Source organism: Gemmatimonadaceae bacterium, assembly GCA_016720905.1.
GTDB lineage: Bacteria > Gemmatimonadota > Gemmatimonadetes > Gemmatimonadales > Gemmatimonadaceae > Gemmatimonas.
Genome location: JADKJT010000005.1, coordinates 171,502 through 229,172 on the forward strand (window position 1 = coordinate 171,502; position 57,671 = coordinate 229,172).

The 57,671-nt window shown below is 64.1% G+C and carries 50 protein-coding genes and 2 pseudogenes (1 of these 52 running past the window's edge); 31 read left to right on the top strand and 21 right to left on the bottom strand.

Translation table 11 applies throughout. From position 1 onward, the window contains the following. Positions 1 to 2 precede the first annotated feature (2 nt). Positions 3 to 647 carry a peptidylprolyl isomerase gene (locus tag IPP90_06885; protein ID MBL0170449.1) on the top strand — a complete coding sequence of 215 codons (645 nt, stop codon included), beginning with the start codon at positions 3 to 5 and terminating at the stop codon, positions 645 to 647. Positions 648 to 656: 9 nt separating this feature from the next. On the opposite strand, the gene IPP90_06890 is transcribed toward IPP90_06885, so the two are convergent. Beyond that, positions 657 to 1,562, bottom strand: a complete 906-nt coding sequence (locus tag IPP90_06890; GenBank protein ID MBL0170450.1) for a DUF4349 domain-containing protein — start codon at positions 1,560 to 1,562, stop codon at positions 657 to 659. 142 nt (positions 1,563 to 1,704) lie between these two features. Here IPP90_06890 and IPP90_06895 point away from each other — a divergent pair, with 142 nt between their 5' ends. Continuing rightward, positions 1,705 to 2,532 (top strand): peptidase E, encoded by an 828-nt coding sequence (locus tag IPP90_06895; GenBank protein ID MBL0170451.1) that lies wholly within the window; start codon positions 1,705 to 1,707, stop codon positions 2,530 to 2,532. Between the two features lie 9 nt (positions 2,533 to 2,541). On the opposite strand, the pseudogene IPP90_06900 reads toward IPP90_06895, so the two are convergent. After that, positions 2,542 to 4,910: pseudogene (locus tag IPP90_06900) on the bottom strand (ribonuclease H-like domain-containing protein). A gap of 95 nt (positions 4,911 to 5,005) precedes the next feature. Between IPP90_06900 and IPP90_06905 the strand changes: the two are divergent. Beyond that, the gene (locus tag IPP90_06905; GenBank protein ID MBL0170452.1) at positions 5,006 to 5,521 is read left to right on the top strand and encodes a DinB family protein; all 516 of its coding nucleotides are present in this window, start codon (positions 5,006 to 5,008) and stop codon (positions 5,519 to 5,521) included. A 65-nt stretch (positions 5,522 to 5,586) separates the two neighbouring features. Beyond that, the gene (locus IPP90_06910) at positions 5,587 to 6,267 is read left to right on the top strand and encodes a hypothetical protein (GenBank protein ID MBL0170453.1); all 681 of its coding nucleotides are present in this window, start codon (positions 5,587 to 5,589) and stop codon (positions 6,265 to 6,267) included. Here IPP90_06910 and IPP90_06915 read toward each other — a convergent pair. Together IPP90_06915 and IPP90_06920 are read right to left on the bottom strand one after the other, a co-directional pair. Further along, on the bottom strand, positions 6,264 to 6,767 hold the full coding sequence (locus IPP90_06915; GenBank protein ID MBL0170454.1) for a DinB family protein: 504 nt from the start codon (positions 6,765 to 6,767) through the stop codon (positions 6,264 to 6,266). The two genes, IPP90_06910 and IPP90_06915, sit on opposite strands and share 4 nt — an antisense overlap. 2 nt (positions 6,768 to 6,769) lie before the next feature. Next, the gene (locus IPP90_06920) at positions 6,770 to 7,225 is read right to left on the bottom strand and encodes a TerB family tellurite resistance protein (protein ID MBL0170455.1); all 456 of its coding nucleotides are present in this window, start codon (positions 7,223 to 7,225) and stop codon (positions 6,770 to 6,772) included. Between the two features lie 132 nt (positions 7,226 to 7,357). Here IPP90_06920 and IPP90_06925 point away from each other — a divergent pair, with 132 nt between their 5' ends. Both IPP90_06925 and IPP90_06930 read left to right on the top strand, forming a co-directional pair. After that, positions 7,358 to 7,828: a BON domain-containing protein gene (locus IPP90_06925; GenBank protein MBL0170456.1), complete on the top strand. Its 471-nt coding sequence runs from the start codon at positions 7,358 to 7,360 to the stop codon at positions 7,826 to 7,828. A gap of 31 nt (positions 7,829 to 7,859) precedes the next feature. Further along, positions 7,860 to 8,282, top strand: a complete 423-nt coding sequence (locus tag IPP90_06930; GenBank protein MBL0170457.1) for an SH3 domain-containing protein — start codon at positions 7,860 to 7,862, stop codon at positions 8,280 to 8,282. A gap of 32 nt (positions 8,283 to 8,314) precedes the next feature. Here IPP90_06930 and IPP90_06935 read toward each other — a convergent pair whose 3' ends face one another. Further along, positions 8,315 to 10,642, bottom strand: coding sequence for a hypothetical protein (locus IPP90_06935; GenBank protein ID MBL0170458.1), 2,328 nt, complete (start codon positions 10,640 to 10,642; stop codon positions 8,315 to 8,317). A gap of 94 nt (positions 10,643 to 10,736) precedes the next feature. Between IPP90_06935 and IPP90_06940 the strand changes: the two genes are divergently transcribed. From IPP90_06940 to IPP90_06950, 3 genes are all read left to right on the top strand, one after another. Continuing rightward, positions 10,737 to 11,144: an acyl-CoA thioesterase gene (locus IPP90_06940; GenBank protein MBL0170459.1), complete on the top strand. Its 408-nt coding sequence runs from the start codon at positions 10,737 to 10,739 to the stop codon at positions 11,142 to 11,144. Between the two features lie 46 nt (positions 11,145 to 11,190). Next, positions 11,191 to 12,156: a pyridoxal-phosphate dependent enzyme gene (locus IPP90_06945; protein MBL0170460.1), complete on the top strand. Its 966-nt coding sequence runs from the start codon at positions 11,191 to 11,193 to the stop codon at positions 12,154 to 12,156. A gap of 82 nt (positions 12,157 to 12,238) precedes the next feature. Beyond that, positions 12,239 to 12,760: a paraquat-inducible protein A gene (locus IPP90_06950; protein MBL0170461.1), complete on the top strand. Its 522-nt coding sequence runs from the start codon at positions 12,239 to 12,241 to the stop codon at positions 12,758 to 12,760. Here IPP90_06950 and IPP90_06955 read toward each other — a convergent pair. Next, a complete protein-coding gene (locus IPP90_06955) occupies positions 12,729 to 13,175 on the bottom strand; it encodes a hypothetical protein (GenBank protein MBL0170462.1) in 447 nt (148 codons plus the stop codon). The genes IPP90_06950 and IPP90_06955 overlap by 32 nt on opposite strands. Positions 13,176 to 13,255: 80 nt before the next feature. Beyond that, complete coding sequence (locus tag IPP90_06960; protein MBL0170463.1) at positions 13,256 to 13,672, bottom strand: DUF1801 domain-containing protein; 417 nt, start codon at positions 13,670 to 13,672, stop codon at positions 13,256 to 13,258. Between the two features lie 241 nt (positions 13,673 to 13,913). Here IPP90_06960 and IPP90_06965 point away from each other — a divergent pair, with 241 nt between their 5' ends. The 8 genes from IPP90_06965 to IPP90_07000 all read left to right on the top strand — a co-directional run bounded on the left by IPP90_06965 (position 13,914) and on the right by IPP90_07000 (position 20,729). Further along, positions 13,914 to 14,270 (top strand): hypothetical protein, encoded by a 357-nt coding sequence (locus IPP90_06965; protein ID MBL0170464.1) that lies wholly within the window; start codon positions 13,914 to 13,916, stop codon positions 14,268 to 14,270. A gap of 37 nt (positions 14,271 to 14,307) precedes the next feature. Then, positions 14,308 to 14,916 (top strand): TetR/AcrR family transcriptional regulator, encoded by a 609-nt coding sequence (locus IPP90_06970; GenBank protein MBL0170465.1) that lies wholly within the window; start codon positions 14,308 to 14,310, stop codon positions 14,914 to 14,916. After that, the gene (locus tag IPP90_06975) at positions 14,913 to 16,064 is read left to right on the top strand and encodes an efflux RND transporter periplasmic adaptor subunit (protein ID MBL0170466.1); all 1,152 of its coding nucleotides are present in this window, start codon (positions 14,913 to 14,915) and stop codon (positions 16,062 to 16,064) included. Before IPP90_06970 ends, IPP90_06975 begins: the two co-directional genes overlap by 4 nt. Continuing rightward, entirely contained in the window at positions 16,061 to 17,263 is a 1,203-nt protein-coding gene (locus IPP90_06980) for an ABC transporter permease (GenBank protein ID MBL0170467.1), read from the top strand. Before IPP90_06975 ends, IPP90_06980 begins: the two co-directional genes overlap by 4 nt. Before the next feature lies 1 nt (position 17,264). Further along, entirely contained in the window at positions 17,265 to 17,990 is a 726-nt protein-coding gene (locus IPP90_06985) for an ABC transporter ATP-binding protein (GenBank protein MBL0170468.1), read from the top strand. Between the two features lie 7 nt (positions 17,991 to 17,997). Then, positions 17,998 to 19,476: an efflux transporter outer membrane subunit gene (locus tag IPP90_06990; GenBank protein ID MBL0170469.1), complete on the top strand. Its 1,479-nt coding sequence runs from the start codon at positions 17,998 to 18,000 to the stop codon at positions 19,474 to 19,476. Positions 19,477 to 19,499: 23 nt separating this feature from the next. Beyond that, the gene (locus IPP90_06995) at positions 19,500 to 19,880 is read left to right on the top strand and encodes a hypothetical protein (protein MBL0170470.1); all 381 of its coding nucleotides are present in this window, start codon (positions 19,500 to 19,502) and stop codon (positions 19,878 to 19,880) included. Between the two features lie 231 nt (positions 19,881 to 20,111). After that, positions 20,112 to 20,729, top strand: a complete 618-nt coding sequence (locus IPP90_07000; protein ID MBL0170471.1) for a PD40 domain-containing protein — start codon at positions 20,112 to 20,114, stop codon at positions 20,727 to 20,729. Between the two features lie 77 nt (positions 20,730 to 20,806). On the opposite strand, the gene IPP90_07005 is transcribed toward IPP90_07000, so the two are convergent. The 6 genes from IPP90_07005 to IPP90_07030 form a co-directional block, all read right to left on the bottom strand. Then, complete coding sequence (locus tag IPP90_07005; GenBank protein MBL0170472.1) at positions 20,807 to 22,111, bottom strand: type II toxin-antitoxin system HipA family toxin; 1,305 nt, start codon at positions 22,109 to 22,111, stop codon at positions 20,807 to 20,809. Next, positions 22,108 to 22,461, bottom strand: a complete 354-nt coding sequence (locus tag IPP90_07010) for a helix-turn-helix transcriptional regulator (protein MBL0170473.1) — start codon at positions 22,459 to 22,461, stop codon at positions 22,108 to 22,110. Before IPP90_07010 ends, IPP90_07005 begins: the two co-directional genes overlap by 4 nt. A gap of 155 nt (positions 22,462 to 22,616) precedes the next feature. Next, a complete protein-coding gene (locus tag IPP90_07015) occupies positions 22,617 to 23,846 on the bottom strand; it encodes a hypothetical protein (GenBank protein MBL0170474.1) in 1,230 nt (409 codons plus the stop codon). Positions 23,847 to 23,908: 62 nt separating this feature from the next. After that, on the bottom strand, positions 23,909 to 24,112 hold the full coding sequence (locus IPP90_07020; protein ID MBL0170475.1) for a hypothetical protein: 204 nt from the start codon (positions 24,110 to 24,112) through the stop codon (positions 23,909 to 23,911). Positions 24,113 to 24,120: 8 nt separating this feature from the next. Continuing rightward, the gene (locus tag IPP90_07025) at positions 24,121 to 24,654 is read right to left on the bottom strand and encodes a serine/threonine protein kinase (GenBank protein ID MBL0170476.1); all 534 of its coding nucleotides are present in this window, start codon (positions 24,652 to 24,654) and stop codon (positions 24,121 to 24,123) included. A gap of 7 nt (positions 24,655 to 24,661) precedes the next feature. After that, entirely contained in the window at positions 24,662 to 25,165 is a 504-nt protein-coding gene (locus IPP90_07030) for a hypothetical protein (protein MBL0170477.1), read from the bottom strand. Between the two features lie 206 nt (positions 25,166 to 25,371). On the opposite strand from IPP90_07030, the gene IPP90_07035 reads away from it, so the two are divergent. Further along, positions 25,372 to 26,247, top strand: coding sequence for a creatininase family protein (locus IPP90_07035; GenBank protein ID MBL0170478.1), 876 nt, complete (start codon positions 25,372 to 25,374; stop codon positions 26,245 to 26,247). An 86-nt stretch (positions 26,248 to 26,333) separates the two neighbouring features. On the opposite strand, the gene IPP90_07040 is transcribed toward IPP90_07035, so the two are convergent. Further along, entirely contained in the window at positions 26,334 to 28,988 is a 2,655-nt protein-coding gene (locus IPP90_07040) for a glycoside hydrolase family 9 protein (GenBank protein ID MBL0170479.1), read from the bottom strand. 203 nt (positions 28,989 to 29,191) lie between these two features. On the opposite strand from IPP90_07040, the gene IPP90_07045 reads away from it, so the two are divergent. The 3 genes from IPP90_07045 to IPP90_07055 all read left to right on the top strand — a co-directional run bounded on the left by IPP90_07045 (position 29,192) and on the right by IPP90_07055 (position 35,337). Next, complete coding sequence (locus tag IPP90_07045) at positions 29,192 to 32,584, top strand: Ig-like domain-containing protein (protein MBL0170480.1); 3,393 nt, start codon at positions 29,192 to 29,194, stop codon at positions 32,582 to 32,584. Between the two features lie 314 nt (positions 32,585 to 32,898). Next, positions 32,899 to 33,177: a hypothetical protein gene (locus IPP90_07050; GenBank protein MBL0170481.1), complete on the top strand. Its 279-nt coding sequence runs from the start codon at positions 32,899 to 32,901 to the stop codon at positions 33,175 to 33,177. 1,362 nt (positions 33,178 to 34,539) lie between these two features. Continuing rightward, positions 34,540 to 35,337, top strand: a complete 798-nt coding sequence (locus IPP90_07055) for a hypothetical protein (protein MBL0170482.1) — start codon at positions 34,540 to 34,542, stop codon at positions 35,335 to 35,337. 574 nt (positions 35,338 to 35,911) lie between these two features. On the opposite strand, the gene IPP90_07060 is transcribed toward IPP90_07055, so the two are convergent. From IPP90_07060 to IPP90_07075, 4 genes and pseudogenes are all read right to left on the bottom strand, one after another. Then, positions 35,912 to 36,175, bottom strand: a complete 264-nt coding sequence (locus tag IPP90_07060; protein MBL0170483.1) for a hypothetical protein — start codon at positions 36,173 to 36,175, stop codon at positions 35,912 to 35,914. A gap of 133 nt (positions 36,176 to 36,308) precedes the next feature. Continuing rightward, positions 36,309 to 37,076 carry an ATP-binding protein gene (locus tag IPP90_07065; GenBank protein MBL0170484.1) on the bottom strand — a complete coding sequence of 256 codons (768 nt, stop codon included), beginning with the start codon at positions 37,074 to 37,076 and terminating at the stop codon, positions 36,309 to 36,311. Between the two features lie 233 nt (positions 37,077 to 37,309). Beyond that, a pseudogene (locus IPP90_07070) lies at positions 37,310 to 38,722 on the bottom strand (IS21 family transposase). Positions 38,723 to 38,783: 61 nt separating this feature from the next. After that, positions 38,784 to 40,715 carry a carbohydrate binding family 9 domain-containing protein gene (locus tag IPP90_07075; GenBank protein ID MBL0170485.1) on the bottom strand — a complete coding sequence of 644 codons (1,932 nt, stop codon included), beginning with the start codon at positions 40,713 to 40,715 and terminating at the stop codon, positions 38,784 to 38,786. 276 nt (positions 40,716 to 40,991) lie between these two features. Between IPP90_07075 and IPP90_07080 the strand changes: the two genes are divergently transcribed. The 3 genes from IPP90_07080 to IPP90_07090 are packed head-to-tail and all read left to right on the top strand — an operon-like array spanning position 40,992 to position 48,659. Further along, entirely contained in the window at positions 40,992 to 43,970 is a 2,979-nt protein-coding gene (locus tag IPP90_07080; GenBank protein ID MBL0170486.1) for a prolyl oligopeptidase family serine peptidase, read from the top strand. A gap of 41 nt (positions 43,971 to 44,011) precedes the next feature. Continuing rightward, the gene (locus tag IPP90_07085) at positions 44,012 to 45,745 is read left to right on the top strand and encodes an amidohydrolase (GenBank protein ID MBL0170487.1); all 1,734 of its coding nucleotides are present in this window, start codon (positions 44,012 to 44,014) and stop codon (positions 45,743 to 45,745) included. A 46-nt stretch (positions 45,746 to 45,791) separates the two neighbouring features. Then, entirely contained in the window at positions 45,792 to 48,659 is a 2,868-nt protein-coding gene (locus IPP90_07090; protein MBL0170488.1) for a protein kinase, read from the top strand. Positions 48,660 to 48,662: 3 nt separating this feature from the next. Here IPP90_07090 and IPP90_07095 read toward each other — a convergent pair whose 3' ends face one another. The 3 genes from IPP90_07095 to IPP90_07105 all read right to left on the bottom strand — a co-directional run bounded on the left by IPP90_07095 (position 48,663) and on the right by IPP90_07105 (position 49,895). Then, positions 48,663 to 49,253 (bottom strand): DUF2911 domain-containing protein, encoded by a 591-nt coding sequence (locus IPP90_07095; protein MBL0170489.1) that lies wholly within the window; start codon positions 49,251 to 49,253, stop codon positions 48,663 to 48,665. A gap of 61 nt (positions 49,254 to 49,314) precedes the next feature. Then, positions 49,315 to 49,692 (bottom strand): type II toxin-antitoxin system VapC family toxin, encoded by a 378-nt coding sequence (locus tag IPP90_07100; protein ID MBL0170490.1) that lies wholly within the window; start codon positions 49,690 to 49,692, stop codon positions 49,315 to 49,317. Beyond that, on the bottom strand, positions 49,689 to 49,895 hold the full coding sequence (locus tag IPP90_07105; protein MBL0170491.1) for an AbrB/MazE/SpoVT family DNA-binding domain-containing protein: 207 nt from the start codon (positions 49,893 to 49,895) through the stop codon (positions 49,689 to 49,691). The genes IPP90_07100 and IPP90_07105 overlap by 4 nt, the downstream gene beginning before the upstream one ends. Positions 49,896 to 50,007: 112 nt before the next feature. Here IPP90_07105 and IPP90_07110 point away from each other — a divergent pair, with 112 nt between their 5' ends. From IPP90_07110 to IPP90_07140, 7 genes are all read left to right on the top strand, one after another. After that, positions 50,008 to 51,975 (top strand): amidohydrolase family protein, encoded by a 1,968-nt coding sequence (locus tag IPP90_07110; protein ID MBL0170492.1) that lies wholly within the window; start codon positions 50,008 to 50,010, stop codon positions 51,973 to 51,975. After that, a complete protein-coding gene (locus IPP90_07115; GenBank protein MBL0170493.1) occupies positions 51,972 to 53,369 on the top strand; it encodes a beta-lactamase family protein in 1,398 nt (465 codons plus the stop codon). The genes IPP90_07110 and IPP90_07115 overlap by 4 nt, the downstream gene beginning before the upstream one ends. Before the next feature lie 377 nt (positions 53,370 to 53,746). Further along, complete coding sequence (locus IPP90_07120) at positions 53,747 to 55,597, top strand: CotH kinase family protein (protein MBL0170494.1); 1,851 nt, start codon at positions 53,747 to 53,749, stop codon at positions 55,595 to 55,597. 39 nt (positions 55,598 to 55,636) lie between these two features. Continuing rightward, positions 55,637 to 56,341: a hypothetical protein gene (locus IPP90_07125; GenBank protein MBL0170495.1), complete on the top strand. Its 705-nt coding sequence runs from the start codon at positions 55,637 to 55,639 to the stop codon at positions 56,339 to 56,341. Then, positions 56,328 to 56,957 (top strand): RNA polymerase sigma factor, encoded by a 630-nt coding sequence (locus tag IPP90_07130; GenBank protein MBL0170496.1) that lies wholly within the window; start codon positions 56,328 to 56,330, stop codon positions 56,955 to 56,957. The genes IPP90_07125 and IPP90_07130 overlap by 14 nt, the downstream gene beginning before the upstream one ends. After that, positions 56,954 to 57,391: a hypothetical protein gene (locus tag IPP90_07135; GenBank protein MBL0170497.1), complete on the top strand. Its 438-nt coding sequence runs from the start codon at positions 56,954 to 56,956 to the stop codon at positions 57,389 to 57,391. Before IPP90_07130 ends, IPP90_07135 begins: the two co-directional genes overlap by 4 nt. Continuing rightward, a protein-coding gene (locus IPP90_07140) for a hypothetical protein (GenBank protein ID MBL0170498.1) crosses the window boundary here: on the top strand, positions 57,388 to 57,671 show its 5' portion. It continues 211 nt past the right edge of the window; the window shows 284 of its 495 coding nt (coding positions 1-284); the start codon lies at positions 57,388 to 57,390; the stop codon falls past the right edge of the window. The genes IPP90_07135 and IPP90_07140 overlap by 4 nt, the downstream gene beginning before the upstream one ends.

The following is a 57,671-nucleotide window of genomic DNA, read 5'->3' on the forward strand; positions in this document are numbered from 1 at the left end:
TGATGGCCTGCAGCGGCACCGGTCTTGGAAGGTCTTCGCCGCACGCGTCGCGCACGGCGTTGCTGTTGGACCCGTCAAATCTCGAATGGCGCACACCTGCGCCCGCACTGTCACACCTGCGCTTCGAGACCACCAAGGGCGTGTTCGTGCTGGAGGTGCACCGCGCCTGGGGACCCATCGGTGCCGACCGGCTCTACAATCTGGCGCGCCTGGGCTACTACGACGACACGCGGTTCCACCGTGTGCGCAGTGGCTACATCGCGCAGTGGGGATTGCACGGGGATTCCGCCGTGAACGCGGCGTGGAGGGGACGCTACCTCGCCGATGATGCGCCGCGATCGCGCAACGCCCGCGGCACCTTCGCGTTTTCCTACGAAGGGCCCGGGCATGAGAACACGCGCAACACGCAGATCTACGTGAACCTGGCGGATAACCCGCGCAACGACGCGGAGCCATTCACGATATTGGGCACCGTCGTGGAGGGCATGGCGGTGCTGGACAGTCTGTACAGCGGATACGGCGAGGAATCTGGCAGCGGCGTACGGCAAGGGAAACAGGGACCGCTGGAACGCGGGGGCAACGCGTTCATGGACCGTGAGTATCCGAAGCTGGATCGCATCAAGCGCGTGACCGTGACCGCGAAGTGACGCGTCGGTTCACGCACCTCGGCGGCGCCAGCGCCGCCAGCCCACGATGAGCACCGCCACCAGTACGAGCGACGGAATGATCACACCCAGCATGGAGATGAACGCCGCAATGAAGTGCACGAAGTTGCGCCAGGCATCCTTGAAAGCGTTCACGAGCACGTTCTCGCCCGGTGACGCGCTCACCAGTGGCGCGCGCTCGTGCACGGTCACGCTCAGCGTACTCGTGGCCACGCGCGATTTCAGAAAGCGAATACGCCCCTCGTAGCGCTCGATCTCCTCGCGCACGCGGGCCAGTTCGCGCTCCACCGCCAGCACGTCCTCCAGCTTGCCGGTGCGCGTGGCGAGCAGCGTAATCAGGCGATCTTCCAGACGATGCGCATTGGCCACGCGCGCCGACACATCCACAAACTCCTCGCCGACATCTTCGGCCGTCGACGACACCGACTCCACCTTGCCGATGGGCTTGAGGCCCGCCAGCGCGTCGTCGTAGCGCGCCGAAGGAATCTTCAGCTCCAGCGTCGCGCTGCGCAGTTGGTATTCGCCGGCCGACAGCGACGTATTGCCCACGTAGCCGCCAAAGCTGGCCGCCATCTTCTGCACGGCGATGATGGCCAACTCCAGCGAGTCCACCTGCACCGATGCGGATCCGTTGCGGATGATCATGCTGGGAATCGCCGGTGCGGCGGAACCCTCGGTTTTTATCTGGCCGCCCGCACCGGACGCATCGACGACGGCCGCCAATTCCTGGCCGCGCATCGCGACCGCTTTCCCGACTTCGGCAGACGGGGCGGGGCTGGCCGCCATGGACATCTGCGCATCAGTCTGTCCCGGCGATACCGACGCATCTTGGCCGCACGCCAGGCTGAGTGTGACCAACAGGGCAATTGGCAGCGCGCGAACGGAATGGCGAAGCATGGCGAACCCCGGCCTGAGAAACCCGCGTGACCCCGGACGACGATGTCTGTTCACAGGAGACGCCGCAAGAGCGCCGACTTGCACAGCCCGACGGCGATCCGCACATTCCGGTCCGACTCCTCACCCGCACACCAGGCTGACCATGCAACGTCGCGAGTTCCTTGTTACCTCGGCACTTGGCACCGCTGGCGCACTGGCGAGTCATGGGTCGCCCATCGATTCCGGTCCCACTCTCGCCGAGCCAGCCGCCGTGCCCAGTTTCCCGCCCATTGATGCGCGCGCGACCCGCAAAATCCTCATCGCCGGTGGCAACTTCAACACGCCGTTCATTCGCTATATGGCGGCACTGACCGGCAAGCCACGCCCGCGCCTCTGCTATCTGCCCACGGCGTCAGCCGACAGCCCTGAAGGGAGCATTGCCTGGTTCCGGAACTGTGCGCCGCTCAACGTCGAACCGTTCGTGCAGGAAAGCTTCATCGAAAGTCTGACGCAGCATCAGGGGTGGGATGAAGTCCTGCTGTCCATGGACGGCATCGTGTGTTCGGGCGGCAACACGCTCAATCAGCAGGCCATCTGGAAGGCACAGGGCATCGACGTCGTGCTGCGACAGGCATGGGACAAGGGCATTGTGCTGGGAGGCGCCAGCGCGGGTTCGTTGTGCTGGTTCGAGGAAGGCACCACCGACTCGCGACCGAAAGCGCTGTCGATTGTGAAGTGCCTGGGGTTCCTGAAGGGCAGTCACTCCCCGCACTACGATGCCGAGGCCGGCCGCCGGCCGCTGTACCAGAAGTTGATCAGCGCGGGCGATATGAAGCCAGGCTATGCGTGCGACAACGATGCGGGCATCTACTTCGAAGACAACGAAGTGAAACGCGTGGTGTCGGCGCGTGCGGCCGCCAAGGTGTACTACGTGAGCGTGGTGGACGGCAAGATCAACGAGCGCGTGCTCACGCCAGACGCCATCTCGTAAACCGCACCGTCACGGATCGTCGGTTTGACGATCCAACACCGAACGGATCTGCTCGACGCGCGGCGCAAACAGCGGCAGTTGCTGCGGGTCGGCAAAGACGATCTCGTAATCCGCCGGCGTGAACGCCCGCGCCAGTCTCGACGCGAACGTCCGTCGCAGTAATCGCGTGTAGTGTTCCACGTCATAGTCCCGCGCATCGTCGGTATCGGTGGTCACCGATTCACCGTCGAATTCCGGGACCACGCCGCCGGGGCCGCCTTGGGTGCGATATACGCGCACTCGCTCTCCCACGTTCCACGTTGGTCGCCCGCTGGCGAGCACCGCCTCATAGGTGAATTCCCGCCGACCGTCGCGCGTTTCGGCGTAACGAGCGGGCGACTTGGTGAGCCGTACCCGCGATGACACGGCCACCGTGGGGAGCGCGCGCCTCTGCAGGGACGCAACGGTGTCGAGGTACGCGTTTCGCACGCCCGCGATATCGTTGGTGAGCAAACACCCGATGGCTCGGCGCAGGAACTCCTCGCCAAACGGTTCCGCACGACTGGAACGGAAGGCGACACCGCGCAGCACCAGAGTCCCGTCGTAGGAAAGCAGTGCGTAGTTCTTGGGTTCATGGGAGAGCATGGCCGCGTAACGGCCTTCAAACTCCAGTTGCACCAAAGGCGGCAAGAGCGCCGCCACCTCGGCCACTACGCGTCGTTCGTCGGCCTCGCTCCAGGTGTCCGGCACGGCGAAGTACACGCCATCGGTGTCGGCCTCCAACAACGTTACCCCGCGCGCGGCGAGTTCGCGACACATCAGGGTGAGTGTCTCCCGTCCGCGGCGCGTGACGTCATTGGCGGCATGCACATCGGCAAAGCGCGTGAGACTCTCCCCGGCGGCGAGATATCCATAAGCCGAGTTGATGACCAGCTTCATGGCGGCGGACATCGCCTCGTGCGTATTGCGCTCGGCGGAACCCGCCGGTGCGGCACGGGCATTGGCTTTGGCGGCGAGTCGCTGCTCAACGAGTCGGTCAACGAGTGAGACGAATGCGCCCAGGTGATCACGCGATGGTCCAATGCGAAAGGCGCGCATGAGTGACGGATACAGGCTGGCCACGTCGGCTTTCACCACGCGCTGCGCAACACCGGTTGCGAACAGGTGCAGTGCGGCACCGCTGTGCACGGTGCCGTCGCCCTCCTGATGCGCCGGCAACGCCTGTCCAGCGCGCACGTATGCGCGCACCAGCAGCGGATCGACCACACCGGTCGCCGCACCGGCGTCGGCCAGTCGCTCGTACCGTCGCGGGGCCATGCGGGCCAGGGCAAAGCGGCGCCGCCCAGCATTTCGGCCAACGCGGCCACTTCGTCCACGTCGGCCCTGGCGTAGCGGCGGACGCGTTCCGGATCGGTGCGGTACACGATGTGAATCTGATCACCGCGAATCATCTCGCGATCAGGACCGGCGATGCCCAGATGCTTGGCCACGACCTTCAAGCCATGCCCGGGCAGGTCGCGCGCCGAGAAGTCGTAGCGGCGCACCGCATCGAGCGTGTCGATGAGCTCACGTCCGGGCGCCACGAATCGCACGCGCCGCGTCGCATCCGTGCGACTGCGGGCACCGCGCCGCGCCGCGCGCGTGCGTAGCTCGGTGTCCGGCAGTCGGCTCAGATTCAACGGGACGCCAAGGCGACGTGCGCGGGTGTCGAGAAAGGGCAGGTCGAATCCATGGAGATTGTGGTTCTCGATCACGTCAGGGTCGCATTCCCGCACTTTTGCGCCGAGGCGCTGAATGAGGTCGGCTTCCGCGGCCTCGCTCTCATCGTACGCCTCAAGCGTGTCCACGAGACCGGTGTGGTCACGCACGGCGATCATGAATATCCGATGGCGACCAGCGTCCAGTCCGGTCGTCTCGAGATCGAACTGCATTCGATGCAGGTGCCCGAACGCCAGGTCGCGAAAGTACGTCCGGCCGGTGGCCACCAGATACTGCTCCTCAGGTGGCAAGACGTGCAGGCTGGACGGTGCCAGATCTCGCAGATGACCGACCCGGTGGCCAAGCCGTTTCGACGCGCCCCGCAGAATGGCGCCGGACAGCGTCGTCCAATCCGCAGCCGACACCAGATAGCGAAGCGCTCCGGGCCCGTCCAATTCCCGATAACAAAGGCGCGACGGTACTGAAGCGCCGGCCGCGTCCTCGCGGCGCAGATCCGCACCCAGGTGCTCCAGATCGGCGAGCGAGTCGAGGAGCAGCCAGGGCCGGAACCGCGCGTCCTCCCGTAGCAACGCGCCGGTGTCGGCGCGGCGACGCCAAATGGTGGCGCGTCCATCCGCCTCGGCCCAGACGGATACGATGCCCGGCGTGGGGTCCCAGCCCCACAGCCATTCGTCTTCGATAGTCACCACGGGAAACTACATGGGAATCGCGTCATGGCGTTATGCTTGGGCCTTCGCGATTGAATGACACTTCATCACGTCCCACGGAGCCGGCGATGGCGGAAACTGAATGGTGGCAACGAGGGCCGGTGGATGGCGTGCCGGCCGTGCTGCAGCCGGTGGCGCATATCCTGCTGCAGGTCCGCGAGAGCGTGCACGAAATGGTACCCGGACTTACCGAGGCGCAGTGGAACGCACGGCCAGCCGGTGTGGCGTCGGCGGCATTCCACGTTCGGCATATGGCGGGCGTCATTGATCGGTTGTTCGCGTATGCCCGCGGTGACGCGCTCACCGACGCACAACGGGCCGCGCTCAAACTCGAGCGCGAACCGACCATGACACTGGCCGAGGTGCCGGGCGTGCTGGCCGAATTCGATGCCAGGGTTGAGGCGGCGGTGGAAGCACTGAAGTCGATCGACCCCGCGACGCTGGGCGAGTGGCGTGGCATTGGGCGGGCGCAGTTACCGTCCACCGTGATTGGCTGTCTGGTACATGGGGCCGAACACAGCATGCGACATGTGGGACAGCTCTCGGTCACGCTCCGTGTAGTCAGGGACAGCCACCCGCACTAACCCGTATGCCAGCTTTCGCACACGCCACGTCGGAACCGGTTGGCTGCCCAAGTTGCGGTGCACGCATGGACACGCAGCGCTTCGCGCGTCACGTGCACGGCGATGTGACGATCGACATGTGCTGGGTGTGTCACGCCATCTGGTTCGATCAATACGAAAGCGCGCAACTCGCGCCGGCCGCCGTGATCGCGCTGTTTCGGCGCATTCACGAGCATCGCGCGCAGGCGCCGAGCGCGCTGGGCGAACACTTGCAATGTCCACGATGCCAGTCAGCCCTGGTGCTGACGCACGATCGGCAGCGAAACACTCGGCTATCGTATCATCGCTGTCCTCTGGGGCACGGCCGACTCACCACGTTCATGCAATTCCTGCGGGAGAAGGAGTTTGTTCGCTCCCTGACGGCGGCAGAAGTCGAGACGCTCAAGGCGACGGTGTCCCAGGTGCGATGCTCCTCCTGCGGTGCGCTGATCAATCTCGGGATTGACGTGGCGTGCAGTTACTGCCGCGCCCCGCTGGCGATGCTGGACGCCGACGCGGTTGAGAAAGCGTTGTCGACATTGGCTGAGGCCGATCGCCGACAGTCCCATCCGGAATCCGCTGAAATCACGGCTGCGTTCGAGTCGATACTGGCCGCGTACCGATTGGCGCCGAGTGAGCGCCGGTTCGTGAGTGGCGCATCACCGTCGCCAGCGTCAGGCGCGCTGGATCTGATTGCGGCGGGGATCACCCACCTGTTCAACGGCTAAATCGGCGGGGTTGACCGGGCGAACACTTCTTCCTCGGTCAGGCCGAAGAGCGGCGGAATGGCAATGCCGCGCATGGACGCCATGAGATAGAGTTGCCCGCGGTGATGGGCCTCGTGCTCGGTCATGGCGCGCAGCCACTTCCACACGGTGATGGGCGCGCCGGCCACGGTGTGGCATTGGCCGTGCAGCGCGTCGTCGGTCAACTCGCGAAAAATCGCGAGCGACTCCTGATGACAACGGGTCAGGTACTCGCGCACGTTGTCGATGCCCGGGGCGAGTGCGACGGCGTGGCCGGGATACCGACTGGGGCGCCCGGCGACATTCTCCGCGTACATGAAGCGCTCGATGGCCGCCAGGTGGCGGAACAGGTCGCCGAACGTGAAGCGACCCGGCGCGTAGCTCCATTCGAGTTCGGACGCCGGGAGGTGGTCCAGCACCCGTGCAGTGCGGGCGCGGGCGTTGGACCAATACGACAGGAAGGCGGGGAGCGACTCGATCATCGCTACGGCGCTGAGCCGCCGCTCCGCTTGCGCGCTTCGGCCAGAAATGCCGGTTCAAGCTGCAGCAGGTTGGCCAGCTTGCGCATGAGATACGATTCCTGTCCATGCAGCTCGCCATCGGCGAGCACCACCTGCCACATCAGCTCGGCCAGCACCATGCGCTGGGCGAGACTGTACTCGCGCACCACCTGCCGCGTGAAGACAAAATCGTCAACGGCATTGCGACCGGCGACGGCTGCTTCGGCCATCAATTGGTCGGCGCCGGCGGCATCAACGCCGAAATGGCGCTGCAGCACCTCGCCAATGCGCTGGCGCTTATCGCTGAAGTCACCGTCGGCATTGGCCAGTTCCAGCAACAGCACACAGGCGGCCAGTCGCACGTCACCGGTGCGGCCGGTAGCCTGGGGCGCCGGGTCAGGCGTGTTGACGCCAATCAGTCGTCGAATTGAGTCGAGCACAGGGTCCTGTTGATTTCATGGATGGGGCTGCTTGCTGCGGCGGGTGGAAATTGAGTTTCTTTCATTCACAGTCGCAAGGCAATCCGTGCGTCTGGAATTTCTCTCTTAATCCAGAAGGCTCTTATGAAAATCATGACACGCGCGCGTGCAGTGGCATCGGCCGCGGCACTCGCTCTCGCGTTCGCGGCTTGCGCTCCCAAGGATGCGGATATCAAGACGGCGGTCACCACAGCCATCGCGGCCGTACCGGGCATTACGGTAGACGTCACCAACGGCGTCGCCACGATTTCCGGAGAGTTTGCCGATGACGCCGCCAAGACATCGACGGAAGCGTTGGTCAAGGCCGTGAAAGGCGTGAAGTCGATTGTAGACAACGCCACTATCGCGCCGCCACCGGCGCCGGTGGTCATCTCCGAAGATGACATGTTGAAGACGGGCGTCACCGCCGCCTTGAAGGACTTCACCACACTGATGGCGGACGTGAAAGACGGCGTCGTGACGCTCACCGGCGAGATCAAGAAGACCGAGCTGCCGAAAGTCATGCAGGCCCTCTCGGCGCTTCACCCGAAGAAGATCGAAAACAAAGCCACCGTGAAGAAGTAGTCACTCACTCCTGACGATAGATCGCAATCTCATGACAACCCTTCAGGACAAGTACGCGAAACTCATCACCGCCGCTCAGGCGAGTGGTGCCACCAATCTTGCCGTGCGCACGCAGGACAACGTGCTGTACATCGACGGCATGGTGCCAACCGGCGAGTCGAAGGACGCGCTGTGGACCATCTACGACTCGATTGATCCCGACTTCCGCAGCGGCGATCTGGTGCTGAATCTCGACGTGTCACCGGCCGCGCCGTCCACGCGTCTCAAGGTCACCACCGAAAGCTCCAATCTGAACATTCGGAAAGGCCCCGGCACCGACCAGCCCATCATCGGCAAGGCGGCCCATCATTCTGAAGTCACGCTGCTCAGCAAATACAACGCCGATTGGGCGCTGGTGCGCTCAGACAAGGGGGAAGAAGGCTACTGCTCGCTCAAGTACCTGACCGCTCTCTAGATGGTGGCGGCGGCGCGAGGTCGCGCCGCCGCTCAGTTGCCCAGCATCCAGCTGGTGACCGGCGCGGTCGATCCATCGGACCAGGTCACCGTGCCGGTCCCCGACTGGTCGAGGGCCAGTGTGGCCAGCACCTGTCCGGTGCTGATTCGCGTGATAGTGGCGGTGGAATTGCGCACGACATTGCTGGCCACTTGCAGTTCAAACTTCATGTCGTGTGCGGCGTCCGTGACACTCCAGGTGGTGGGCGTCGGCGGGAAGAGCGAGAATGTCGCGGCCGATCCGGCCTGTGCTGAGGTGCCGAAGGCGGTGCCGCCGGAAATGGCCAGCGTGGTGGCGGTGGCCAGACCGAGCGTGAGGGCGCCGGGGTCGGCAACCGAGAGGACGCTGTTGTTGCCGGCGAATGTTACCGGGCTATCGGTGTCGATGACGTTGAGTGTGAGCAGTGTCACCGAGCCGATCGCCCGCGCCAGGGACGGTACGGTTTGCGTCACTCCGCCGTAGCAGGGTAGCGATGATCCCGACGAGGGTACCGTGCACGTGAGCCCCAGGCGCACGGGCGGCGCGCCGTTGGCCGGCGTGAACGTGCCCAGCCCCGCCACATAGGGATCACTGCTGCTGTTCAACACGGCTGTTTCCTGCAGCGACAGCACACCAAGCGTCGTGCCTGATGGGCCAAAGTATGTGGCCGCCTCGGTGATGTCGTAGCGCTTGGCCACATTGTCGGCCACAAACTGCGTGACATCAGCGATGATGTACGGGCGGGTGCACTGCGTGTCGTAGTAGATGCCGACCTTGCGCGGATCCGACTGCCCCACGGGCAGTGACTGCACACTGCCGCCGCCCACCAGCGCCTCGCAGGGTGTGCTGTTGTTCGTCCCCGTAATGGTGACGGCAAACAACACCTGCAGTTGACTCTGCAGGACGGTGGAGGCAAGCGCGATGGCGAGCCCCTCCTGCGCCAGCAGATGCTGGGCGGTGAGCGACGTGGTCGGCGCTGCCACGGTGAGGGTCAGCGGTGCGGTTTGGTCGGTGAGGCCCGAACCCGCCGTTGGCGTACCGCGCACAACGAGCGAATATGGGCCCAGTGGCACGCTACCACCGATGCTGAGTGTGAGGGTGGCGGTGGTGGCACCGCTCGCGATCACCGGCGTAGAGAACACGCCAGTGACGCCAGCGGGCGCGCCTTCCACTGACAGTGAGATTCCGCCAGTAAACGGCGCCGTGCGAGTAATGGTCACGGTGGAGACTTTCGACGCACCCTGCTCGACACTGAGCGCGGATGGCGACAGCGCGAGGGAAACGCTGCCCGTTGGCGTGATCGTCAGTGCGAGTGTCGCGGTGTGGTCGGGCAGACCGCTGGCGCGACCACGCACCGTGAGGGCGTACGTTCCCGGGACGGCCGCGGCGGCTGCCACCAACGTGAGTGACGTCGTATCGCCCGACACCGTGGGCTGGGTGAACGTGCCGCTGACGCCTGCGGGCAACCCTTCAACGGTCAGGGCGACGGCGCCGGTGAAGCCGCCTGTGCGGACGATGCGCGCGAGGCTGATACCGCTCGCCACCTGCCGTACACTCAGCGTCGACGGTGTCATCGACACCGTGAAGTCTGGCGGCGGCAACACGGTGAGTGTGAGCGACGCGGTCTGGTCGGCCAACGACGACCGGGCGCGAACCACCATCGGATAGGTGCCCGGACTTGCGGAGAATGCTGCACTCAGCGTGAGCGAGGTGGTATCTCCGCTGAGTGTCGGCGTGCCAAAGCCGGCGGTCACCCCGGACGGCGCGCCTTCCAATGAAAGGGTCACGGCTTCGCTAAAGTTGACGCGCGTCAACTGCGCAATGACTCGCCCACTTGAGCCGGCCTGTACCGACACTGTGGTCGACGCCAGCGCCAGCGCCACCGACGGGCGCGCGGTGATCACGATCGTCGCCGATGCCGTGCGTTCGGACACGCCGCTGGCCGACGCGCGAATGGTGAACAGGTACGATCCCGGAGGAACCGACACCGTGGTGGACAGCGTCACCGTGGCCGTCGTGCCCGCCGCCCCAACCGGCGACGGGACCACGCTGGCGGTGATCCCCGCAGGCAATCCCTGCGCGTCGAGCGTCACCGCGCCCGTGAAACCACCCGTGCGGGAAATCGTCGCGGTGATCTCTGTGCTGGCTCCCGCAATGGCGGTCAGTGTCGAGGACGAAATCGAGAGCGCGATGGCCGGCGTGAGGGCGGTGCCACCGTCACCACCACCACCGCCACAGGCGGCCACGGTCAGTGCAACAAGCATCAGCGCATAGCGACGCGCGGCCTTGAACGACATGCGGATCTCCAGCAACGGTGACGAGAACGGCGACGATGGCCCCATGGGGAAATGCGCAGGATCCCGGCGCGAGGGATCATCGGTCTGCCACGCCGATGGCACTGGACAGAGGCCTGGGAGGAACGGCACTATCCACGGCATGGAGCGCTTTGAACTTGGCATCGCCATTGCACCCGCTGACATCGACGAATTGGGACACGTCAACAATGTCGTGTACTTGCGCTGGGTGCAGGACGTGGCCATCGCGCACTGGAGTGCGGCGGCGACACCGGACCAGCAGGCCGCCGTCGCGTGGGTGGCCGTTCGCCACGAGATTGACTACAAGCATCCCGCGCTCCCGGGCGACGGGATCATGGCGCGTACGTGGGTGGGGACGGCCGACTCGCATCGCTTTGAACGGCACACGGAAATCCTCCGCGCATCAGACCGGAAACTGCTGGCCCAGGCACGCACGCTGTGGTGCCCCATCAGTCGCGCCAGCGGCAAGCTGACTCGCGTCAGCAACGAGATTCGCGCCCGCTTCTCCATCGACTCGGCAACCCGCTGAGCTCATCGGCTGGCGCCATTTCCGTGGGCGTCCGCATATTGAGCGCATGAGTCTCCCAGACATCCGACCCATCACGCTGGCCGAGATCCGTGAAGCCCGTGCACGGATCGCCGGCACCATACTGCGGACGCCGTTGGTGAAACTCGAGTTGGGACCGGGGTTTCCCGACGTGCGACTCAAGCTCGAAAACCTGCAGCCGATCAACGCCTACAAACTGCGAGGCACCGCCAACGCTGTGGCGATGCTCAGCGATGCCCAGCGTGCCCAGGGCGTGTGGACCATCAGCGCCGGCAATGCGGGGCAGGGGGTGGCCTACGTGGCACGCCGGGCCGGGATACCATGCACGGTCGTGGCCATTGAGACGGCACCGGCTTCAAAACTGGATCGCATGCGCGCGCTTGGTGCCACCCTGATTACCGTGCCGTTCGATGTGGCATGGAAGGCGATGGGTGAGCGAGCGTTTCCCGGTGTGAGCGGGGCATTCATTCATCCGTTTGACGATCACGACTGCATTGCCGGGCACGGAACCATCGGGCTGGAGATTCTGGAGGACGAACCCAATGTTTCGGCCGTCATTGCCAGCGTCGGCGGCGGTGGACTGTTGACCGGCGTGGCCAGCGCCCTGAAGGCGCTCAACCCTGCGGTGAAGGTGCTTGGCGTTGAACCGGAAACCGGTGCGCCCGCCGCGCTGTCCTGGGCCCACGGCTCGCCGCAGGAGTTTCCCAACTGGTCGCCGACGTTCGTTGACGGTGCCGGCGGACGCGCGGTGTTTCCGCGCATGTGGGAACGCATGCAGCCCGTGGTGGACGGCTTCGTGGTGGTCAGTCTCGACGAGACCAGGCGCGCCATGCGCATCATGGCAGAGAAAGCGCGCATCATCTCCGAGGGCGCCGGGGCGCTGCCGCTTGCCGCCGCACTCACTGGCAAGGCCGGGAACGGACCGATTGTCGCCATCGTGTCGGGTGGCAATATCGATCTGGCGAAATTTGCGGAGTTGATTGGCGTGGTGTAAACGCGCCTGATGGGCTCAGCATGCCAGCAGCGTGGACAGCCGAGGGTGTCCCATTCCCGGCGGCGACAGTACTTTCTCGTCCATGACCAATCGGAACCGCGTTGCCATCCTGCTGTCGCTGGTGTCGCTCGCGCTGTTGTGGCCCGGGCTGGTTCAGCCGGTGCTCACCATTCGTGCCACCATGCAGATGTTCGGGGCCACGCGAGAGCTCTCCAACGAGACGCGCAGCGTGATTGGCGCCATCAAGAGCCTGCACGCATCGCACAACGATTTCGTGGCAGGGCTCATCCTGGTGTTCAGCGTGATCATCCCGCTCACCAAGGCGGCGTTGCTTATCCCCATCGGGTTGCTGCGTCGTTCGGTGTGGCGCTATCGGTTGTTCAGGTTTGTGCAGACCATCAGCAAGTGGTCCATGGCCGATGTGTTTGCCGTCGGCATGTTGATTGCGCTGTTGGCGGCCAAGGGCACGGCCAATCTGTCGGCGGTGGCGGGCACGGGCTTCTACTACTTCGCGTCGTACTGCCTGATTTCCAATGCGGCGTTCCAGATGCTGCGCATCGAAGCCGCAACAACTACTTCGCCGGCGCCTTCTGCGGCTTCATGACAATCTTGAACGTCGCCACCGGCTGATTGTCGAGTTGCACCATGCCCTCGATGGTACCGGGGGCGGTGAATTTCCCATCGTGTTCCAGCAATCGGTTTTCCGGTGCCGTCACACGAAATTGCACGCGCGCGCCATCGCGCACCACATTGGAGATGGGCCCGGTGCCCTGACCAGGGACCATCGCGTTGCCACCAATGGTGCTGCCGTTTTGCGTAAACGTGTAGAACACCGGCACGACAATGGCGCTGTCGGGCAGGGGAACCGTTGCCGTGCCGCTCCACATGCCCACCACATCCGGCGCGGGGGCCTTCGCTTTGGCCTTTGCTTTCGCGGCGGGCTGCGCCGCGAGCGGCACGGATGCGAACAGCATCAGTGTGGCAACGCGCCGCAGCACTCGAACGGATCGGATGGTCATGGCGTGTTGGGACGGTGGTGACAAGAAACAGGTGGCGTGCGGTCACTCACGAAACAGCAGGCAGTGGACGTTGAGAAAAGCTAGCGTGATGGGCGCGGGGCTGCCTTTCCCGACAGCGATGCCTGCGGCTTCGCGTCGAGTCGATCCTGGTTCTCTCGCACACGCGCCTGCACAAGCTTCGTGATCAACTCGTACGGGATCGGCTCGTCATAGCGGAATTGCAGGTTGCCTTTCGGCCCAGCGTACCTTGCGGCTTCGCGCTTGAGCGTCGCGTCACGACACGGCGGGAAGAACCCCGCGTGTTCCTTAAACCCGCCGAAGTACACCAGCGCGCCGTTCAGCGCAAAGCTGGGCATACGGTACGCGATGCGTTCCTCGGCGCCCGGCGCGGCCTTCGCCACAGTGCGCCGAATACGCTGGAGAATCGCGCGGATCTTTGGTGGATACGCGGCGAGGTATTCGTCGATGCTTGTGGGTGCTGACGTCGCGGCTTTCATGATGCAAGGCGTGGAAGGACCGAGTACCTCCGGTGGGGAAGATGGCGTTCAAAGACGCTTGCGGTACAGGTGGTGATAGGTTAGTAATTACTTACTTACCATAAGCCAATCGACTCGTTGAGGTCCTATGCGAATTTTCGCCGTCCTGCTTGGTCTCTGGACCGCTCTCTTGGTCGGGCTGTCTGTTCGATTCGCGTCGCGCCGAGACTCCGGCCCAACCGTCGACACTGCGACGTCCGTCGTGCCCGCCGACCACCGAACCCCGATTCTGCTCACCGCCACGGCTCGCGCTACCGTGCTCTCGGAAATGCGAACCATGCTGGGCTCCGTACAGGGTGTGCTCGAAGGTGCGTCGCGCTCCGATACGGTGGCCATCAAAGCAGCAGCCCTCGCCTCCGGTGTGGTGATGGCGGCCGATCCGGCCTTGGAGAACGAGCTTCCCAAGGAGTTTCTGCAGTTGGGGATGACCGTTCACCGCGCCTTCGATTCCATGGCCGCGAATGCCGCAGCCGGCCCAAACGACGCCGTCAAGCGACTGGCGACGATTGCCGCAACCTGCGTCGAGTGCCATGCACTGTACCGGATTCAGGTGAAGTAGCTCGTTCGCACTCTCTTTCTCACTGTGGGGATATCACGTGCACGCCGCTCCAAAATCCCTCCCCGCCAGCGAGCGACGATCGGCAACTGTTGACGCCGTAGTCGCGCTGGCTGCGCTCCACAATCCCAGCGAGATCACGACGACGGCGATCGCCCGGCAAATGGGTCTCACGCAAGGGGCGCTGTTCAAGCACTTCCCCACCAAGGACGCCGTGTTGCAGTCGGTTATGGAATGGGTCGCCGACAGTCTGCTGGCGCGTGTTGACAAGGCGGTGCAGTCAGCATCGTCACCCCTGAACGCGCTCGAATCGCTGTTCCTGGCCCATGTGCAGTTTGTGGCCTCGCACCCCGGTGTGCCGCGCATCGTATTCAGTGAACTGCAGCGCGCGAAACCGTCGGGGGCCAGGCGCGTGGTCGACACGTTGCTGCGGCGATACAGCGAGCGCGTCTCACACCTCATCCGCGATGCCAAAGTCAGTGGTGAAGTGGACGAGGCCATCGACGCCGAAGCGGCGGCAGTGCTATTTGTGGGCACCATTCAGGGCCTGGTGATGCAGTCGCTCATGCATGGCGATGCGTCGCGAATCCTGCGCGATGCCCCTCGCGTGTTCGTGCTCTATCGTCGCGGCATCGAGCGTGCCGTATGACCGGCCTTCCGCTCAAACGTCGCACACTTATCGTGTCGGTCGTTGGCCTCACGCTGTTCGCGCTATTCGTATTCGTGGCGGTACGCGCTGGGCCGCTGGCACCAATCGCCGTGACCGTCACCACCGTGGATGCCCAACCGGTGTCGCCGACAATCTTCGGCGTTGGCACGGTCGAATCCCGCTACAGCTACCGCATTGGCCCCACGACCGCAGGGCGCGTAAAACGCGTTCTGGTCGAGGTCGGTGATCGCGTGGCCGCAGGACAACTTCTGAGCGAAATAGACGCCGTCGACCTTGAAGATCGACGGCAGGCGCAGTTGGCCACGATTCGACGCAGTGAAGCGGCACTCGGTGACGTTGATGCGCGGCAACGCTTCGCGCAAACCGAAGAGCGACGGTATGAGCAACTGTTGGCTGCCCGTTCGACCAGTGAAGAAATTCTTGCGTCTAAACGTCAGGCACGCCAGATCGCCGATGCCTCACTGGCAAGTGCACGCGAAGAGCTTGCGCGCACACGCGCCGAGCGCGATGGGCTGAATGCACAATTGCAGAATCTTCGGCTCATCGCGCCGGTCGCCGGTCTGATCGTTGCGCGCGACGCCGACCCCGGCACGACGGTCGTCGCCGGGCAGTCGGTGATCGAGCTCGTGGATCCTCGCTCGCTGTGGGTGCACGTGCGCTTCGATCAGGGCAACGCGGAAGGACTGAAAGCCGGGCTCCTGGCCAACGTCGTGCTGCGCTCGCGAGGCGAGAAGCCACTGCCGGGGCGCGTACTACGCCGGGAACCTCGTGCCGATGCTGTCACCGAGGAGATGCTCGCCAAGGTGACATTGACCGCCATGCCCGATCCGCTGCCGTCCATCGGAGAACTCGCCGAAGTGACCGTGAGCCTGCCCACACTACCCTCATCGCCGGTCGTTCCGAACGCCGCCGTGCACCGGGTCAATGGAACCGTCGGCGTGTGGCACGTGGTGAATGGCGATCTGCAATTCACTCCGGTCACAATCGGCGCCGCCGATCTAAATGGTCATGTACAGGTGCGCACTGGGCTTCGCGTTGGCGATCGCATTGTGGTGTATAGTGCCAAATCACTGAGCGCGCGCAGTCGCATTTCCATCGTTGATCGCATCGCCGGAGTGGCGAGATGATCAGCCTGGCCGGACGGGATATCCTGCACGCCTGGGGAAAATTCGTCCTGACCGGTTTCGGTCTTGGTCTGCTCATCGGTGTGACGTTGACCATGGCGGGCGTGTACCGCGGCATGGTAGACGACGGCAAGGCGCTCCTCGACAACAGCAGCGCGGAACTGTGGGTGGTGCAGCAGGAAACATTGGGTCCCTACGCGGAGCCGTCCAGTCTCTATGATGATCTGTACCGTGGGATTCTCGCCGTGCCCGGCGTTGATCAAGCGGCCAACGTCACGTACCTCACCATGCAGGTCCGCACCGCACGGCAAGATGTTCGGGCGATGGTGGTTGGAATCGCGTCTGGCGAGCCGGGCACACCAGGCTGGCCACCCTATCTCGTGGCTGGCCGACAGATCACTCGCAGTCACTATGAAGCCGTAGCTGACATTGCCAGCGGGTTCAGCCTCGGCGATCACATCAGGCTTCGCCGCAATTCGTACACGGTGGTCGGTCTCACGCGCCGCATGGTGTCGTCGGGCGGCGATCCGATGGTGTTCATTCCGCTCAAGGACGCCCAGCAAGCCCAGTTTCTCAAGGACAACGATGCGGTGTTGCAGCTTCGACGCCGCACCGGCGAGAATCCCGCTTTCAACCGGGCCGGTGTGCCGGGATTGCTCGACGCGGTGATCGGATCGCAGAGTCGGAACCCGTATGTCAACGCCGTACTGGTTCGCCTCAAACCTGGATATGTGCCGGACGACGTCGCCGCCGCTATCGCACGTTCGCAGCGCCTGACGGTTTACACGCGACCGCAGATGGAAGGCATTCTCGTTGGCAAATTGATTGCCACATCCGCCAGGCAGATTGGAATGTTTCTGGTGATCCTGGCGATCGTGAGTGCGGCGATTGTCGCCTTCATCATCTACACGATGACGCTTGGCAAGATTCGCGAGATCGCCGTCCTCAAGTTGATTGGCACGAAAAACCGCACGATCGCCGCCATGATCCTCCAGCAAGCGATTGGATTGGGCGTGATCGGGTTCGTGGTCGGCAAGATCGCGGCAACATTCTGGGCGCCGATCTTTCCCAAGTACGTGCTGCTCGTGCCGCGCGACTCACTGGTCGGCTTTTTTGCCGTGATGCTGATCTGCGTGCTCGCCAGTCTCATTGCCATTCACGCGGCGCTCAAGGTCGATCCGGCCGAAGCCATTGGAGGCTGACATGAGTGCACGGGGCATACTGGTTGAAGGACTCACCAAGCGCTATGGCGCCGGAGATACGGCGGTCGATGCCCTCAAGGGCGTGGACATGTATGTCGCGCCAGGCGAAGTGGTCGGTCTCATCGGCCCTTCAGGCTCTGGGAAGTCCACGCTGCTCAAGTGTCTTGGTGCCGTGATCGAACCCTCCTCCGGCCGCATGGTCCTCGACAATCAGGTGATATACGACAACGCCTGGAAAATTCCCGACCTGCGCACGCTCCGTCGTGACCGGATTGGTTTCGTCTTTCAGGCGCCGTACCTCATTCCGTTTCTCGACGTCACGGACAATGTGGCGCTGCTCCCGATGCTGGCCGGTGTTGCCAATGGAGAAGCCCGTTCGCGAGCGCGGGCACTGCTCGACGCGCTCGACGTGGGGCACCGCGCGAATGGCATGCCCTCACAACTCTCCGGCGGTGAGCAGCAGCGGGTCTCAATCGCGCGGGCGCTGGTCAACCGCCCTCCGGTCATCTTGGCGGACGAACCAACCGCTCCACTGGACAGCGAACGGGCGCTCACCGTGATCGGCATCCTGCATGAGATGGCACATCGCTATGAGACCGCCATCATCGTGGTCACGCACGACGAGAAAATCATCCCGACGTTCAAGCGCATCTATCACATCCGCGACGGCAAGACTCATGAAGAAGTCGGCGAGGGGCGGGAATTCGCTGGAGCACGACGTGCGTGACCCGCTCATGAAACCCGGTAGGCCTTTCACGGCGTTGGTCGTGATGACGATGCTGACGGGCTGCGCATCCGGCCCGGCCTTTGTGCCGCCCACCGCGCCCACTGGCAGCGCGTATTCGGCCATTCCCTTGTCAGCCCGCACCGACTCGGCACTGGGCGCGCTTGGTGGGTCGCAGCGCTTCGTTGAAGGTGTGAACGCCGACGCCGCATGGTGGCGCGAGTTGCGTTCGCCAAAGCTGGACACGCTTATCGCGCAGGCATTGATCGCCAGTCCATCACTGGACGCGGCCGAGGCCACGCTGCGGCAGGCGCAGGAACGCTATGCCGCGCAATCCGGCAACAGCCACTATCCACAGGTGGACGCGGGCTTCGGCGCTCAACGCCAGCGCTTCAACCCATCGGCGCTGGGGCAGGATGCCGAACCACGGGAGTTCAGCCTGTTCAGTGCGACGGTAGGTGTTCGGTATCGACTCGATCTGGCTGGCGGCAACCGACGCGCGCTTGAGGCACTCGCGGCCCGCGCCGACTATCAACAGTTCCAAGTGGAAGGGGCCCGCCTCACTCTGTCCGCCAGTATCGCCGGCACGGCCGTGCGCCAAGCGCAACTGTCTGCACTCGTCGATGCCATGGAAGCGATGCTGCGCATCGAAGACGACCAGCTCGCCATCACCCGTGAGCGTCTGCGTCTTGGTGCCGCCTCCGACGACGAAGTACTCGCCCTACAACTCCAGCGTGAACAAAGTCGTGCGGCCATTCCGCAGCAGCGTACGCTGCAGCAGCAAAGCCGACATCTGCTGGCCACGCTCGTTGGTCGTGCGCCAAGTGATGGCAGCGTGCCCCGGTTTGAAATGGCAGAGTTCACACTCCCTGTCACGGTGCCCGTCACCGTGCCGTCAGAACTCGTGCGACGTCGTCCGGACATTCGGGCCGCGGAAGCCTTGATGCGTGCGGCCAACGCAGAGTACGGCAGTGCCGTGGCGAAGTCGTATCCGCAATTCAACCTGAGCGGCACCCTGGGTTCGCAAGCGCTCACGGCCGGGGCCCTGTTCGGCAGCGGATCCGCCCTGTGGAGTCTGGTTGCGCAGCTCACGCAACCGCTGTTCAATCCGGGGCTATCTGCCGACAAGCGGGGCGCGCTGGCCGCGTTTGACGCGGCGGCAGCGAACTATCAGAACGTGGTGCTTGGCGCGTTACGCAATGTCGCCGACCAACTGCGCGCACTGGATAGCGACGCACAAGCCCTGTCGGCGTGGGCAAGTGCGGACGCCGCCGCACGCGCCGCGCTGGAGTCGGTGCAGCGACAGTATTCGCTGGGGTCCGCAAGCTATTTGCAAGTGCTCACGATGCAGCATCAGGCGCAGCAGACGCAAGCTCCCCTCATCGCGGCCCGTGCGCAGCGGTTGGTGGATACCATCGCGCTGTATCAGGCACTTGGCGGCGATGAGACGCCGCTCACATTCGGCTCCATTACGCGGAGGATGAAATGAACGCCGTTCAGCACCTGCATGACATGCCGCGCCGCGTCGCGGCCATCGTCGCGGCCATCGTCGCGGTCGTATTCGGCATTGTCACCGTCATTGCGGGCGGTCGAGTGCTGTTTGGCGGTTCTGACCCCGGCTATGTCGTATTCCGACCGCTGCTGATGTTCAATACGGCAATGGGTGTGGCGTATATCACGGCCGGCCTTGCCATCTGGCGCGGCGCTCAGTGGCGTGTCGTTGCGACGGGTACGATTGCGGTGCTCAACCTGGTCGTGCTTGGCGCGATCGTTTTCGTGTATGCGCGCGGCGGCGGCGTGGCCATCGACAGTCTTCGCGCGATGACCTTTCGGAGCGTGGTGTGGCTGGCGCTGCTGGTGAGCCTGGCGTGGAAACGCAACCGCAACACCTGACCATCTCCACCACTACCACCGCCCGGGGTGGCACTTTGTGATTTGCGTCGTGACCGGATTCGTGTGCAAGCCGGTGAACGATCGACTTTCCATCGTGATCCAATTCTTGCGGTCTTCAGTCAGCGGCCAGAATCCTCTTGAACTCGGAGTCTTCCCGACGGAAGCGGGTGGCGGCCAACGCCGAGGTTAGCGATTAGGCACGAAGTACGGCGGCGCGGTACTTTGTCGGACATGTCCGAAGACGCCACGCACCCGCCCGCGCTGGTCGCAGTCGGGGTAACCGGCAACGAGATCGGTGTGTATGTCGTTGACGTGCAGCGAGGCGCCACGACCAAGTTGCCGGTGGATGGAGGGCTGACCGCCTGGGGGATGACCGAGAATGGTGACTCGCTGCTGTTCAGCGCGGGCCGCAACCAGCTGTTCATTCGCGCCATGGATGGAAGCGGTACACAGGTGCCAGTGCTGACGTTTCCCGACTGGACGCCCTTGGCGACACTCAGCGCGTGGGGGCCGTGGATTGCGTTCACCGGCCGGTTCGGCGGCGTTATGCAACGCATCGGCGTGGCCCATCGCGATTCGATGGGTTTGGTGCGACCGCTCAGCAGTGCCCCGCGCGAAGAAAGCGTCCCGGCGATTTCGCCTGATGGTAAGTGGCTGGCGTTCACGTCGGTGGAGGATGGCCGCGAACAGGTGTTCGTGACGGCGTTCCCCATTCCCGGCGGGCGACTCCCCGTGTCCACGAATAGCGTCGCGTGGCCCTCGTGGCGGCGCGATTCCCGCACCATCTACTTTCAGCAGGGCAATCGCATCATGGCCGCCGACTTCGACGGTGCGCCATCGCCGCGCTGACGGTGAAGCTGAACGCGCTGAGCGGGAAGTAGATTGCAATCCAAGCAGTCGCAGGGCAGCGAACACGCGCTGTCCCTTCACGTATTGGGAAAGCCCAGCCGATGGGTCCGTTGAATCTTGTCCCGCCATGCATCGGGCAATTGCGCCGCGGCTGCGAATTCGTGCCATCGCCTCACCGCCATCTGCACGTCGTCAATGATCGCCGCCGCGCGGCCGCGTTTCATCAGCGCTGACGTTGCGCACGCTTTGAAATCCGCCAACGTAAATCCGTCGCGTTTGCCATTCAGCGTCATCTGGTGCGTGGCTGTCCAGAGGCCGGATGGATTGTAGCTGTAGGACACGTCAAAGGCGGGAGCGAGTGACCACTCGCCGTGCCGGTCCATGAGAAACGCGATGTTCTTCACATGATCGTCCTGATTTCGCGCCACGATGTTGAAGACCATCCGTCGGAACTGCTGCTCGAGCGCGGCGTGCGGCAGGTGCAGTTGGCGCATGGTGCGCAGCGCCTGTTCGTACGAATGGGCACCGGCCTGATTGAAATCGAAATGCGCCAGTGCCCCGAGTGACAGCATATGCCGCTTCGCGCCGTCTCTGATGCGATCGAAGCGTTGCGTCATGAAGTGCCGTCGCCCGTTTTCCTCCAGCAACCGGCACTCGGTCATGGCAATGCCGGCCGCCCTCGCCATCAGGTGATACGCAAACTCGATCGCGCCATAGCCCTGTGGATCGTCCAGCTCCCTATCCTTATTGCCGGCCACGCCGTCGAATTTCAATAGCCAGTACTCGAAACCGTCGCCGGCCGAAATCTGCCCGGAACGCACTTCGTTCGTGGTACGATTCCACGCGATGACTGCCTTGGCGCGCGCGCCGCCTGCCGACGTGCCAACGCGCAGAATCTCGCGCAACGCCTTCTCCTTGCCGGCGCCGTGGAAATGCCCCTGCACGTCGCTGCGATGCGTGAGCACGTCACTTGCCAGGCGTACGAGTGCGTCGACTTCAATCCTGGCTGCGCGTCGTGGCTTTGGCCCAAGCGTCGGCGCGAACTCGAGCGCGCCCATGCCACGCGCGCCCGTGTAGCAGAGCCGCTCCACCGCATTGAAGCTGTCGGCGGTACGCCCCTGCGCCGCGAGCCACGCGTTTATCAGGGCGTTGCCGAAGGTGTCGGGCAGCGAATCCGCCAAAAGCCCGGGGAGTCCGCGAAACGTCTGCCTGGACAGCGCCGGAAACTCGTATACCCGATCACCGAGCGGCAGCGTGAGCGGCGAGAGTTCGATTCCGCTGCGCGCGAAGTCGGGGTCATACTGAAAAGCGGCGACGTCCTTCCCGTCGCCAAGCACGACGGCGCCGATGGTGCTGCCCCACAACTGCACGCGCGCGATCACGGCGCGTCACCCCACGCCCAGGTCTTGCGCGCGGGTGGGGTCACATTCCGCGATGAGGCCCGCTGGCGTTTGCGACCTTGCCGTGCCAGTTGCTCCATCGGGGTTGGCGTGGGTTCCGGCACCAGCACGTCAAAGCGCGCCAGCAGTCCCAGCACCCGGCACACGCGCAGGAATCCGGAGAGGTGGGTCGCGACCTCGCCGGATTCCAAGCGTTCTACGGTCCGTTTGGAGATTCCCGCTTGCTCCGCGAGCGCTGCCTGCGTGAGGTGGTTCGCCAGTCTCGCACTGGCGAGGCGCGCACCGAGCTCGTGGAGGATGGCCGCGTCGGACAGTTCCGTACTAATCCGCATAATTGAACTAATATGGCGAATTAGCACCGAAAGTCAATGTAAATCGACTAATATGGCGACAGTGAATGAATTGCCTTTAACGACGAATTAAGCCACTTATAGACGTTGATTCGCCTATAACGGCGAGTTAAGTGACAAGTTCGCCGGAGGCTCCGTTACGACCGCCCGCGTGCGCCCAGCGCGTAGATCACCACCTGATTGACGTCGGTCGCACGCAATTTTCCGGCGACGTAATCGGCACCGATATCGTACGGCTGGAATCCCGTTGGCATGGACACGTCGCCAAGCCACCGTCCGTTGACATCGAACACCGACCACGTGCTCGGTACCGCTGGCGGATCGGACAGTGAGCCGGCGGCAATGGCGTCCTGCCAGTGCGCTTCACGGACCCAGAGACGGCCAATGCGATCAACAAGAAACTGCGAGAAGGCGGGTACCGTTTCTGCGTATGGTTCTTCGCGAATTTTCTGAATCGCTTTCTCTCGCTCGGCTCCTGTTTCCCTCACCCAGAGCTTGGACCACTCCACGACCCACGTTTCCCAATCCGCGGGAGTGATGGGTACCGGTGTCCACGCGCGCCGGATGATGGACTGCAGTGCACCGTCGGCGCCGAATACGTGAATCGCATAGCGGTCGCCGAAGCCTGCATAGAAACGCTGATCACCACCGGCGAAGACGCCAATCGGGGAGAGCCACGCCGTTGTGGGTTGTGCCCCAGCCTGGATGAGTTCGATGTACGGAAGCGGGCCAAGGTCGCGAATGATGGCGTTGCGCTCGTCATAGAACCGCATGGGAGAGGAGTCAGCCCATTGGGTGCCGGGTGCTCGAGGCGAGGGCATAGGCCATTGCATCGTCACACGCGTCCCGTTTCCCAACACGGAAACTAAGAGCTGCCGTCCTCTTGCCGAGGTGCGATCAGGCGCAGGGATGTCCGTGGTTCTCACAAACTGTCCGCTGCTCGAAAATCGTGTGAGCGTAGACAGGCCAGCGGTGATGGCGATTGTATCGCCCCGAAGCAGCTGCGCGGAGTTCATCTCGCCGGGTCGCCCTGGCGCCGTGCCCTTTCCTCCGCTCGCCGAAAGGAACTGCCCTTTGGCGTCGAAGAATCGCAGCTGCAGAGATCCCCCGTCTGCTACCGCAATGCGGCCATCGGACAGCCGCATTACGCCGCGGATGCGCGAGAATCGGTACGCCGAGTCGGTGGTGTTTCCGAATACGAGGCGCGGTGTGGCGGCGAGCTGCAACCGCTCGACGTCGGACCACATCGGTTGCGTATTCTCAACAATGCGCACGCCGGCACTGTCGCGCGTTTGGGCGTTGGTGGGGACGGCGATCGCTGCGCTGGCGAGTGTGATGACGGCGAAGAGTATTCGGTTGGGTAGCATGCTCCTGCTTCGTCGAAAAAGGGGAATCTCCCGTGTGGAACCGCTCGCGCGAGGCGTATGCGCTACGTCGCGTGGGCGAGTTTCATCTGCTCCATCAGCTGCATGAATCGCGGATGCCCGTGGTACGGTTTGAACCACGGCTGCGTGCCCATGGTGTACATCCAATCGGAGCGTTCATGGTATCCGCGCTCCAGCAAGTCCATCACCGTATCAATGTCGCCCAGCGCGGCCGGGTACATCGCTTCGTACATCGGCTGCATCGACATGCCGCGCGTCAGCGCAAAGGTTGCGTCAGGTTCGCCGACGCGCTCGGCAGATGCTCACCCTGTCGCGCACTGCCGAAGTCGGCCAGCAACGCGTGCCCATGGCGCGAGACCAGAATGTTCTCCGGTTTCACGTCGCGATGGACCACGCCTTCGCTATGCGCGTAGTCCAGGGCATCGGCCACCTGCCGCACGATCGCGATGGTGTCGTCCACCGCCATCGGACCGCCATGCCCGAGGCGCGCGCGCAGCGATTCGCCATCGATGAATGGCATCACGAAGTACAGCACACCATCGGCCGACCCCGAATCGTGCAACGGCAGCACGAACGGATGACGAAGGCGCGCCAGCAGCTTGATCTCACGGTCGAATCGCTCGGCGCCCAGCGCGGCCGCGTGTTCGTCACCGAGTACCTTGATCGCAACGACACGATCGTGCCGCAAATCACGCGCGAGATACACGGTAGCCATGCCACCGACCCCGAGTTCGCGGTCGATGACGTATCGGTTTGCGAGGGCGGCGGTCAGCCGTGAGAGGTCGCTCACGCTTCGGTCAGCCCGCCGCCGGTGCGTCCATGCCGTTCCACAGATTCATCGAGTCCAACTCGTCGCGGCCGCAGCTCTTGAGATACAGGAACAGCTGCGTGCGGTACGCCGCGCAGCCACAGAGCACGAGGTTCACCAGTGTCGCGCCGCGCGAGGCCGTGTCGCCGAACAGGTTGATGTCGGTGCGCAGGTCGGCGTCGGTGACGTTGGCGAGCAGCGCCGCGTAGCCGTCGGTCTGCATGGCGATGACCGCCATTGCCTGGTCCACATCCCTCGACGCGGCGGCCTCTTCGGCGGCGGTCCATGCCGCCAGGTCAAAGGCGCCCGAGGTGACGGCCTGCACCAGCACCGGTCCCATCATGGACAGATATCGCAGCAACTCGATCGTGCTCCGTTGTTTCGGCGTGGGACGGTACTCGAGCTGCGCGCGATCGATCTTGCCGGCAAGGTGCAACAGGATGTGAACCTCGTGCTGCAACGCGGCAATGAGTTCAGCTTTGGTCAGGACCATCGGATTCTCGCAAAATCGGGTGAGTTGGCCAGCGCGGGGCGGCGGGCGACGGGGCGGAAGTTACCGGTCATGAGGGCGATCCGCGACCGGAGCATGAGCCACGCGCGGCGTGGCGCCCCCGCGTCCCTGACCGACAGATTCAAGGCCGTGGTCCGGACCCCATCCCAGGAGACGTGATGAGAGCAAGGCTGATGGTTCTGTTGGCGATGTCGCTGATCGCGGCGAACGCCTCGGCGCAGGGGCGGGGGGCCGGCGGCTCCGATAGCGCTCAGGCGGCCCGGCGCGCGGCGGCAAACAAGCCCCGCACCATTGACGGTATCAACACCGTGTGGATCGAGGAACTCACGCAGCCCGAGTTTCGCGACTTGATCAAAGACGGGCACACGACCGTGCTGATCATGACCGGAGGGGTGGAGAACAACGACGGCAACCTCCAGATGAACAAGCACAACATCAACATCAAGCTGCTGGGTGAGATGATCGCCCGGAAGATGGGGAAGACGCTGGTCGCGCCGCTGGTCACGCTCGAACCCGGCAATGCCGGTGCGAATATTCAGCCCGGTCGAGCGGGCCCGATGATCACGCAGGCCACCTACGTCTCGTTGCTCTTCGACATGGGCAACTACCTGCGCAGCATGGGCTTCAAGGAGATCTTCTACCTGGGAGACAGCGGCGGGAACGCGCGCGGCATGCAAGCCGCAGCCGACTCGCTGACCCAGATCTTCGCCAGCAGTCCGGACAAGGTCTCCTTCAAGCACATTGCCGAGTTCTACAACCACACCAGCGTGGTCCAGCCGTACATCCAGAACGAGCTCAAGATCCCGGAAGGGATCAAGATCGGGGCGAGTTCGGGCACCAGCGGCCTGCACGAGGAGCTCGGCATCGACGCCACGATGGCCCTCGCCGACCCGCAGTCGATCCGCTTCCAGCAGCGTGTGAAAGCGGGCCAGGCGGAGATCAACGGCATCAAATTTCAGTCGCTCGCCTGGCTGCAGGACCTCGGCCGCAAGGTCGCCGATGTGCGCGTGACGGCGACGATCAACGCGATCAACGCATACCGCGCGACGCTGCCGAAACCGTAAATCCGGGGCTCTGATCTCAGCGGCTGTAGCGTGCCACCCCTCTCGCGGAGCGCGGCACGCCGCCTACCTGTCTGGGCGATCCGCGATTAGTGCACGAACAGTTCGCGGCGCTGAGCAATCTGCCCATCCTCCACCACGACCACCGTCCACGGGGCGTTTGCCCCTATCCGCTGCGCGGTCCATTCGACCGTTGTGGGCACACCGGCCTGCAGCGCGATGGTTCGCATCGGTGAGGGCACGCGCAGGTTGTCGGCACGCAGGGTAAAGCGGTGCGAGCCCACACCGCTGGCGGTCACCCGAATCGTGATCCGCCCATTTGCCGCCGTCGTGCTTGACAACGTGAAATCGGTGGACCGCGACGCAGTATCGGTGACGGCGCCCGGCAGCAGGTCCTCCATGAGCCACAGCCACCGGTTGCTGGAGTGCACCCAGACTTCTTTGTACACATACATGTTCTGCGATGGCCAGTAGGGCAGGTCGGTGACGCCACGACTCTGCATCCCCACCGGCAGCGATCCTACCAGGTCGCCCGACGACACGCTGTACTGCTGCGCCCAATCGTAGCCTTCGCCGTACATCGTGCTCTGCGAGAACGGGTTCCGGCCGACTACCCACTGCGCCTGTCGCTGCGCGAGATCGAGCCCGGCACTGTCGCCGCGCAGTCGCGATGCGGCGGACAGCGCCTTGGCCTGCGACAACAGCACGCCGTAGTTGCCTCGGCGCGAAAACCACACGGGAAACGCGCGCAAGTACCAGTCGCCACCCATGGGTGTACCCGCGCGCACCTGCGCCGCATACTGATCTTGCTTTTCCATGTATCGACCGCCCGAATCGGGTACCTGGACGCTGTCGGCCACGCGATACACGTAGGCCGGCAGCATCCCATACGGTGCGGTGATCCTGGCGCTCTGTTTCTGATACTCGGCGTGGCGCGCGATCGTGGCGTACCACTGCATCCACTCGACGTGATCGGGAAGCGCGCTCACCAGTTGCGATAGGGCGACAATGGGCGCCTGATCGGCCGCACGGTGGAACTGATGAAAGAGCGTATCACGATCGGGTCCCGTGTAAAAGAAGCCTGACAGGGGAAACACCGTACCCACGCGTGAGACTTGCTGCGAGGCCGTCACAACACGCGCCAATTCCACGGCCTTGTCGCGATAGCGCGCCTCGCCCGTGGCGCGAAACAGTTCAAGCGATGCGGTGATGCCAATGGCGGCCAGCTCCATGCGCGTGGCCGCGAAGGCGGGTGTGTGCCAGGTGGAGGGCCCCTCGATGCCCACAATGGCGTACGCCCAATCCTCGCGCGCGAAACGCAGACTGCGTGCGGCCAACTCGGGCTCGCGGGATTTGAGCACCCGGTAGGCAATCGCCTCGGCCGCAGCCGCGATGTAATTGGCGTTCGGATTGTTCTTGGCTTCGACCGTCTTGTCGTCGGCGTCACCGACAATGTTGTTCGACCAGTAATTGTGGCTGCCAAAGCCAATCCGATACCCACCATCAAATCGGACCCGAAGCACCCATTCCAGTCCCCATTTCGCTTCCTCTATCAGCCGCGCCACCAACGCCGCGTCGTCGCCTTTGGCCGCAAGCTTGTCGGCCAGCGAGAACATGGCGTACGTCCCTTCGCCGGTGTTGATCAATCCCTGCGACAGGTCACCCGCGTCGTGCCAGCCGCCACTCATGGTGATGCGCCGGTCGCCCAGTGTCGCAAACCAGTCCTGATGATCGACGCCGTGAATGCCCGGCACGTCAAAGCCACAGCGATTACCGTAGTAGAAATTGAATGTCTTCCAAAGGGACGATCTCCATACGTCATCACCAATCCGAAACGGCTTGGTGGTGATCCCACCGGAACGCAGCACATAACTCCCGGGAGCTTCAACTTCGGAGAAATCCAGTTGTTGAAACGCACCCCGCGATGTTTGAACCGTTTCGATGGGTTTGCGAAGCACGGTCTCGCCGAAGGCGGTGTTGTCCACTCGTACGAGTTCAAAACCACCCGCGTCAATCACACTCGCGAGTGCCGTCTTGGATAATCCCACCTGATAACCGCTGTGACTGAAGGCCAGCTTGCCCGGCGCAACATTCCAGCCCGTATGCTGGTCGGCGTCCACCCGCTGCAACTCCATCTGCCCGATCTCGAACGCCACGTGATCGTCAGGCGACGCCAGCATCTTGTTCACGAAATAGCCAATTTCGAAACGCGTCACCTTGTCGCGCGCCAGCGGCTCAATCTCCCAGACAATCTGCTGCCAGCCGTTGCGCGCCAGCGTGACAATGTGCGTGCCCTCACGGTTGTAGCGGTCCGGCACCTTTTCGACACCATCGTTGTGCAGCACCAGTTGCAGCGGTAGCACGGGCATCCCGGTAAAGTCGGGCTTTACCCAGACCGACAATCGATTGTAGGCCGTCCAGTCCTCGTTGGCGAAGGCGCGTTGCAGGTTGATGGCGGGCAGTCGGGGACGGGCCAACGTCACTTCGCCCCTATTCAGCTGCATGTCCACGCGCAGCGCGCGCATGTTGGTCAATCGCATTCCCTCGGGAAACGAGAGCGTGCCGGCCCCGCTCAATTTCCAGACGTTTGGCCGCGTCATGTCGTCGAGCACACGGCTGGCACGCACGGGTTTGGCCAACCAGCCGAATTCGGCCGAGTTCGGGTAGTCGATGGGCAGCAACGCGCGTTGGCCGGGCGCGTCCTGTGCCAATGCCGACATGGACGAGAACAGGAAGGCGGTCACGCAAAGCGAATAGGGGCGCATGGGGCGTTTGGTGGGGCGGCTCGAACAGGGGCGCGCGGACATCAGGAAATTCGCGCACGCCTCGCGCCATCGTGAGGTGGTGGTCGCACGGTTTGGCCTTGGGGCACCGGGCCAGTCCGTGATGAGCTGAATTTGGTGCGGAATGCGCGTTACAGGGTGACCTTCCCGCCCCCGAGGCACTCATGTTCCGCGTCACGCTGCATCGTCCGCTCCTCATCTTGTCAGTTTTGGCCATCGCCTGCGGGGGTGGGGACGGCTCAAGCCCCTCCACACCGACCATCGCGGTGGCGAGCGTGACGCTGAGTCCCGGTGCTGCCTCGCTGGTGCCGCAGCAAACGGTGACGCTCAGCGCGACCACGAAGGATGCCGCGGGCGCCGTCCTCTCCGGTCGCGTCATCACCTGGTCGTCGAACGCCTCGACGGTCGCAACCGTCAGCGACGCGGGCGTTGTCACCGCGTTGTCGGTGGGGACGGCCATCATCACCGCAACCAGCGAAGGGCGCAGCGCATCGGCCACCATCTCCGTCACGTCGGTGCCGGTCTCCACGGTGACGCTCAATCAAGCGACGGCGTCGCTCGTGCCCAATCAGCCTCTGACGTTGACGGCTGCCCTGAAAGATGCCACCGGCAACACGCTCGCCGATCGCGTCGTGAGCTGGAGCACGTCGGCGAGTGCGATCGCCACGGTGGATGGTGGTGTGGTCACGGCGCTCGCCGTTGGCACGGCCACGATCACCGCAACGAGTGAAGGAAGAACAGGCAGTGCGGTGATCACCGTTGGCAACGGTGGCTTCGTGGGCGCCGCCGGCGGAACCGTGACCGCCTTCAATGGCGCCGTGACCGTCACCATCCCGGCTGGTGCGCTGAGTGCGGCAACCGCCATCACCATCAATGCGCTCACCAGTCCTCCCGCCGATCCGCGACTCGCCCCCGGGACCGCGTATGATTTCGGACCCAACGGCATGACGTTCGCGGTGCCGGTCACCCTGGCCATCAAGTACGACGCGGCCACGCTCACCCAGGCCACGGTGCCGGAGAACCTGCGCGTCCACCGGCTCGTGACCAACACATGGTCGTCGTTGCCCGGCAGTGTCGTGAACGTCACCACGCGAATCGTCACGGCCCTCACCTCGAGCTTCAGCGGCTATGCCGTGGTGGGCGTTCCCAGCAATCCGTCGCCGATCATCGCGTCGATCGCGCCCACCGCCAGGCCGATGGGCAGCGCCGCGTTCACACTGACGGTGAATGGCGAAGGATTTGTCAGTGCGTCGGAGGTGCGTTGGAACGGCGCGGCGCGTCCCACGGTGTACGTGTCGTCCACGCAACTGACAGCGCAGATCTCGGCGGCGGACGTGGCGAGTCCGGGCGTCGCGCGTGTGACGGTGGTGTCGCCAACGCCGGGCGGTGGCACCAGCGCGTCCAGTAATTTCTCGGTGACCGTGATCCCCGCGATTGCCACTGTATGGACCGGCGACGATCACAGCTGTGGCATCACGACCATCGGCGTCGCCTGGTGCTGGGGACGCAACGACACCGGCCAACTCGGTGACGGCACATTCGAACATAGTATGACGCCGGTGACGGTCATCGGCGGACTCACGTTCACCACGCTCGCCACCGGGGCGACGCACACATGCGGCCTGACGACATCGCGCGCCGCCTACTGCTGGGGCAATGGCCTCTTTGGCGCCATTGGCGACGGAGAGCGCACGAACCGCGGCACACCGGTTCCTGTTGGCGGCGGTTTGCAGTTCGTGGCAATCTCGGCGGGTAATCTGCACACCTGTGCACTGACCGCGGCGGGCGCCGCATACTGCTGGGGCTACAACACCTACGGACAGGCTGGCACCGGCTCCACCACCACGTTCCTCACTGCGCCGACCCTTGTGACCGGTGGCCTGGTGTACTCCAGCATTTCAGCAGGCACGTATCAGACCTGTGCGCTCACGGTTGCAGGTGCGGCCTACTGCTGGGGCAACAACTCGCTCGGTTCACTCGCTGATGGAACAACGACAAACCGTTCGGTGCCGACGGCCGTCGTTGGCGGTCTGACGTTTGCCTCGATCGCGTCAGGACACGACGGAGGCGCGCGAACCTGCGCGGTCACTCCGGTCGGGAGCGTGTACTGCTGGGGACTGCGCCTTGGCGACATCAACGGAAACCTCACCACACCCACGCCGGTCGCAGGCGATCCGGTGTTCACGTCGGTCTCGGTGGGCTCCGCGCACGCGTGCGGCACGACGGTCGGCGGGAGCGTGGCCTGCTGGGGGCAGGGCGACCTTGGCCAGATCGGTGGTGGAGCCACGCCCTTCGTTCCAACATCGATCCCCGCCGTGGTGTCCGGCGGCGGCAGCTACACATCCGTGGCGGCCGGGCAGTCGCACGCGTGCGGCGTCATGTCATCGGGGAGCATCCACTGCTGGGGCTACGACGCATTCGGTGCCATTGGCAACACCAGCGCCGGCCTCTTCTCCACGACACCCTTGCCGGTGTCCGGCGGATTGCTGTTCTCGCAAGTTGCCGCTGCCGACGACTTCAGCTGCGGCCTCACCACGACGGGCGCCGCGTATTGCTGGAGTACCGGCCGTACTGCTGCAGGCCTGGGCAATGGCGGATTGCTTGATGCGGCAGTGCCGGTGGCCGTTTCCGGCGGGCTCACTTTCACCAGCATCTCGGTGGCACCGTTTGGCGCCTGCGCCATCACAACGGCCGGCGCCGGGTACTGCTGGGGTGCCGGTACCTATGGCCGGCTTGGCAACAGCACATACGCCAACAGCAATGTGCCAGTGCCAGTAAGCGGTGGCCTCGCCTTCATTGCCATTGCCACCGGTGAGCAGCACAGCTGTGGCATTACCACTGCGCATGCCGCGTACTGTTGGGGTGCCAACGACCGCGGGCAGTTGGGCAACAACTCCACCACGTGGACCAACGCCCCCGCGCCAGTGGCCGGATCCCTCCAGTTCACCTCGATCACCGTCGGGCTGCAATACAGTTGCGGTGTGACAAGCGGCGGCGCTGGCTACTGCTGGGGACTGGGTGGCTCCGGGCAATTGGGAGCGGGTGACTACTCCAACCGCCTCATTCCCACGCTGGTCAATGGCGGCATCGCCTTCGCATCCATGTCGGCGAACTACGCCACCACGTGCGGTGTGTCCACAACGGGTGCAGGGTACTGTTGGGGCTTCGGTGACTTCGGCGGTATCGGCGATGGGTCTACCACGTACAGCAATCGGCCAAGCGCGGTGTCCGGTGGTCGGGTGTTCACCTCCATTTCGGCTGGCAGGGAGCACTCCTGCGGCACTACGGCCGTCGGCAGCTACTGCTGGGGCCGCGGCTTCGCGGGCATGCTGGGTAACGGCACCACGATTCGGCGCACCACGCCTCAGGCCGTATCGGCACCGGGCACGTTCTCGATGATCTCGGCTGGCGCCGTACACACCTGTGGTGTCACCAACGCCGGAGTGGCCTACTGCTGGGGCCTCGCGGGTCGCTCTGGCAATCGCACATTCGACTACAGCACGGTGCCCGTGCCTATCGCTGGCGGCCTGCTGTTCCGTACGGCCCCTCCACCGTAACCGCCGCGCGCGCGAAGTACGGCGCAACGGTGAGTCCGGTCGCCTCCAAAATCGCCGAGGCGCGGCGGGGCGAGCGCGCCGCCCCTTGGCCGGACATCGCACGCGACATGGTGCCCGTCGTGGGTCCTGCCTCTGTCGGAACTGCCTGCCGATGGCAGAAACCGGATCGTGCCACGCGTACGGATCCGGCGTGCGCCGAGAGTTACGCCGAAGTAGGCTGTCGCCTGCTGCATGCTGCGCGAGCCATCACCGAACAGGGCGACGCCTGCCACGCCAGCACCCTCGCGATCCTCGCGATCCTCGCGGTCCATAGTGTGATCGCCTATGCCGACGTCGTCGCCATACACAACGGCGGAAAACGATCCACGTCTGCCGTTCACGCCGTCGCACTCGCACTCCTGTGCGACGAACTGGGCAATCGTTTGTCCGACAAAATCGCCAAGGAGATCCAACGCGTGATTGCCGAGAAGGACAAGTTCAAATACCACGGCTATGTCGCGTTCAGCGAAGCCCGTGCGCTACCTGATTGCGCCGAACGAATTGGTGCATGGTGCGAGGAGTGGCTGACCGTGACGCCCCGGTTGTGCTCCTGAGGTGGAACGGGCACCCATCAGTGGATCACCCCGCTCTGCATCCCCACCGGCAGCGATCCTGCCAGTTCGCCCGACGACACGCTGTGCTTTTGCGCTCAATAGTGGCGGTTTGCACGGATAGGTGTGTTCAGCATGCGCGTGGTGAAGGAACGCCGGACCTCAAAACGCCCGACGCTTCCATGCGTCGCTGTTGTTTCGGTTGGCGTCGGATCATCAGTCCCGCAGGTGCCTCGCGCACGAACAAGTCGAATATTTCCGACAGACCTCCCGAAATTCCTATTCGAACGGCGAGTGAGGCAGGTTCCCCGTACGGTCGCTCGGAGCGGAACGTCTCGAATCAGAGGAGTGCAGAGCGGCGAGCGCAACAGATTACGATGAACAATCTTGTGCTTGCGTATTGCTTGGGGGGGGGGGTAAGATGTGGGAGGACATGCGATGACGCGTGGTCGAATCGTTGACAGTGGAGGTATTGCTCGGTAGCTCCGACCATTCCGGTGACGCCAATGCACGATCACGAAGTCGCGCGAGCGCGTGATGATTGCAACGCAGTTCTTGCGGTAGTGGCTCCGTTGTGTACGCTATGGTGCAGCGACTTGAATCCTCGATTCGGAGCGTCTCGAGCGTCGCGGGCGCTCGGGTTCTCCTCTGCCCTCACCCTCCACGAATGGCTACGCGAGCGTGGCCTCCCACCGTACCAAGTGCTGCGCGATTGGTACTTCGTGGTGCGGCTGTTGGAAGTCGCGCCAGCGGCAACGCTGAGTCAATGGTCATGGAAGCACGGTCGCGAACCCGCGACCTACTACCGGTTCGTCAAGCGTGTCACCGGTCTAAGGTGGAGCGCCCTGAACGCGCTTGGCGTAGAGCACTTGCGAAGGCACGCGTTGGAGCACTGGAAACCTTACGAACGCCATACTGACGCAATTCTAGAACGGTCATCGACATGACGCGCAGGCGCCGATCCTTCAATGCGCGTTCGCCGTTCGCCACGTTCGAACCGTATGACAAAATAAAGTCATAGCGCGAAATGCAACGAGTATGCAGACTACACGCATGATCGCTCGCTCGTCGCCTGCGAACTCAGCGTCAGACTGTCCACGACTCACACCAATGGAGATCTCGATGACCAGGAAAACGAAACTGAGCCTGTCATGCCTTGCCCTCGCCGCTACCTTCTCGGCAGGCGAAGCTCGGGCAGAGGACGAAAGTACCTATGGGCAATGTGTCACGACGTCGTGGGCGGCGTATTTTCAGTGCCGCGATTGGAATCACACAGTGGAGGAGTGCACGACCATGGTGAATATCATGCTGGATTTGTGTGCGGTCCAGTTCCCGCACTAGCATCCAGTCTCACCATCACATGAAGTGAGCAACGAAGCGTCAATGGTATTCGGCACCATCTGCGCACGTCTTTCCAGGCTGGCCGCAGCTTTTGTGCTGACGGCATGCATCGATTCGTCGATCGGTTCAGTGCAAACAGTCCGTGCACTTCCGTCAGCGATTTTCAATTTCGACAGTCCTGCCTTCGAAGAAATCCGGGATGTGGACTGGGTTGCCGACTCGACATTCGTAGTGGTATCGGGCGACGGCACGAAGATCGGTGTCGTTAGTGGTGGCCTGCCGGTTGCCTTCGTGGGCCGAAATGGGTCTGGTCCCGGGGAGTTTCGCAATATTTCGTCGATACTCGCGTGGGGACCAGACTCATTTATGGCCGTCGATTCCGGGAATCGACGACTTTTGTTCTGGAATACTCGAGGGAGGTTCTTAGCTGACCTTAGTCTTGCAGACTACCGCTTGTCCTACGGTCCTTTTCGCACAAATGGTGGCGTCGTACTCAAGGTGTTCCCATCTGGTGCCAAGATCGCGCGGTTGCTGGTAATCAGCGGACCGAGCGAGCAACCGCATGTTCAGCTCGATAGTAACGATGGCATTGCCGTGTCGTGTGAGCTCTGCAATACGTCCATAGCCCCCGATGGCTCACTTGCGTTTGCAGACGATCCAATGGTGTATCGAGTGCAACAGGTCGACGCCCACGGTCGGCCGATCGCGCCGATCGTGCGCGAACACCTCCTGCGCGTCGCTCGTTCACAGTCTGAGATCGACTCCGTCAAAGCTTTTCGCAGAGCTCACTACGCCAGAATGCGCGCCAGCGGAAATGAGTGACGCCAGTATTCGTGAGCTCCTCGCCTCTGCTCCCGTCGCGACGGTGAAGGCTGTGTTTGTCCCTGCCGGCATGCACCACGATGACAATGGTGACCTTTGGCTGCAACGCAGTGTTGCGCGAGGAGCACCGGGTGAAGCCGACGTGTACTCACTGGATGGCGTTCAACGGGGAACGGTGCTCCTCCCACCGGGATTCTCGGTGAGTCGACTGCGAGGGCCGTTCGTTCTCGGCCTTCAAGTAGCTGAGGACGGTGGGACCAGCATTGCCCTTACTCACGAAACCGACATTCACGCGTTAGCCGCTCTGCCGGCAATCACACACTAGCGACCTTCGCGCTCCTATGAGGGATTCCGCGCCTATGCACAGCTCGCGTTGGAGACGACGCTGGTGGTCAGATCTCGTGGCCAACCTCGCGCTCTTGGTCAGTTTGAGCCTCTCTCGAGACTGACGCTCCTTCATCACGGAAGCACACGAAGACGCAGAACTCGGCCTGCTGCGTCAATACCGCAACAGCAGCGCAGCGACATCGCGCAGTGTACCAACGGCGGGCGGCAGGCCCGCGCGAGTTCCTGATCAGAACCGGAACGCGTACTGGAGCTTCACCAACAAAGCATTCGACGCAAAGCCCCAGGCTGCACGCCTGGTCGGGTCACTCTGCAGGCCGCCGCCAATTGGGAGTCCGGTGTCGGGATCGATATCGTGGCGCATGTTGTGGTTGTACACCACGAACAGATCCCCCAACGGCGAGAACGTCCAGCGCAGACGCGTGTTGGCGCCGAACGTGTCGCTCTGATTGTCGTACTGGGCGTAGCTGTTGAACTGCAGATTGGGCGACACGTTGATGCGGATGCGCGTGCCAACAAGATTCTGCGTGAAGGATCCTTCACGCAGCCCCCGGTGGCCACCTCAAATTCCCCCAGCTGTGGCCGGGTCAAACTCCCCCACCTGACGTGCGCGGGACATGGTGAGGCTACGGTCCCTTCGTCTGCTTCGCAAGACGCGCGGCGGCTTCTTTGAGACGCCAGCTCTTGCCCTCGAATTTGAGCAGATGGCCGTGATGCAGCAGGCGGTCGAGGAGCGGCGTCACGACGACCGTATCGCCGAGTAAGCGCGCCCAGTCTTCAAACGGGCGGTTCGAGGTGACCAGCGTCGACGCCCTTTCGTAACGGCTCATCAGCACGTCGGCGAGTTCGTCACCGGCGTGCGCGGGGAGTTTGCGCAGGAAGAGATCATCGATCAGCAAGAGGTCGACCGCCTTCAGTTGCTGGCGATACGCGCGGAGTTTCCCCAGCTCGCGCGCTTCGGCGAGATCTTCGATGAGCTGATGCGCTTCGCGATACAGCACTTTGTAGCCCCGTTGCACGGCGAGTAACGCGAGCGCTTTGGCGCAGTGACTCTTGCCGGTACCGGGTGGACCAATCAGGAGCAAATCCTCTTTCGCATCGAGAAATTGCAGCGTGCCGAGCGCGAGCACATCGCGTTTCGGCAGCCGCGTGTTGTACGTCCAGTCAAAGTCCTTCAAGTCTTTGCGCTCGTGCAGCCCGGAGAGCGTGAAGCGCCGTTCGAGCAGCCGCGAGCGTCGCCGATCGAGCTCGTCTTGCACGAGCCACGAAAACGCTTCGAGAAAATCCATCTCGTGCGCCGCGACCTGCAGCGCGCGCGCCTGCATCGTCGCACTCATGCCCGACAAGCGAAGCGCGCGCAGGGCTTGTTCAAGTTCGGTGATGGACATGGTCATACGGACACGCCCGCGTCGAGCGTCGACGCCTCGTCGGTCGCGTGTTGCTCCCAAAACGTTTGGTATTCGGTCAGCGCCCGGATACCTGGTCCCGCTTGCGTGAGCGGTGGCGCGATGACTGTGGCCGCCTGGGCTGCCTCGGCGCGTCGCACGAGCGCCGTCTTGATCGCGGCGTACGACACGCAGTCGGCCGCGAGCAAGCGCGCACAGACCGCTTCGATGTCGGCGCACGCATACGTGCGCGGCAAACTCGCGAGGCCATAGAGCGCCCGCTGTCCCGGTCGGCCGAGGCGCGCGAAGAGCACCTGCGCGAGCGCCGCCGTCTGTGGGCCGATCTGCGCGGCGCGCGCCAAGATGCGCGCCGTGTGCCGTGACGGATTGAAGAGGCGATCCGATTCGGCCATCACGAAGGCCCCTTTGCGGAGCGCCTTCTGATGGCGGCGTAGCACCGCCCCCGTGCGATCCAGAATCTCAATCGCATGCGCATACACGCGGACCGTGACCACGCTCGCGAGGGCCGCTTCGCCGGCCGCGTAGTACGCACCCTCGATCTGCACGAGGCCCGCATCATCGACCGTCCGCACACCCTGCATGAAGGCGCGAAAGCCCTCAAGCGGCAGCGGCAGCAAGTGCGGCTGTTCCTCCCGATAGAGTTCCAGCACTTGGCGCTTCTTGCGCCCATGAATGCGCGGGGACGCCCAGCGCTCTTCCCACTGCGCGAGCCAGGCGTTCTGCGCCTCCAGCGATTCGAAGGTGCGCCCCTTCAAGGCCGTGCCCTGCGTGTGTTGAATCGCCGACTCGACGGTCCCTTTCCGATTGGGATCGCGCACACGACATGGATCGGCGACGACGCCATAGTGCGCGAGCATCGCGGCATACACCGGATTGAGACCCGGCTCATACAGGTCGGGCTGCACCACGCCTTCTTTCAGGTTGTCGAGCACCATGTATCGGCAGCAGCCCCCGAAGGCGCGGAAGGCCTCTTCATGCAGCTGCGCCCAGACCAGCTGCGACGTCTTCCACACCACCTTCCGAAAGCTCTTGCCCGAATACTTGAGCGTCATGACGAACAGGATCGGTCGCTGATATTTGCCCGACGCCGTGCGCGTCGGCGCGCCCAGACCGTAGTCGACCTGCGCTTCTTCGCCCGGCAAGAACTCCAGCACATCGAAGCGCTCCGGCGCCCGCGCCTTGAGCGTCGCGACGAAGCGTTTGACGGAGTTGTACTGGTGCGTGAAGCCGTGCTGGTCGACCAGATCCTGAAACACGCTCACCGCGTTGCGACCGAGGGCGACTTGCGATTCAATCCACGCGCGATGCGGCTCGCAGGCCGAGGTCGCGAGGCCCGTCACGACACGGAGCGGCACCACAGGCTGCACGAGCGCGGACGCCATGATCCCGTCGTGTCCCGGTGGCCAGGGTGGGGGCATTTCGCCGTCGATCACGCCGCCATCCGTCGTCGAGCCGGTGGCCACCCTGGGGGCATTTGCCTCACGGGCCTTGGCCGCTCGGGCGTACCGCCGAATCGTTTTCCGATCCACGCCCGTGCGTTGGGCGATCTCATGCTGCGACGCGCCACGCGCCAGTAGCGTGGTGATGGTAATTCGTAAATGAGCCTTCAAGACGTTCACTCCTGCCTCCCTCACCGCGGTGAGAGAGGTAGCGTAACGTCCCGCGGGTGGCACCCCGAATTAGATGCTCACACCCTCACGCCAGCTGGGGGAGTTTGGGGTGGCCACAGGTGGGGGATTTTGGGTGGCCGCCGGGGCGCAGCTGACCCACGTTGCGCGTCGCATTGAGTTCGAGATTGAACAGCGACGACGGCTTCCAGGCGCTCGTGAGAATGATCTCGTTCAACGTGCCGGTGTAGAACGAGCCAAACCACCAGGTCGCCTGACCGCTCAATCGACGTTTTTGCGCAAACCCGCCTTCCAGGCGATACCGCATCCAGTGGTAGGCGCCCGCCGGAATCGTTACGCCCGGAGCGATGGTGAATGGCGCGACCAGTCGCTCACCGGTGGGATTGGCATTGATCTCGAATCGGTCGCCGCTCTCAAGGCGCCAGTTCACCGGCGCCATGAAGATGCGATAGCTCTCCCACGTACCGCTCAAGTCGGTCACGATGCGTGGTTGGAACTCATGCACCATTTGCCGTACGCGCAGCCCGGCCACTCGCTCGCGTGGCCGCGGCAGATAGTTGCTGGTGATTTCAATGATCTGTACCGCGCGGCGCGGGACGAACCCCAGTGACGGGTCGAAGCCGTCGCCGATGCGCTTGAACGTGGCGGAAAGGTTCCACAAGTCATTGGGATACGCGATGCGAGCGCCCCACGCGGTCTTATCGCCGGTGAGTCCGGCACGATCCGTCTGCACGCCCCATGCGCCCAACAGCAGGTTCTTGTTCACGCGGAAGCGTGACGTCTGGAAGTTCGCATCAACCCCGGCCATCCAGCTATCCGTTCGACCAATAGGGTCACCCGCCGATCCGATCATGCCGACGCTGGACTCGCGACCCAGATTCTGTTTGTAGCGCATCACGCCGAGCGTGTTGGCCGTCGATACCAACGAGGTGCCCGCTGGCGCGGCAATCTCGCGGGTGCGTACGCCGAGGCCGCCGAAGTTCGCGCCACCCTCCCGGCCGGTGATCTTCGCGCCCACACGAATGGGAACTTCGTCGCCATTCAGCAAACCGATCCGGCGGCTGAAAAACGGACGGACGTCGTCGCCGAGCCCGAGGCCGAAATCAAAGATGTCGCTGCCCTGCAGAAAAAACGTGCGCTTCTCCGGGAAGACGATGGGAAAGCGCGTGAGGTTGGTGCGACGCGTGTCGACCTCCGTCTCGGCGAAATCCGTGTTGACCGTGAGTGCCGCCAACGTGCTGGCGCCCAACGTTTGCGTGGCATCGAGGCTGAAATCATGTGCATCGCTGCGCGTCGCGCCGGGCGCCGGTACGCTGGATGAGCCGGTCTCGGCGGGGCGCACGCTCAGGCCAATACCCAGTGCAAACGGGGGCAAGTCGGTCAACCGTCCGGCGCGAAATGTCTGCGTGATCTTGAAGTCGCGCACGGGGCTGGCCCAGCGGTCATTCTCCAGCAGGCGCTGCACGCGACGCTGGATATTGAATCCCCACGTGCTCAGGCCGCGCGCAAACTGCAGGCTGCGAACGGGAATCACGATTTCCGCCGACCACCCGGTGGACGTACGGACGGTAGCGGCATCCCACACCGCATCCCAGTTGGCGTTCTCCACGTCGCCCTGTCCAGAAATGAGCGCATCGTAGCGCGCGCCGTTCGGGTTCACCGCAAACACGTAGCCGGACCGGCCATCGAGATACGTGTCGAGCACGATCTTGATGTGATCCTCGTTCGTGAGCGCGTTGTCGCGCTCGCGGGCAAAACTCACAATGCGGCCGGGATCGGGATCGTCAGCGCGCACACCGATCACGATCCGACCGGCGTCGGCCAGGATACGAACCACGGTCCGACCAGCGGGCACTTGGCCCGCCACCGGTTCAACTTCGGTGAGTGACCCGATGGAGTCCGCGGTCGCCCACATGGCTTCGTCCATGCGACCATCCAGGCGAAGTCCGCTCAACAACGGCGCGACGCGAAGCGCGGGAACCGTCGCCGGTGTGGGCATGCCAGTGGAGACGACGGTCCGTTTGGCTGAATCGACCTGCGCCCCTAGCGCTCTTCCCAACGGGAGCAGCCAAATCAGTCCAATTCCGACGATCTGAGACAACCAGAACATTCGGGTGACGAAGGATGAGGCGGGTGCCGAGACTGGCTTCACGGTGGGCGATTTTGGGGACGACAAGCGGAGCGAGCGATATACTTAACCCCGTCGCTCGACTGTTCACCACTGCGGGACGTGGCTGCCCGGCATCCCGTTTCCTCCACCGTCAAATAGCGCCCGATGCGAACCACATCCCTTCTCGCCGCGCTCCTGCTTGGCTCGGCAACCGTCCTGCCGGCCCAGACGCCCGTTCCCGGTGCCAAGAAGGTGCTCTCGGCGGAGGACTATGCGCGGTGGCGCACGATCGACAACAGCATCATCACGGCCGACGGCAAGTGGGTCGCGTACGGGTTGCGATTCACGAACACGCTACCGCTCGATGCCAAGCCGGTGTTGCACCTGCGCAATCTCGCCACGAGCGAGGAGATCGAAGTGCCGAACGCCACGCAACCGGCGTTCTCGCCCGATGCGAAATGGATCGCGTATCTCGTGGAGCCGCCACCACCGGCGCGAGGCAGCGGGCGCGGAGCGAGTGACAGCGCCGCGGCTTCGCCTGCATCGGGCACGGCGCCCGTGACGCCCGCTGCACAGCCCGCGGTCACTGGAGGCCGCGGCGGAGCTGCTGCTGCGCCCCCACGCCGGTGGGAACTTCGCGAACTCGCCACCGGCAAGGTGGTGTCATGGCAGGACGTGCAAAGCGCGAGCTTCTCGCCCACATCTACGCACCTGCTGCTGCGCCGTCGGCCGACCGGAGCGCCAGCAGCGACTACGGGAGCCGATGGCGGCGGTGGCGGTCGCGGTGGTGCCGGCGCTGCGGGCGGTGCGGTGCGCGCGTCCGACGCCGTGTTGCACGAACTCTCCACCGGACGCAGCCAGTTCCTTGGCAGCGTCGGTGACATCGCCTTTAATCGGTCCGGCGACTTACTGGCCTACACGGTCGACGCCGCGATTCGCGACGGCAACGGACTGTTCGTGGTGGACCTCAAGGGCGGTCGCACCGTCGTGCTTGACAACGATTCGCTGCGCTACGGCCGCTTGGTCTGGAACGACAAGGGCACCAGCGTGGCCGCACTCAAGGGTCGTGATGTCGACAAGATGCGGGAGCGCGACAACCAACTGATCGTGATTGCCGATGTGCCGGTCGCCATGAACTCCGCGACGACGTCTCCCGTCGTGTTGAACCCGGCCAAGGCCACCGGATTCCCGAAGGGTTTCGTGGTCAGTGACCGCGCGCCGCTTGCCTGGAGCGAAGATGGCGCACGCGTCTTCCTTGGCATCATCCCGCAAACCGCGCTACCCGACACCGGTCGGCGTCGCAGCACGGATTCCATCGCCGACGTCGATGTGTGGCTCACGCAGGACGAGCGCGTCCAATCCCAGCAGATGATCCAGATCGAGGCCGACCGGAACCGCACGTTCCGTCAGGCATTCGACCTCGCGTCCGCGCGCTACATCACGCTCAGTGATTCGTCCCTGCGTGACCTCGAGATGCCCGCCAGCGGCACGTGGGCGGTGGGGCGCGATGCCCGCGAGTATGTCTCCGACTACAAACCGCCCGCTGCCGATTTCTATCGCGTCAATACGGTCACTGGTGAACGCACGCTCATGCTCAAAGGCCAGCTCACCGGCCCGCATGTCAACGGCATTTCGCCCGATGGCCGGTTCTTCCTGTACTGGAAGGACGCCAAGTGGCAGTCGATGGACCTCGTCAGCGGCACGTCACGCACGCTGGGCGGCACCGTGAACTTCACCGACATGGAGGAAGATCATCCTGGCCCAAAACCGTCGTACGGCGTGGCCGGATACGCCGCCGATGGGACCGGCGTGATTGCGCAGCATCGCTTTGACCTGTGGTTCCTGCCGTTTGATGGCACGGCGGCGCGCAACCTGACCAATGGCGTCGGCACGCGCGACAAGATTGTGCATCGCTATGTCCGCGCGTCGCCCATCGACAGTTCGGTGCGCCGCGCCGCGCGTGTCGCGCGCGAGATCGACCTGTCGAAGCCCATCACGCTCACCACGTACGGCGAGTACACCAAGAAGGCCGGTTTCTCACGACTCGCCAATGGCGCGATGCAAACGCTGCTGTACGAGGACGCCGCGTTCAGCGCGCCGCTGCGCGCGTCGGCCAGCGACGTGTTCATGTACACGCGCCAGACCTTTCGCGAGTTTCCCGACGTGCTGGTATCCGGCGCCGACTTCGCCAATGCGAAGAAAATTTCCGACGCCAACCCGCAGCAGGCCGAGTTCAAGTGGGGACGGCGCATCCTGTTCGACTACACCACGCGCCGCGGCGATAAGCTGCAGGGCATCCTCGCGATTCCCGATGACTACGTGGACGGCGAAAAGCGACCCATGCTGGTGACGTTCTACGAAAAGAATTCGCAAACCATGCATCGGTATCCCACGCCGTCCTTCCTCACCGGCATGGGCGGCATGCCGGTGGAGGCCGTGAGCCGCGGGTATCTCACCATGCTCCCCGACGTGCAGTTCCACACGGGCTCATCGCACAGCGATATGCTCGACGCCGTTGAGGCCGCGACGAAGAAGGTCATCGCTATGGGGTATGCCGATCCGAAACGCATCGGCGTGCACGGGCACAGCTACGGTGGTGAAGGCGCCGCGTTCATCGGCACGCGGTCGCGGCTGTTCGCGGCGGTCGGCATGGGTGCCGGCGTGACTGATCTCTACTCCGACTTCAGCCAGAGCTGGGGATGGTCCTATCAGGTGACCGGCGGCAGCGGCCAGAATGGCAATGGCTACTACATGAACGGTCAGGGGCGCTGGGGCTTCTCCCCGTGGGAAAAGCCCGAGGTGTACCATTTCGAGTCGGCACTGACGCATGTGCCGGAAGTCACCTCACCATTCCTGATCATGCACGGGACGGCCGACCCCACGGTGTCGTTCAGCGAAGGGATGAACTTCTACAACGCGCTGCGCTTCAACGGCAAGCAGGCCGCCATGCTCGCCTATGCCGGCGAAGGCCATGGGCTGCGAGGACTCGCCAACCGCCGGGACCTCACCACCCGGTACTTCGAGTATTTCGATCACTACCTCAAGGGCGAGCCGGCCCCCAGGTGGATGACCGATGGTGTCCCGTTCATCGCGAAGGACCTGTCAAAAGCGACGGGCAAGCCCGTCATCATGAAGAAACCCTGACGGTGATGTGCCCCCCACCTCGGTTCTCGCGCGGCTGGTCGATGGTCCGTGCTACTGCCGTCCTCAGCCTGCTCGTCGGCTGCGGCACGTCCGACGCAATTCCGGTGGCCACACCCGATCTCATCCTCACCAACGCGCGCGTCTACACGTTGTCGTGGAGCGAGCCTTCGACCGACGGTGTACCGGCCGCCTCGGCCCCGTTCGACTCCGCCACCGGATGGCGACATGACGCGACCGCGGTGGCGGTGCGCAGTGGACGCATCGTGTATGTCGGATCCGATTCCGGTGCCTTGGCGCTCCGCGGCGACAGCACGCGCGTGATCGACCTGGAGGGTCAGGTCATGCTCCCGGGACTGGTGGACGCACACACACATACGGCCGAGTTGGGCGCCGCACTCGATCGTGTGAATCTCACCGGGATCGCCACCGAGGCCGAAGCGGTTGAGCTGATTGCGCAGCGCGCCGCGACCACGCCCAAAGGCGAGTGGATCCTCGGCTACGGATGGGACGAAGGCGCCTGGGCCAATCACTATCCCGACAAGCGGCTCATCTCAGAGCGCGTGCCCGATCATCCGGTCATCCTCCGCGGCTTGCACGGATTCGCCGCGTGGGCCAACAGTGCGGCGCTGACCAAAGCGGGCATCACACGCGACACGAAAGCGCCAACCGGTGGTGAGATTCGCCAAGACGCCGCCGGCGAGCCCACCGGATTGGTGTTGAATCGCGCCGTGCCGTTGCTTGACGATGCCGTGCCACTACCGTCAGCCGCGCAACGCGACGCTCAGGTCATGCGCGCGCTACACGTGATGGCCGATGCGGGCTACACCGGCATTCACGAAGCCGGCACCACGCCCGATGTCATGGCCTCGTTCGAACGACTGGCAGCGCTCGATTCTCTCCCATTGCGCGTGTACGCCATGATCAGCGGTCGCGACTCGGCGATGGTGCGCGCCTGGATTGCGCGCGGCCCCTACACGTCGCCCAACGGCATGCTGAGTGTGCGCGCCGTGAAGGCCTACTACGACGGCGCCCTGGGTTCGCGTGGCGCACAACTGCTGGCCGACTACAGTGATCGCGCCGGACATCGCGGCGTAAGCGGCGGTGCGTACGGGTTTGATCAACGGGTGGTAGCCGATGCCATGTCGGCCGGATTTCAGGTGGGCATTCACGCGATCGGCGACGCCGGCAATCGGGCCACCCTCGATTTCATTGACTCGGTCATGCAGGCGGCGCCCAAGGCGCGCACACTGCGGCATCGCGTGGAACATGCGCAGGTGGTGTCGCCCAGTGATATCGCGCGGTTCGCGTCGATGGGGGTGATTGCCTCCATGCAGCCACCGCATGCGGTGGAAGACAAAGGATGGGCGGAACAGCGACTGGGCGCGGGACGCATTCAGGGCGCGTATGCCTGGCGCACATTGCGGCGTGCACAAGCGCGGTTGGCGTTCTCCAGCGACCTGCCAGGTTCAAGCTGGAGTCCGTTCTACGGGCTGCACTCGGCCATGACGCGTGAGGACACCAGCGGTGCGCCCACCGGTGGCTGGTATCCGGAACAACGCATGACCGCGGAGGAAGCCGTGCGCGGATATTCCGTGTGGAACGCGTATGCAGGATTTGACGAACAACAGGCCGGCACGATTGCGGTGGGGAAACGCGCCGACTTCACCGTGATGGATGTCGACCCGTTTCGCCAGAGGGCGCTGGCCGAACTGCTCAAGGGGCGTGTGTTGTGGACGGTGTCGCGTGGGCGGGTGGTGTATGAGCGGGGGCGATAGTGCCGCCTGCTTTGCACGCTGTCGATACGACGCGTAGCTTCAGCGCATGACCGATCTTCTCAGTGCGCTTCGCGCCAGTCTGGGCGACAAGTACCGCATAGACCGCGAATTGGGCGGCGGCGGCATGAGCCGCGTGTTCGTGGCGGAAGAGATTGCACTGGGACGACAGGTGGTGCTCAAGGTCTTGCCGACCGAGATGGCGGCGACGGTTAACTCGGATCGGTTTCGACAGGAAGTGCAATTCGCGGCGCGCTTGCAGCACCCGCACATCGTTCCGGTGCTGGCCACGGGTGAAGATGCGGGCACCCTGTGGTATTCGATGCCGTTTGTGAGCGGCGAATCGCTGCGCGCGCGACTGACCGGCGGTGCGCTGAGCATTCGCGACGCACTGGGGGTGTGGCGCGAAATGCTCGATGCGTTGGCGCACGCGCACAAGGCCGGACTTATTCATCGCGATATCAAGCCGGACAATGTGCTGATCAGCGGCCGTCATGCGCTGGTCACCGACTTCGGGATTGCCAAGGCCATGGCGTCGGCCACCAATGCCGAAAACGGATCGTCACTTACCGGTATTGGCTTTGTGGTGGGGACACCGGCCTACATGGCGCCGGAGCAGGCGGCGGGGATGTCCGAAGTCGATCAGCGCACCGACGTGTATTCGGCGGCGCTGGTGGCGTATGAAATGTTCACGGGCAAGGCGCCGTTTGGTGAACTCACGGCGTCCCAGGCACTGGCGTCGCAGGTGCAGGTAACGCCGGCCGCGCCGCGCACGCTGCGGGCCGAGTTGCCGGCGGGAATCGATGCGCTGTTGATGCAGTGCCTCGCGAAAGATCCCGCAGGCCGACCATCCAGTGCGGACGCTGTGCTTGAGGCACTGGACGTGCTGGAGGCGGCAGGCGGCCTGAGCGCGTCGACGACCGGTGGCTCGCCCGTATCGCACACGGCATTGGCCCTCGCCGCTGGCCGTCGACGAAAGTGGTACGTGGGTGGTGCCGTGCTCGCGACCATGGTTGCCGCTGTCATCTGGCGGAACGGCAGGCCGGGCTCCGCGAGCGAGACGGGTGCGGCACGCGATCTGGTGCTGGTGGCATCGTTCAGTCACGAGGCCGCCGATTCATCAGTGGCGCGGGCGATTACCGAAGCACTGCGCATTGACCTGCAGCAGTCCAACCGGTTGCGCGCCGCCGAGCCGCAGATGGTGCGCACGACGCTGCAAACCATGCGACTGGCGCCTGATGCCGAGCTCACGGACAGTTTGGCGCGTGCGGTTGGGCAACGCACCGGTGCCAAGGCATTCATCAACGGGGCTCTGAGCAAACTGGGTACTGGCTATGTGCTCACGGCGCGATTGGTGAGCGTGGCGGATGGTGTGGAAGTGGCAGCGCTGCGCGAAACGGCACGTGACCCAAGTCAATTGTTGGATGCGACGGACCGGTTGTCCAAAGCCATTCGGCAGAAGGCTGGCGAGTCGGTTGCCTCGTTGCGAGGAAGTTCGGCGCTGCCCTCAGTGACTACGACGTCGTTCGCGGCGCTGGAGCGGTACGCGGCGGGTATCGAGCTGATGCGGCAGGGGCAGCAGCTGTCGGCGGCGGGCGAGTTTGAGAAGGCCATCGCACTGGACAGCGTGTTCGCCAGTGCTTGGGTCGGTTTGTCGACGAGCTTGGGCAACGCGGGTATTCGTCTGGCCGATCGCACGCGCGCCGTCACGCGCGCTTACGATTTGCGTCAGAAACTCGTGCCGGTGGAACGACTCCGTGTGGAGTCGCGATATCATTCCGCCCGTGGCGAGTTCACGGAAGAAGTGGCGGCGTATCGCGCGCTGCTCGCCATCGACCCCACCAACTACGCGGCCCTCAACAATCTCGGTCGACAGATGCTGGCGCGCGGGCGCTTCGCCGACGCCGAGTCGCTGTTCAAGGCCGCAGTGGTCGCGCGCCCCGGGTCGCTGGCGCCACTCGAGATGTTGCAGCAAGTGGCTGTTGCGCGCGCCGACACGGCGCTGATGGACTCGCTGCGTCGCACAATACCCAAGGGCGAGATCGCCACGCGTCTGGAGTACTACTACGCGGAGAAGATCAGCGCGGCGGCGGGCGAGTATTCGCGTCTTGCGGCCATTGTGGACAGTACGCTGGCCAGCAAGCCGGACCCCGAGTTCAGTATCGAGCTTCTCAGGAGCCGCTCCGAACTGCTGATCATGCGCGGGCGGTTGCGCGTGGCGGAGAACGAAGTACAGCGGGTCGTCCGCCCGCTCGTGCAGCGCCTTGATCCTACCCGCATGTACTCGATTGACGCCACGATGGCCGAGGCGCGCCTGGTGTTGCTGGATGACACCACGGGGGCTCGACGCGGCCTGTCGCGCATTGACTCGGCATTGGTGGGCACCACGGTACCGCGCGAGGATCAGGCGTTTCTGTATCGCGCGTTTCTGCATGCCCGCACGGGGAATGTCCGGACCGCGCGCCAGATGCTCGCGGAAGCAGGGCCACTGCTGCCACGCGACACCACCTGGACACAGTGGATCAACGGCGAGATCGCACTGGCCGAAAAACGTCCGCTCGACGCCATTGGGCAGTTCCGTCGCGTGGTGGGCGCTGAACAGTTCTGCCTCATCTGTGGCAGCGGCGCCCTGGCACGTGCGTTTGATGCCGCCGGAATGCGCGACTCCGTGGTCGCGGTGTACGAGCGTAGTCTGGCCAGCCGCGTACCGGCTGATCGCACGGGTGAAGATGTGATGGAACGCGCGCGTGCACTCAAACGACTGGGTGAACTGTACGAAGACCGTGGCAATCTCGTACAGGCCATCCGGCGTTACCGCGAGTTCGTGGAATTATGGAAGGATGCCGACGCGGAACTGCAGCCGGTGGTGGCTGACGTGCGGGAACGGATTGTGAGGCTTGAGGCGAAGCGGGGGTAGCGGCTACCGCACCACCCATTCGGTGGTGAGCATCACGGTATCCCACGCCATACGCAGCTCGCCGCGCTGCACGCCGGGCGCCGTGGACGGAATAAGCCAGACCGAGAAGCTCTCGATCGGCGATGCCATCGTGCGCACGGTGAGATCAATGCGCGCCGCGTCTTTCTTCATGTCATACTCCGCCACGGCAACCGAAGCCGCTCCCGTGGTCTCGGCCTGCAAAATCAGCGTCCATCCGGTACGTGTGGGCAACGCCTGCGCGACGTAGCGACCCTTGGGCACATTCTGGCCGCCTATCGTCAAATCGACGTCGGTGGTGAAGAGTGTGGCCGAATTGGCGCCAAGCCGCCACACGGCACCGAACGGCACGAGACTGTCGGTATTGATCCGTCGGCCACGCAGGTGCGGCTGTCCATAGTCCATGCGAATGAGCGCCGGCTTGCCGGCGGCACGCTGGGCGGCCGTATCAACCAGCGTGAGTGACACCTCGGCGATGCCGCGCGTGCTGGGCGCGGCGCGGCGAGCACCGGCTTGTGCGGCCAGCGGTGCGGCGAGAAGAAGCGACAACGCAAGAGCAGGGAACAGAATGCGCATGGTCGGTAGGGAGCGAGGGGGGAAACGAATCACAATTACACGGCGACGAGCGATGGGCCAGCTACTTTCGTTTGGGAAAGTACCGTACACCGGGAAGGCTGGCAAAGTCGGCGTCCATAGTCCAAATGGTCGCGTCATGTTGCTTGGCGGTCGCGTAAATGATGCTGTCCGCCAACGGCAGCTTGTGGGCCACGCCAAGTTGCGCCGCACTCAGCGCGATGCCGGCATCGAGGGCGACCACCTGCCCCTGGTGGAGTACGGCCGCAATCTGCAACGCCGCGTCCTCGTCACGTTGCTGCATCACGCGGCGTGTGACTTCGAGAAGGACAATCGTGGGCACCAGCAGGCGATCCACGTCCTCTATGACCGCGGCAAAGTGACCGGCGTGCGGCCCGGCCGCAAAGTACTCCAGCCACGCCGACGAATCGACGAGGTTCACACGCGATCCGAATCGCGGGTGACCGTGGTGTCCATCCCTTTCAAAAAGCCACGCATTTTGCGCATGGCCTGCACGGGGATGAACTCGATACGGTTCTGATACTGAAGCGCCTGAACCTTCTGACCTGGCTCCAGACGCAGCGCCTCGCGAATTTCGCGCGGAATGACTACCTGGAATTTCGGAGAGACGGTAACAACAGCCATGGCATCCTCATCGATAGACGTATCGTACAACGATAGTGCTATCGATGCGACTGGTCAACCCATGGGCACGGCGTGCGCTTGCCGAGATGGCAGCGGACTGGTTCATTCGCATATGCGCGCATCCATCCTGTCCATCGTGATCATTCGCCGCTTGCTGACCGCCGTGTGTGTCGCCGCTGCTGTCGCGCCCGCTGGCCGCGCCGCCGCGCAGCCAGCGACCACCTACGACCTCATCCTCCGCGGCGGTACCGTCGTTGACGGCACGGGCGCCCCGCGATTCCGCGCCGACGTGGCCATCACCCGCGGCCACATCGCCCGCGTCGGCGACCTGTCACGCGCCACGGCACGCACCGACATCGACGTGCGCGGACTGTTCGTGGCCCCGGGTTTCATCAATATCCACAGCCACGCCGTGCCGTCCGTACTTCCCACGGCGGAGAACATGCTCACGCAGGGCGTGACCACCGAGTTGCTCAACGCCGACGGCGCCGGACCGGCCGATATCGGCGCGCAACTGGATGGTGTGGCAAAGGCCGGATTGGCGGTGAATGTGGCCGCCAGCGCCGGCTTCAATTCGGTGTGGGCCAGTGTGATGGGGCCGTCAGACAAACGGCCCACGTCGGGCGACATTACGCGCATGCGCACGATGATTCTCGCCAACCTCGAGCGCGGCGCGTTTGGCATTTCGGCGGGGCTGGACTACAAGCCCGCGTATTTCTCCACGGTGCCGGAGGTCATTGACGTGCTGTCACCGGCGCGACCGTGGCGCACGTTCTTTCCCAACCACGATCGTCTGGCGCCCGAGTTCGGCTACAGCTCGCGCAAAGGGATGGAAGAGACGATGGTGATTGGCGAAGGCACCGGCCTTGTCCCGGTGTTCACGCACATGAAGGTGCAGGGACATGAGCAGGGAACGGCCGACGCGGTGCTGGCGATGATGCGAACGGCAACCGCGGCGGGACGATTTGTGGCCGCCGATGTCTATCCGTATCTCTCCGGCCAGACGGCGCTGGCCGCGCTGATCATTCCGGGGTGGGCGCAGGATGGCGGCATCGCGAAAATGCGCGAGCGATTTGCCGATCCGGCGCTGCGGGCGCGCATCATTGTCGAGGCCGATCAGGCCATCACCGCGCGTTTCAACGGCGCCAGCAGCATCGTGCTCAATGAGACGGGACGAAAGTTGTCCGATATCATGCAACAGCAGGGTGCGAAGACGCCGGGCGAAGCGGTGGTGCGCGTACTCGAAACGGAATTCCCGTCGGCCATCCTGTCATTCGGTGCCGAAGCCGACCTGCGCAAGATTCTGCAGTATCCGGACGCCGTGATCGCCTGCGACTGTGGCGCGTGGACCGAAACCCGGGCGCATCCGCGCGGCTTTGGCACCTTTCCGCGTATCCTCGGCCATTACGTGCGCGAAACACACGTGCTCACGTGGGAGCAGGCGGTGCGAAAAATGAGCGCACTGCCGGCGGCGCTTACGGGCATGGTGGATCGCGGTGTTATCTCACCGGGCATGGCGGCGGATATCGCCGTATTCGATACCGCGACGATTATCGATCACGCCACGTACGAGGCACCAAACCTCAAGTCCGATGGCATTCGCGTGGTGCTGGTGAACGGTGTGGTGGCGCTGCGCGATGGCGCGGTGACCGGTGCGCGCGGCGGCGTGGCCCTGCGGCGCAGCGGGCACATGCCGAGTCGCGAGATGCGCCTGACTGCCACACGTCGTGTTCGTGTATCCGGGGCGCTGCAATCGGAGGGCGTTTCGGTCGCGACCCGTGTGGCCATCAACGTGACGCAGCGCCAAGGCGCGCGGGCGGCTACGGGAAGCCTCCGGTTCACGACCGCCACTGGCGAACGTGTGCAATCGACGGTGTTCGGGACGCTGCAACCCGGACCCAACTGGGCCAGCGTCACGGGCCGTGTGCGCGTGGGGCCCGACGAGCGCGCATTCACGTTGATTGTTGAAGGGGCAGATCCACTGGCGAAAGGCACACCGGCCACTGTGGTGATTGCTATCGAAGGCATGACGACACTTACGGGCACTGTCACCGGAACCACGGAGATCACGAAACGATGACGCACGCCACTCGATACCCGTGGCTGCTGCCCGCGATCCTCGGCGTGTCGTCGATGGCGAGCGCCCAACCGATGTCACGCGCCGCGCTCGTAGCGCGCCTCGACTCCATCGCCTCGGCACCCGTGAAGAGTGGCGCGGTGGCCGGTATATCAGTCGCCGTCGTGAAAGGCCGCGACACGCTGCTCATGAAAGGCTACGGCTACGCCGACGTGGAGAACCAGTTGCCGGTGACGCCCACCACGGTGTTTCGCATCGGCTCGCTTACCAAGCAGTTCACGTCCGCAGCCGTGATGCAACTGGTGGAGAAACGCACCGTCGGGTTGGACGACAACATGAACACGTACATCCCGAACTTTCCGACCCACGGGCGCACCATTCCGGTTCGGTACCTGCTCAATCACACGTCCGGCATCCCCAGCTACACCGATATCGGTGCGCGATTCGGCCGAGTGTCACGCCTGGATCTGGCGCCCGACTCGCTGATCGCCATCGTGGCGAATGATTCGCTGCAGTACGAGCCCGGGACGCAATTCTACTACAACAATACCGGCTATTTCATGCTGGGCATGGTCCTCGAGAAGGTCACCGGCAAGAAGTACGGCGACCATCTCGAAAGCTCACTGTTCAAGTCGGCCGGACTCACGCAGACATACTACTGCGATGCGCGCCGCATTATTCCCCATCGCGCCCAGGGATACGACCGCGCGCCGACAGGACTCGTGAACACCGATTTCATGAGCATGCAGTTGCCGTATGCAGCGGGTTCGCTCTGCTCGACGGTAGGCGACCTCGTGTCGTGGACGCAGCAGTTGTCCAGCGGACGCGTGGTGAGCGCGGCGTCGTATCGCGAGATGACCACTCCGGTCACCTTCGCCAGCGGACGACCCATGACCTATGGCTATGGTCTCGGGTCGGATACGGTGGGGGGACGCCGCGTGATTTCGCACGGCGGCGGCATCAACGGGTTCATCTCGTTTCTGTCCTACGTGCCACAGGATTCGCTGATCATCGCGGTGCTGTCCAACACATCACCGGCGCCGTCGAGTGCGGTGGCCGACGCCATCATGCGCGCCGTGCTGGGGATCGCGCCGGCACCTTCCCCCGGTGCACCCAAAGATCTCACGCTCACCGCGACCGAACGGGCCCGATACGTGGGCGAATACGCGCTGGCCCGGCCGGATGGCTCGCGGCAGGCCGTGCGCGTGTTCGAGCAGGGCGAGCAACTGATGGTGGAGCCCGCCGGCCAGATCGCGATACGTCTGCGTGCCCAGGGCGCCCACGTGTTCGTCGGACTGGACGGCAGTCGGATGGCGTTCGATGTGGCGGGGGAGCGGGCCACCGGATTCATGTTCGGCACCGGCTCGCGTCGCCTTGAGGCGGTGCGGCGGAGGTAGATCCGGGCAGACCGAGGACGGCCCCCGTCGCCAAACGCCGACGGCGGGAAGTCTGTACTGGGATTCATGCACCCTCTGCCCGCCGCCCGCCCCGTTGCATCGCACGCCACATCGCGCGGGTCGCTGCCCGGCACGCGCGATGCCATCGATGCCGCCATGGCACGATTCCCGGCGTTGGCGCTTGAGGAGGTCGGCCGCTCGACACTGATGGATCGGTTGGACAGCAAGTTCCTTGTTCCTGGGTCCATGATTCCCGGCGTGCTCCAGCAATGTGTTGGACGCTATCGGGTGCTTGAAGTGAACGGGCATCGGCGCTGTCGGTACGTGACCACCTATTTCGATCCGCTGAATCACCGCCGACCGATTGGCGTTCTTTCGTGTTGTTGTTCACCCTCTTTCTCGAAGCGTGGGCGAGGCCCAGGCGGCAGTACGACAACGCGCCTGCCGGGCACACACGCGACGCGCTGCTGGCCGATCTGCGGGTGCGTACGGGCTTGCAGGTGCACCGTGTCGACGTGCGTGAAATCGATTTTCTGCGCGAGCCCGCGGGGCACAAAAAAAATTCCACCCACCCAACGCAGCCGCAGGCGGGCCTTGGGCGGGCGGCCGGTCGACGCCACGCGGTTGTCGCCGATGTCCGCAGGCCGGCCACCGCCGGGGCCTGGGGCGGCGCGCAGGAAGACCGCAAGCTGGTGAAGGTGTTCGACAAGGATGGCGACAAGCGCCTCAACGCCGCTGAGCGAAAGGCCGCCTACGACTCGCTGGTGGCGGAAGCCGCAGCCGAAGGGGGGCGACGGGGAATGGGGCGCGGCGGACGCGGCGGGCCGCCAGGCATGGCCGCCGCGGCGTCTGCCGGGCCGGGTGCCAAGCTCACGCCGGCCGACGTGAAGCTCTATCCGAAGGCGAAGGTGTACGACCTGGCCACCGTTCGCACGTTCTTCCTGGAACTCGAGGACGCGAACTGGGAAAAGGCGTTGATGCTGTTCAAGGACACCGACATCGAACTGCCCGCCACGCTGCGTGTGGACGACCGCGTGTTTCGCGACGTGGGCATGCGTTTCCGCGGGATGTCCTCGTTCATGATGGTGCCCGAGGGACAGAAGCACTCGATCAATCTGTCGCTGGACGCGGTGCGCGACACGCAGCAGCTGGGCGGATATCGCACACTCAATCTGCTCAACTCGCACGAGGACGCCTCGTGGATACACTCGATCCTGTATGCGCAGATCGCGCGCACCTACATCCCGGCGCCGATGGCCAACTTCGCGCGCGTCGCTATCAACGGTGAGAGTTGGGGTGTCTACGTCAATTCGCAGCAGTTCAACAAGGACTTCCTTCGTGATCACTACGGCACCACCGAGGGCGCGCGATGGAAAGTGCCGGGAAACCCCAGCGCGCGTGGTGGCCTGGAGTACGTGGGCGACGACGCCAAAGCCTACAAGCAGGCGTTTGAGATCAAGTCGAAAGACACTCCAAAATCATGGGCCGATCTGGTCAATCTGACGCGCGTGCTCAATCAGACGCCGCCGGCCCAACTCGAGTCGGCGTTGACGCCCATGCTCGATATCGATGGCGTCTTGAAATTTCTCGCGCTCGACGTGGCGCTCGTCAACGGCGACGGCTATTGGGTGCGTGCCAGTGACTACAGCCTCTATCAGGACTCCAAGGGCGTGTTTCATGTCATCCCGCAGGATGTCAACGAAACGTTCAGCAGTGGTGGTGGCCCCGGGCGCGATGGACCCGGAGGTGGTCGCGGCGGTGGCCGAGGCATGCCGCCCATGGATTCCGCCGCCATGGCCGCGTTCATGCGTGCGCGTGGCGCCGACACGCTCAGGTTTCCCGGGCGCGGTGGTCCGCCGGGTGGTCCCGGTGGGCCGGGTGGTCCCGGTGGGCCGGGTGGTCCCGGAATGATGATGGGCGGCGGCGTCGACACCGATCCGTTGGTGGGTCTCACCGACGCAACGAAGCCGCTGCGTTCGAAACTGCTGGCCGTCCCGGCGCTACGGGCCAGATATCTTTCGTACGTCCGCGAGATTGCCACGACGTGGCTGGACTGGAAGGCATTGGAGCCCATGGTGACTCGATCGCAATCGCTGATCGCCGCCGACATCAAGGCCGACACGCGCACGCTGGAGAGCTACGAGGCGTTTGAGAAGAGCGCGGCGGAGCTCAAGGAGTTTGCGGACAAGCGTCGGGCGTTTCTGCTGGCGTGGAAGGAGAAGCCGTAGATGAAACCCACGTACTCTCATTCTTGGTGGAGCCGCCTGATGAATTTCCGGATACTCGTTCTCGTTGTCGCACTCGCGCCGATCGCCGTAACCGCGCAAGGGGGAATGGGCGGCGGCATGGGTGGGCGCCCACGAGGTGGACCGCCGGGCGGCATGGCGGGAGGTCGAACATCTACGGCGCCAAAATTTCCGACAGCCAAGGAACTTGAGCCGTTCAACGCCGCGCTCGCATTGCTTGACGAACGCAAGAAACTGAAGCTGACGGACACGCAGATTGAACAACTGACGTTGCTCAAGGCCCGGCTGTACGAACGCAATGCCGACCTGCTGGCACGCTATGATTCCGTGCGACGCGATTTCAAGCCTCCGAAGCTGCCTCAGGACATGTCGGGTCCGCCGGGCGGCATGGGCGGTGGTATGGGTGGCCCGCCGGGAGGTGGTCCTCCGGGAGGCGGTCCTCCGGGAGGCGGCGCCCCCGGTGGCGGTGCGATGCCCAGTGAGAAGGAGATGGCGCTGATGTCCGAACAGATGCGTGTGATGACGGAGATTGGCGACGCGCTGTTGCAGCGTCGGCCGGCGGACGTCGCCGATGGCTTGGCGCTTGTTGACGATGGCCAGCGTGAGCGAGCCACGAAGATTCTCGACGAGCAGTCGAAGGACTTGCGCAAGACACTGCCCAAGATGCCAACGCGCGACGGCGGCGGTCGCGAACGGACCGATCCCCGCGGGCGTGTTCGACCATGATGAGCACCGTGCTGCCGCCTCATCGTCCGAACCAGATGACGTCGCAGCGCTCGCGCGGGATACGGATCTCATCGCTCGCGCACGGCGCGGTGATGCGTTGGCATTCGATGCACTCATTACACCCGTGTTGCCGCGCGCGTTGCAGCTCGCGCGGCGACTGCTGAGACATGAACAGGATGCGGAGGATCTGGTGCAGGACGCGTGTCTCCGAGCGCTCGAGCGACTTGAGCAGCACGATGGCTCGCGCGCGTTTGCACCGTGGTTCATGCGCGTGCTGACGAATCTCGGGCTCAATCGCCAACAGTCGCGGCGCGTGCGGAACGCTGAGCCGTTGAGTGACGTCACACCGTCAATCGACAGCCTGCCGGACGCGATAGCGGAGCGCGCAGAAGTGCAGGAACGATTTGCGCGGGCGGTTGCCGCGCTCTCCGACCGTCAGCGCCAGGTGATCATGTTGCACGAGGTGGAAGGATGGACGACGACCGACATCGGCGTGGAGTTGCAGCTCTCACAACCAACGATTCGATGGCATTTGCACGACGCGCGGCGCACATTGCGCGCGGCCTTGGGAAATCTGCGCGATGACGCCCTGCGACCGAATCAGGAGACCGGATGAACAGACACCGCTTCGATGACCAGCCCGATCAGGAGCTGGCGGAGCACCTACGTGCGCTCCATGAACTGCCAATGGCACCGGACGTGACCGCCTTGCGCAGCCGCATCCTTGAAGCGGCGTCCGCGCCACTCGCCGTGCGTTCTCGCCGCACTATGCGCGCCGTAGCACGCCCGACCTGGCTGGATGTCACCGGAGGATTCGGTCGCATCGCTATTCCCTTGAGTCTCGCGGCGGCGCTGCTGGCGATGGTGCTGCTGCGACAGCTGCCGGTTGCTGCAGAAACCGAAGATCCTACACTGACGTTGGCGTACGATCTGACGTACCGTGGTGCCGATGAGTCGGGCCGCACACCGTCTATCGCTGAGCAATTGCTGCTGCCGGAAAACGCCGACGAGGTGCTGTTGGCGCCTGTCACGCCGAAGGTGACCAAATGAACGGTGACAATGCATCGGCCGAGCGCACGATCCGGTCCCGCGTAATGGGCGTCATGGTACTGGTCGCGGTGGCCGCAGCCTCAGTGATTGGTGGCGTCGCGTTGGACCGCGGCGTGCTGCTGCCAAGGATGTTTGACGGGAGGCCAGGATTCCCTGGAGGACCGACCTTTGGGGGAAGACCCGGATTCCGTGGCGGCCCGCCACGCGGGCGCGAGCCGAGTCCGGAAATGCGGCGCCGGTTCTCGGCGCAGATGGCCAAGGATCTCGATTTGACGCCGAA

Excerpts from the sequence above, each read along its gene's own strand:
- IPP90_06885 (MBL0170449.1), top strand. The coding sequence starts at position 3 with ATGGCCTGCAGCGGCACCGGTCTTGGAAGGTCTTCGCCGCACGCGTCG.
- IPP90_06890 (MBL0170450.1), bottom strand. The coding sequence starts at position 1,562 with ATGCTTCGCCATTCCGTTCGCGCGCTGCCAATTGCCCTGTTGGTCACA.
- IPP90_06895 (MBL0170451.1), top strand. The coding sequence starts at position 1,705 with ATGCAACGTCGCGAGTTCCTTGTTACCTCGGCACTTGGCACCGCTGGC.
- IPP90_06905 (MBL0170452.1), top strand. The coding sequence starts at position 5,006 with ATGGCGGAAACTGAATGGTGGCAACGAGGGCCGGTGGATGGCGTGCCG.
- IPP90_06910 (MBL0170453.1), top strand. The coding sequence starts at position 5,587 with ATGGACACGCAGCGCTTCGCGCGTCACGTGCACGGCGATGTGACGATC.
- IPP90_06915 (MBL0170454.1), bottom strand. The coding sequence starts at position 6,767 with ATGATCGAGTCGCTCCCCGCCTTCCTGTCGTATTGGTCCAACGCCCGC.
- IPP90_06925 (MBL0170456.1), top strand. The coding sequence starts at position 7,358 with ATGACACGCGCGCGTGCAGTGGCATCGGCCGCGGCACTCGCTCTCGCG.
- IPP90_06930 (MBL0170457.1), top strand. The coding sequence starts at position 7,860 with ATGACAACCCTTCAGGACAAGTACGCGAAACTCATCACCGCCGCTCAG.
- IPP90_06935 (MBL0170458.1), bottom strand. The coding sequence starts at position 10,642 with ATGGGGCCATCGTCGCCGTTCTCGTCACCGTTGCTGGAGATCCGCATG.
- IPP90_06940 (MBL0170459.1), top strand. The coding sequence starts at position 10,737 with ATGGAGCGCTTTGAACTTGGCATCGCCATTGCACCCGCTGACATCGAC.
- IPP90_06945 (MBL0170460.1), top strand. The coding sequence starts at position 11,191 with ATGAGTCTCCCAGACATCCGACCCATCACGCTGGCCGAGATCCGTGAA.
- IPP90_06950 (MBL0170461.1), top strand. The coding sequence starts at position 12,239 with ATGACCAATCGGAACCGCGTTGCCATCCTGCTGTCGCTGGTGTCGCTC.
- IPP90_06955 (MBL0170462.1), bottom strand. The coding sequence starts at position 13,175 with ATGACCATCCGATCCGTTCGAGTGCTGCGGCGCGTTGCCACACTGATG.
- IPP90_06960 (MBL0170463.1), bottom strand. The coding sequence starts at position 13,672 with ATGAAAGCCGCGACGTCAGCACCCACAAGCATCGACGAATACCTCGCC.
- IPP90_06975 (MBL0170466.1), top strand. The coding sequence starts at position 14,913 with ATGACCGGCCTTCCGCTCAAACGTCGCACACTTATCGTGTCGGTCGTT.
- IPP90_06980 (MBL0170467.1), top strand. The coding sequence starts at position 16,061 with ATGATCAGCCTGGCCGGACGGGATATCCTGCACGCCTGGGGAAAATTC.
- IPP90_06985 (MBL0170468.1), top strand. The coding sequence starts at position 17,265 with ATGAGTGCACGGGGCATACTGGTTGAAGGACTCACCAAGCGCTATGGC.
- IPP90_06990 (MBL0170469.1), top strand. The coding sequence starts at position 17,998 with ATGAAACCCGGTAGGCCTTTCACGGCGTTGGTCGTGATGACGATGCTG.
- IPP90_06995 (MBL0170470.1), top strand. The coding sequence starts at position 19,500 with ATGCCGCGCCGCGTCGCGGCCATCGTCGCGGCCATCGTCGCGGTCGTA.
- IPP90_07000 (MBL0170471.1), top strand. The coding sequence starts at position 20,112 with ATGTCCGAAGACGCCACGCACCCGCCCGCGCTGGTCGCAGTCGGGGTA.
- IPP90_07010 (MBL0170473.1), bottom strand. The coding sequence starts at position 22,461 with ATGCGGATTAGTACGGAACTGTCCGACGCGGCCATCCTCCACGAGCTC.
- IPP90_07015 (MBL0170474.1), bottom strand. The coding sequence starts at position 23,846 with ATGCTACCCAACCGAATACTCTTCGCCGTCATCACACTCGCCAGCGCA.
- IPP90_07020 (MBL0170475.1), bottom strand. The coding sequence starts at position 24,112 with ATGTCGATGCAGCCGATGTACGAAGCGATGTACCCGGCCGCGCTGGGC.
- IPP90_07030 (MBL0170477.1), bottom strand. The coding sequence starts at position 25,165 with ATGGTCCTGACCAAAGCTGAACTCATTGCCGCGTTGCAGCACGAGGTT.
- IPP90_07035 (MBL0170478.1), top strand. The coding sequence starts at position 25,372 with ATGTCGCTGATCGCGGCGAACGCCTCGGCGCAGGGGCGGGGGGCCGGC.
- IPP90_07045 (MBL0170480.1), top strand. The coding sequence starts at position 29,192 with ATGTTCCGCGTCACGCTGCATCGTCCGCTCCTCATCTTGTCAGTTTTG.
- IPP90_07065 (MBL0170484.1), bottom strand. The coding sequence starts at position 37,076 with ATGACCATGTCCATCACCGAACTTGAACAAGCCCTGCGCGCGCTTCGC.
- IPP90_07075 (MBL0170485.1), bottom strand. The coding sequence starts at position 40,715 with ATGCCCACACCGGCGACGGTTCCCGCGCTTCGCGTCGCGCCGTTGTTG.
- IPP90_07080 (MBL0170486.1), top strand. The coding sequence starts at position 40,992 with ATGCGAACCACATCCCTTCTCGCCGCGCTCCTGCTTGGCTCGGCAACC.
- IPP90_07085 (MBL0170487.1), top strand. The coding sequence starts at position 44,012 with ATGGTCCGTGCTACTGCCGTCCTCAGCCTGCTCGTCGGCTGCGGCACG.
- IPP90_07090 (MBL0170488.1), top strand. The coding sequence starts at position 45,792 with ATGACCGATCTTCTCAGTGCGCTTCGCGCCAGTCTGGGCGACAAGTAC.
- IPP90_07095 (MBL0170489.1), bottom strand. The coding sequence starts at position 49,253 with ATGCGCATTCTGTTCCCTGCTCTTGCGTTGTCGCTTCTTCTCGCCGCA.
- IPP90_07105 (MBL0170491.1), bottom strand. The coding sequence starts at position 49,895 with ATGGCTGTTGTTACCGTCTCTCCGAAATTCCAGGTAGTCATTCCGCGC.
- IPP90_07110 (MBL0170492.1), top strand. The coding sequence starts at position 50,008 with ATGCGCGCATCCATCCTGTCCATCGTGATCATTCGCCGCTTGCTGACC.
- IPP90_07115 (MBL0170493.1), top strand. The coding sequence starts at position 51,972 with ATGACGCACGCCACTCGATACCCGTGGCTGCTGCCCGCGATCCTCGGC.
- IPP90_07125 (MBL0170495.1), top strand. The coding sequence starts at position 55,637 with ATGAATTTCCGGATACTCGTTCTCGTTGTCGCACTCGCGCCGATCGCC.
- IPP90_07135 (MBL0170497.1), top strand. The coding sequence starts at position 56,954 with ATGAACAGACACCGCTTCGATGACCAGCCCGATCAGGAGCTGGCGGAG.